This is a genomic window from Loktanella sp. DSM 29012, from assembly GCF_900110705.1.
GTDB lineage: Bacteria > Pseudomonadota > Alphaproteobacteria > Rhodobacterales > Rhodobacteraceae > Loktanella > Loktanella gaetbuli.
Window position 1 is genome coordinate 121,572 of sequence record NZ_FOEJ01000001.1, and the last position, 55,862, is coordinate 177,433.

Here is a 55,862-nt window from a genome sequence, read left to right on the forward strand (position 1 = left end):
TCAGTGGGAATGCCGGCCTGGCTCATCCAGCTCAGGAACGGGTATTCGTTGCCAAAGAACCAGACGCCGATGGTCTTGCCGCGGAAATCCTCGACCGACGTGATGCCCGTGTCTTTCCAGCAGGTCAGCATCAGGCCGGACGATTTGAACGGCTGCGCGATGTTCACGACCGGCAGCCCCTTTTCGCGGGCAGCCAGCGCGCTGGGCATCCAGTTCAGCATCACGTCAGCCCCACCACCGGCCAGCACCTGCGGCGGCGCGATATCGGGACCGCCAGGCAGGATGGTGACGTTCAGTCCTTCTTCGTCGTAGAACCCTTTGTCCTGTGCGACGTAATAGCCTGCGAACTGGGACTGCGTGACCCACTGCAATTGCAGGGCCACGTCATTGTCCTGCGCGCTGGCCTGTCCCGCGACAAAGGTCAGCATCGCCGCTGTCATCAAATGTTTCATATCGTTCTCCTTGTTGAGGTTACGCCGGGTTATCCCGGTCTGTTTATCTGCGTTGGCTTGGGTGCCAGAATGTCAGGACCTTCTCGATCCCCGCCATTCCCCCGTAAAAAACCGACCCAGCAAGGGCCGCTACCACAATCTCTGCCCAGACAAGGTCCAGCGCAAGCTGCCCCACGCTGGTCGAGATCCGAAATCCCATTCCCACGGTCGGAGAGCCGAAAAATTCAGCAACAATGGCCCCGATCAGCGCCAGCGTCGTCGCAATTTTCAGCCCGTTGAAAACGAACGGCAGTGCGGCCGGGATGCGCAACTTGATCAACGTCGGCCAATAACCCGCGCCATAGGTCCGCATCAGGTCGCGCTGCATCGCCGTGGTGTCGCGCAACCCCGCGACCGTGTTCACAAGGATCGGGAAAAACACCATGACGCCCACCACCGCCGCCTTGGACGGCCAGTCACTGCCCAGCCATTTGACGAAAATCGGCGCGGTGCCCACGATTGGCAGGGCCGCCATGAAGCCGCCAACCGGCAGGATGCCCCGCATCAGAAAATCGCTCCGGTCCGCCAACACGGCAACGCCAAAGGCCGCCAGCGCACCGATCACATATCCGGTCAGCGCACCTTTCAGGATCGTTTGTTCGAAATCCGCCCACAGGACCTGCAGCGACTGGCTGAACGTCACCGCAATATCCGACGGCGGCGGCAGGATGATCGGACTGACCCCCGCCATGCGCACGTAAACTTCCCAGATCAACAGGATCGTCAGGCCAAATATCACGGGGGCCAGCCAACCGGCCCCCGCAGCGCCCCGTCGCGCCAGCATCAGGTTCAGAAACCATCCGGTGCCCCAGATCACCATGACCGCCGCTGCCGCCATCATGCTGCCATCCCCATGCGTTTCAGCGTCACCCGTTCCAGCAACGCGAACAGACCCACAAGGGCCGCCGCGGTGATCGCGGCCGCAAACAACGCAGCCCATGTCACCAGTGGCTGGCCGTATTGATCCCCCACCAGCATCCGCGCGCCGAAACCGGCCCGCGCGCCCGTGGGCAATTCGCCGACGATCGCCCCGACGAGGGAGGCAGAGATCCCGATCTTCAATGACGCGAACAGATAGGGCACCGACGCGGGCAGACGCAATTTCCAGAACCCCTGCGCCGGACCCGCACTGTAGGTCCGCAGCAGGTCCAGCTGCATCGTGTCAGGACTGCGCAACCCCTTCACCATGCCGACGACCACCGGAAAGAACGACAGATAGGCACTGATGATCGCCTTGGGCAGCAACCCCTGAATACCGATTGCGCCCATGACCACGATGATCATCGGGGCCAACGCCAGAATGGGGATCGTCTGGCTGGCAATCGCCCAGGGCATCACGCTCAGATCCATGGTCCGCGAAAACACGATCCCCACGGCCAGCGCGATGCCCAGCGCCGTGCCCATGCCGAACCCCAAAAGGGTCGCCGACAACGTCACCCAGCCATGATAGATCAGCGATCTGTTCGAGGTGGGGGCCACGGCAAAAATCGTGTTCCACAATTCCACTACCACCTGCTGCGGTCCCGGCAGTCGCGGCCGGTCCAGCGTATAGGTCATCGGGATCACCGCCGGATTGCCCAGCGCAAGCGCAAAGGCCCCCACCTCCTGGCGCGCCCGCGCATCGGCGGGTTCCACGACGATATCGCCCCGCGCCGCCTGATCTGCGGCCAGATGAATGTTCATCGGCACCACCGCCAGGGTCCAGAACCCCAAGATGAACGCCACGATCGTCAGGACAGGCAGCACCGATTTCATCGCGCACCCATGCCATCATCTTGCCGGAAATACTCCCGCCGGAGGCACCCGCCCCCACAATCAGCGCCACGCTCAATCATCCGCATGCCCCGCCCGCAAACCATCCCGCACGCGGTGCGCAATCGCGATGAATTCAGGACTGTCACGAATATCCAATGGGCGCTCGCGCGGTAGCGTGCTCTCGATCACATCCGCGATCCGGCCGGGGCGGGGCGACATCACGACGATCTTGGTCGACAGATACACCGCCTCAGGAATCGAATGGGTGACAAACCCGATGGTCTTTTCCGTCCGCGCCCACAGCTGCAACAGCTGCTCGTTCAAATGATCGCGCACGATCTCGTCCAGCGCACCGAACGGCTCGTCCATCAGCAGGATATCCGCGTCAAAGGCCAGCGCCCGCGCGATGCTCGCCCGCTGCTGCATCCCACCCGACAATTGCCAGGGATACTTTCGCGCAAACCCGGCCAGATCGACCAGCTCCAGCACGCGGCTCACACGCTCCGCCTGTTCGGCCTTGGAATATCCCATGATCTCCAGCGGCAGTTTCACGTTCCCGCCGATGGTCCGCCAGGGATACAGCCCCGCCGCCTGAAACACATAACCATAGGCCCGCGCCCGCCGCGCTTCGTCCGGCGTCATCCCATTGACACGCAGCGTGCCGCCCGTCGGTGTTTCCAGCCCCGCGATACACCGCAGGAACGTCGTCTTGCCACACCCCGAAGGCCCGATGAAACTGACGAAATCACCCTTGTCGATGTCCAGACTGACGTCTTTCAATGCGTGCACCGGCCCGTCATTGGTCTGAAAGGTCAGATCAACAGAACTGGCAGAAATCACAGCTGATCGCGCTGTTTTTGCGGAATGCTCCAAGACTTGAGGATCGCCGTCAGCGGACACCATCTATTCTCAAACCCCCGTCGCCGGAATGCCGGACCGCTCCACCGGACGCGGCGCGGTCAGCTCCTTCCAGGACGACAGCGCCTTGTTCACCGACCCGTTGGGGGCGCGCTTGACGAATTTTCCGTGGCCTTCCTGCGCGCGCATCTCGCCGTCGTGCACGGCAACGTGGCCGCGCGTCAGGGTAAATCGCGGCAGGCCCTTCACGTGTTTGCCCTCGAACACGTTGTAATCAATCGCACTGACCTGGCTTTCGGCGGTAATGGTCTTTTCCTTCTCCGGGTCCCAGACCACCAGATCGGCGTCTGCCCCCACCAGCACGGCACCCTTTTTCGGATAGCAGTTCAGGATCTTGGCGATATTGGTCGACGTCACCGCAACAAACTCGTTCATCGTCAGCCGCCCGGTGTTCACGCCGTAGGTCCACAGCATCGGCATCCTGTCCTCAAGCCCCCCGGTCCCGTTCGGGATCTTGGTGAAATCACCCACGCCATAGCGTTTCTGTTCGGTGGTAAAGGCGCAGTGATCCGTCGCCACAACCGACAACGACCCGCTCTGCAGACCCGCCCACAGGCTGTCCTGATGCTGCTTGTTGCGGAACGGCGGCGACATGACCCGCCGCGCGGCATGGTCCCAATCGGCGTTGAAATACTCGGATTCGTCCAGCGTCAGATGCTGGATCAGCGGCTCGCCCCAAACGCGCTTGCCTTGCATCCGCGCGCGCCGGATCGCCTCGTGGCTGTCTTCGCAAGAGGTATGCACCACATACAGCGGCACGCCGGCCATATCGGCAATCATGATCGCGCGGTTTGTGGCCTCACCCTCGACCTGGGGCGGGCGCGAATAGGCATGCGCCTCCGGCCCCGTGTTGCCCGCCGCCAGCAGCTTGGCCGACAACTCCGCCACGACATCACCGTTTTCGGCGTGAACCATCGCAATCCCGCCCAGCTCCGACAACCGGTTGAACGACGAATAAAGCTCGTCATCGTTCACCATCAGCGCGCCCTTGTAGGCCATGAAATGCTTGAAGGTGTTGATGCCGCGATCCCGCACCACGGTTTCCATCTCGTCGAACACCTGTTCACCCCACCAGGTTACCGCCATGTGGAACGAATAATCGCAGGCGGCACGTCCCGACTTGTTGTCCCACATCTGCAAGGCATCCAGCAGACCCTGTCCCGGCGAGGGCAAGGCAAAATCCACGACCATCGTCGTCCCACCCGAGAGCGCCGCCCGTGTCCCGCTCTCGAAATCATCTGTGGAATAGGTCCCCATGAACGGCATCTCCAGATGCGTATGCGGATCGATCCCGCCCGGCATGACATAGCAGCCGGTCGCGTCCAGAACCTCGTCCCCCGTCAGGTCAGGCCCGATCTGGGTGATCACACCGCCCTCGATCAGCACATCCGCCTTGTAGGTCAGATCAGCGGTGACAATCGTGCCGTTCTTGATGACTTTGCTCATGGGCGTGGTCCTTTATGGTCAAACTTCTTCTGGTCAAAAATATCCCGGGGGAGGCGCAGCCGGGGGCAGAGCCCCTAGGACACCACCTCTGCCGTCTCGAGCACCGCATGCAGCAGCACGTCCGCACCGGCCTTGGCCCAGTCCTTGGTGATCTCTTCGGCTTCGTTGTGGCTCAGCCCGTCGACGCAAGGACACATCACCATCGCGGTCGGGTACAGGTCGTTGATCCAGCAGGCGTCGTGACCCGCGCCACTGACGATATCCATATGGGAATAGCCCAGCCGTTCGGCAGCTTGACGCACCGCCGCCACACAGCCCTCGTCGAATGCGGGCGGATCGAACTGACCGACGATTTCGGCGCTGAATTCGACCTCGATATCAGCGCACAGCGCCGGGGCCCTTGCCATCAATTCGTCGACCATGCCGTTCAGCTTGTCCAGCAGATGCGTCCGCATATCGATGGTGAACACGACCTTGCCGGGGATGATGTTGCGGCTGTTTGGGTAGACGTCGATATGACCGATGGCCCCCACCGCGTTGGGCTGATTTTTCATCGCGATCTCATGGACCAGTTCCGTGATCAGCGCGAGGCCGCGTCCCGCATTCTTACGCATCGACATCGGCGTCGAACCGGTATGACTTTCCTTGCCCGTCACCGTGCATTCGATCCAGCGCAGCCCCTGCCCGTGGGTGACGACGCCGATATCCTTGCCCTCGGCCTCGAGGATCGGACCCTGTTCGATATGCAACTCGAACAACGCGTGCATCTTGCGGTCGCCTACGGGTTCATCACCCTTCCAGCCGATGCGTTCCAGTTCATCGCCAAAGCGTTTGCCCTGCGCATCGACCCGGTCATTCGCCCAGTCCAGGTCATGCTTTCCAGCGAACACACCCGACGCCAGCATCGCGGGGGCAAAGCGCGTGCCTTCCTCGTTCGTCCAGTTCACGACGACAATCGGGTGTTTGGTCTTGATATCCAGGTCGTTCATCGTGCGGATCAGTTCCAGACCGCCCAGAACGCCCAGAACGCCGTCGTATTTGCCGCCCGTGGGCTGGGTATCCAGATGACTGCCGACATAGACCGGCAGCGCGTCGGGGTCGGTGCCCTCGCGCCGCGCGAACATGTTGCCGATCTCGTCGACACCCATGGTCATGCCCGCGTCCTTGCACCACGCGGCAAACAGGTGACGGCCTTCGCTATCCTCATCCGTCAGGGTCTGGCGGTTGTTGCCACCCGCGACGCCGGGGCCGATCCGGGCCATGTCCATCAGACTGTCCCACAGGCGGTCCCCGTCGATCCGCAGATTTTCCCCCGGTGCCGCCATGTTCGATATCCCTCGTCATTCATGATTTGACCGCTTGGTCAAACTCACGCTACCACGGGACCTGAATCCGTCAAGCCTGCGCCGCGACAATCCCGCGCAGCCAGTGCGACGGCACAGCACGCAGGCAGCACCGCCCGAAAAAGCGGCAGCAGGAGAACCGATGGACGACGCAGCGCCCAAGACCCGCATCCAGATCCGCAACCGCAAGGTGATCCTGACCGCCGGGCTGGAGGTGTTTTCCGCAAACGGTTTTCGCGGGGCAACACTCGATCAGATCGCGCGCGAGGCAGGTCTGTCGAAACCCAACCTGCTGTATTATTTTCCGTCCAAGGAGGCGATCTATACCGCCCTGCTGGACGCGCTGCTGGACACATGGCTGGACCCTTTGCGCGCGCTTGACCCGACGGGCGATCCGATCACGGAAATCCTGGGGTATGCGCAGCGCAAACTGGCCCTCAGCCGCGATTTTCCGCGCGAAAGTCGCCTGTTCGCCAACGAGATTCTGCAAGGTGCGCCCATGGTGCGCGACCTTTTGAAAACAGACCTCAAGGCGCTGGTCGACAACCGCGCAGAGGTGCTGCAAAACTGGATGGACGCGGGCCTGATCCGCCGCACCGACCCGGTGCACCTGATTTTCTCGATCTGGTCGCTGACCCAGCACTACGCCGATTTCGACGTGCAGATCCGCGCCGTGCTGGACGAAGAGGACCCGTTTCCCGGCGCGGAATGCTTTCTCGATCAACTCTATCGCAGTCTTTTGGAACCACGCGCCCGTTAGATCCGTTTTCCTTTCAACCAAGGAGAACGACATGACACATACGCTGACCGTCCAGAAGATCGAACAAGTGACCCACGATACCTATCGGCTGATTTGCAGCAAACCCGACAGCTTTCGATTCGAAGCAGGTCAGGCAACCCATATGGCGCTGGACAAGGATGGCTGGCGCGACGAGGACCGCGCGTTCACGATGGTCAGCGATCCCGATGCCGAACATGTGGAATTCGTGATCAAGTCCTATCCATCCCACGACGGCGTCACCGAACTGGTCCCCGATATCCAACCCGGCGACCGCTGGCTGGCCGAGGATCCGGCCGGTGCCATCACCGACCACGGTTGCGGCACCTTTCTGGCCGCCGGTGCGGGCATCACGCCGTTCATCGCGATCCTGAACAAACACGCCCGCGAAGGCGTCGGCGGCGATCACCTGATCTTTGCCAATACCCATGACCGCGACATCATCATGAAGGATACGTGGGATCAGATGGCGGGCGTGACGCCGACCTACGTGATTTCGGATCAGGACGATACGGCCCACCGCAAAGGCCAACTGGACCGCGCGATGCTGTCTGACATCGGCATCGCCACGGACAAGCCCTGCTACGTCTGCGGGCCGGGTGAATTCGTCGACGACATCCGTGACGCCCTCAAGGAGATGGGCGTGCCGGAGGACAAGATCATTACCGAAAACGGCTGGTGATTCCGGACGGGACCGGGGGCGCTGCCCCCGGACCCCCGGGATATTTGACACCAGAAGAAGGGCCGGGCCTTATTCTGCTGCAACCGCACCGGGGTTGTTGGGATGCGTGGTCCAGTTGGCATAGTCCTCTTGGACCTCTTTGCCGGTGCGCGGATCAATCGTGCCGGGGTTCATCGCTTCCATCGTGATGCAGTCCGCGACCGGGCAGACATCGACGCACAGGTTGCAGGCCACGCATTCGGCGTCGATCACGCTGAAGGTGCGGTCCTCTGACATGGCGATGGCCTGATGGCTGGTATCCTCGCAGGCGGCATAGCAACGCCCGCAAGAGATGCATTTGTCCTGGTCGATCTTTGCCTTGGCGACGTAGTTCAGGTTCAGGTACTGCCAGTCGGTGACGTTGGGCACGGCACGGCCGACGAAATCGGCGGTCGAGGTATAGCCCTTTTCGTCCATCCACTGGGACAGGCCCGATTTCATTTCCGAAACGATCTTGAACCCGTAGGTCATGACGGCGGTGCAGACCTGCACGTTGCCGCAACCGAGCGCCATGAATTCAGCCGCATCGCGCCATGTCGACACGCCACCGATGCCCGAGATGGGCAGACCACGGGTCGCGGGATCGCGGGCAATTTCAGCCACCATGTTCATCGCGATGGGTTTGACCGCCGGACCGCAATAACCGCCGTGCGTGCCCTTGCCGTCGATCATGGGTTCGGGTGACATCGCATCGAGGTTCACGGATGTGATCGAGTTGATCGTGTTGATCAGGCTGACCGCGTCCGCCCCGCCGTTTTTCGCCGCCTGCGCGGGTTTGCGGATATCCGTGATGTTCGGCGTCAGTTTCACGATGACGGGCCGGTCATAGTATTTCTTGCACCAGCGCACGACCATTTCGATATATTCCGGCACCTGACCCACGGCCGATCCCATGCCGCGTTCGGCCATCCCGTGCGGGCAGCCAAAGTTCAGCTCGATCCCGTCGGCGTTGGTTTCCTGAACCCGTGGCAGGATGTCTTTCCATGCCTGTTCCTCGCAGGGGACCATGATCGACGCGATCATCGCGCGGTCGGGGTAGTCTGCCTTGACCCGCGCCATTTCCTCGAGATTGACCTCCAGCGGGCGGTCGGTGATCAGCTCGATGTTGTTGATCCCCAGCACGCGGCGGTCAGCGCCGTAGATCACGCCGTAGCGCGGCCCGTTGACGTTGACGACGGGCGGCCCTTCGGCCCCCAGCGTTTTCCACACGACGCCGCCCCAGCCCGCCTCGAAGGCGCGGCGGACGTTGTATTCCTTGTCCGTGGGCGGTGCCGAGGCCAGCCAGAACGGGTTCGGGCTCTTGATGCCGAGGAAATCAGTGGTCAGGTCAGCCATGGTATGTCCTATCGTCGTTGAGTCTGGTGAGCGGGGCAATGGTAGGATGTGCGCCCGCCGACGGTCATCTTGGTGATGGTGCCGTCGCATCGCGTGCAATCGGCACCATCGGTGCGGTTGTGGATCAGCCAGTCGCGGGGCAGCTGGCTGTAATCCGCGTTCTTGTCCATCACGGTGCCCATCACGTCCTGCACCGTCGTGTGCAGTGCTGCGATCTGCTCGGCGGGCAGATCGCTCGCCTTGGCGTCCGGCATGATGCCAGTGCGATAGAGCGATTCATCCGCCCAAAGGTTGCCCACGCCCGCCAGCTTGCCCTGATCCAGAAGCGCAGATTTCACAGCACCCCGCGTGCCGCCGATCACATTGGCAAAGGCATTGTCGCCAATCTGCATCGCATCGGGACCCAGCCCCTTGTCGGCAACGAACTGGTCAACGTCCGCGACCATCTGCACGTGCCCGAACTTGCGTGGATCACGAAATGTCAGGCGGCGACCGCCCTCGAAATTCACGGTCAATCGGGCGTAATCGGGCACATCGCCGCCGTCGTCCCAGACCCGCAAACTGCCTGCCATGCCCAGATGGATATGCATCCAGGGCCCATCCACAGACCCCGCAAAGATGTATTTGCCGTGCCGATGCGTGCGCGTCAGCTGTGTGCCGATGAACCGGTCCAGCTGATCTGTTGGCGGCAGGTCCACATGCGACACCTCGCCGATCGTGAACCCCTCGATCGTGCGGTGCAGACAGTGGTCCGCGATCCGGCGACGCGCGGCATCGGCTTCGGGCAGTTCAGGCATCGCCGACCAGGGCGCTGTGAATGTCCATCGCCGAATCGCGCCCTTGGGCGACGGCCGTCACGGTCAGATCATCGCCACCCTGTGCGCAATCGCCACCCGCCCAGACGCCCATCCGTGTGGTACGGCCGGCACCCGTCACCTTGATCTTGCGGTCCTCGATCATCAGGCCACCGTCTGTGGTCAACGTCTGACCGATGGCACGGAACACCTGGTCTGCGGGAATGCGAATGGTCTCGCCCGTCCCTTTCAGGCCTGTGCCATCGTCCGCGGTATATTCCAGCGCGATTTCACCATCGTGGATCGCGTGCGGCTGGACATTGAACATGATCCGCACGCCGTGGCTGGCGGCCAGATCCTGTTCATAGCGGCTGGCCCCCATCCGGTCGCGGTCGCGGCGATAGGCAATGGTTACGGCCTCTGCCCCCAGCAGCTTGGATTGCACGGCCGCGTCCACGGCCGTCATACCGCCGCCGATGACGACGACATGCCGTCCGACGGGCAGTTGGGTCAGGTCCGTCGCCTGCCGCAATTCCGCGATGAAACTGACGGCATCCGTCACGCTGTCATTGTCGTCACCGTCTGCGCCGAGGGCATTCACACCGCCCAGACCAACCCCCAGAAAGACGGCGTCAAAATCGGCCGAGAGGTTGTCCAGCGTCAGATCCGCGCCCAGCGCACGGCCGGTTTCCAGCGTGATCCCACCGATCTGCATCAGCCATGCGGCTTCGCGGGCGGCGAAATCATCGGTGCTCTTGTAGGCCGCGATCCCGTATTCGTTCAGACCACCCGGTTTGGGGCGTGCGTCATACAGCGTCACGTCATGTCCCAGTATCGCCAGACGGTGCGCACAGGACAGGCCCGCCGGACCTGCGCCGACGACGGCCACGCGCTTGCCCGTTTCAGGCGCACGGGTGAACGGATGACCTTGCCGCGCCATCAGTGTATCGGTGGCATGGCGTTGCAGACGACCGATCTCGACCGGTTTGCCCTCGGCCAACTCGCGCACGCAGGCACCTTCGCACAGGTCTTCGGTCGGGCAGACGCGGGCGCACATGCCGCCCAGAATATTGGCGTCAAAGATGGTCCGTGCCGCCGCCTCTGGCGTACCGGTGGAAATCTGGCGGATGAACAACGGGATATCGATGTCCGTGGGGCAGGCGGTCACGCAGGGCGCGTCATGGCAGAAATAGCAGCGGTCGGCGGCGACCAGCACCTCGTGCGGGTCAAGCGGCGCGTGCAGGTCGGCAAAGGCTTCGGCCAGCGCATCCGCGCTCAGGCGGCCTGCGGCGATTCCGGGGGCAGTGGTTGATGTCATGGCGGCCTCGGTCGTTGTCTGGATCACCATCAGCTTTGCACGGTTTTATTTTTTATCAAATGGTAAATTTTAGGCAGCTTGTGAACTTGCCCTGGCCGGCGCTCTGGCACTGGCGCATCCCGATCCGATCCGCAATGATGCAGGTCCAGTGGCCAGGGACGCATGTTTGCTATGGACGATACGCCGATCGACGACGATTTCGAGGACGACGAAGACGAGTTCGACCACTTTACCGATGCACAGGACAGCGTCTGGGACACGGTGATGTCGGACCTGGCGGCAGGTCGCGCGACGGGTAACTGGGTCTGGTTCGTCTTTCCGGTGCTGACAGGCATAGACGATGCACCCATGGCGATGTTCTATTCCTTGCGGGACGCGGCAGAGGCCAGCGAATTTGCCCGGCACCCGGTCTTGGGTCCACGATTGGTCACATGCCTGCGCAAGCTGACGGAGAATGACCGCCCGTTGTCCGATACCATGGCCGATGAAAACGCTTACAAGGTGCGCGCCTGCGCCACATTGTTCGAAACCGCCGTTCCGCAGGACCCGATCTATGCAAAGGCCCTGGACGATCTGTTCGGCGGGCAACGATGCACCAAGACACAGCGCCAGCTGCGCGAGCCACCGCCAGCGCTCTTTTGATGCACGTGAGGGGGGCCAGCCCCCCGGCCTGCGGCCTCCCACCGGGATATTTCGAAAACAGCGAAGGGTTAGCGTTTCGCCTTGCGGATGCGGGACACCTTGCGTGCCGTCTTGGCCGCTTTGGCCTTGGCCGGGCCGACGCGGCGTTTGCCCGGTTTGCCGCGCCCTTTTGACGGGCCGCGCGGCAGGGTCGCACCATCCAGTTCGATCAGGTCGGCCAGCAGTCCACCCGTGGTGGGGACAGCCTCGGTCAGGCGCACGGTCGCGCGCTGACCCAGCCCGATGACCGTGCCGCTGTCCGATCCCATCAGCGTCTGGGTTTCCGCGTCATAGTGGAAATATTCCGCCCCCAGATTGCGCATGGGGATCATCGCGTCCGCGCCGGTGCCATCCAGTTTCACAAAGACGCCAAATCGAGCGATCCCGGCAATACGTCCGCCGATCTCGGTCCCGACCCGGTCCGCCAGAAAGGCCGCAAGATAGCGGTCCGTGGTGTCACGCTCTGCCGTCATCGACCGGCGTTCGGTCTCAGAAATCGCCTTGGCGGTCGCATCCAGATGTTCGATGTCCCAAGGGCTGAGCCCGTCCTTGCCCCAGCCATGTGCGGCAATCAGCGCGCGGTGCACGATCAGATCGGAATAGCGCCGGATCGGAGAGGTGAAGTGCGCGTAGGCCCGCAGCGCGAGGCCAAAGTGGCCAAAGTTTTCCGGATGATAATAGGCCTGCGTCATCGACCGCAGTGTCGCGATGTTGATCAGTTCAGCACTGTCGGTGCCTGCCGCGGCGGCCAGCAGGCGGTTCAACGTGGCCGTGCGCAGCACCTGCCCCTTGGCCAGCGTGAGGCCGGCGCTGTCGGCCACTTCGCGCAGGGCATCGAGCTTTTCGGGGCTGGGTTCCTCGTGGACGCGGAACAGCAGCGGGGTCTTTTTCGCGATCAGGGTTTCGGCGGCGCAGACGTTCGCCAGCACCATGAATTCCTCGATCAGGCGATGTGCATCCATGCGTTCCTTGTGGTTGACCGCCGTCACCTTGCCGTCGTCGTCCAGTTCGATCCGGCGTTCGGGCAGATCGAGGTCCAGCGGCTGGCGCGTCTCGCGTGCGCGCCTGAGCGCGTCATAGGCGTCATACAGCGGCGCGATCACATCATCGACCAGCGGGGCGGTCTGGGCGTCGGGGCTGCCATCGCGCGCGGCCTGCGCCTGTTCATACGACAGCGAGGCCACCGAACGCATCATGCCACGATGGAACTGATGGCTGATCTTGGTGCCGTCCGCGTCGATATGCATCTCGACCGCGAGACAGGCACGGTCGACGTGTTCATGCAGGGAACACAGATCACCCGACAGCGTGTCGGGCAGCATCGGCACGACGCGGTCGGGGAAATAGGTGGAATTGCCGCGTTTGCGCGCCTCGACATCCAGCGCACTGCCGGGTGTGACGTAATGCGCCACATCGGCAATCGCGACCCAGATGACGAAGCCATCGCCGTCACGCTGCACAAGCACTGCATCGTCGCGATCGCGGGCGTCTGCCGGGTCAATGGTCAGCAGCGGCAAGTCACGCAGGTCCTTGCGTTTGCCCATCGGTGCCGGTTTCGCAGCATCGGCCTGCGCCACCACCTCGTCCGGGAAGTGGTCCGGGATGCCATGCTGGTGGATCGCGATCAGGCTGACGGCACGGGCGCTGGTCGGGTCGCCCAGCCGAGTCAGGATGCGCGCCTTGGGCAGACCCATCCGGCCCTTGGGCCCGGTCTGTTCGGCCTCGACCAGTTCGCCGTCACGGGCAGCGTTGGTCGCACCGGCGGCGATTGTCCATTGCTTATCCGACCCCTTGTCGATGGGCATGACGCGGCCGCCCTCTGACGCGGCGCGGAACACCCCGAGTATACGCTGCGGGTTCGTCCCGATCCGGCGGATCATGCGACCCTGATAGGCATGTGCCTCGCCCGGTGCGGCGGTCAGTCGCGCAAGCAGGCGATCACCAGACCCAAGCGCGGGGTCAGAGGCGCGCAGCGCCAGCAGGATGACGGGCGGGTCCGTGTCCTCGGCCCATTCCAGTGGGCGCGCCAGCAGATCGCCGTCGGCATCGGTTCCCGTGACCTCGATCACGCTGACGGGGGGCAGTTTGCCCGGCTCGCGGTAGCTGGCTCTGCGTTTGGTCAGGGTGCCCTCGGCCTCCATTTCGCGCAAGAGCGCCTTGAGGTCGACGCGCGCAGCGCCCTTGATGCCAAAGGCACGGGCGATATCGCGTTTCGAGGTCTGCGTCGGATTGTCAGCCAAAAAGGCCAGCACGTCGCGTTTGGAAGGGATCTGTTTCATGCACAGCACCTAGTGCGGCGGCCTGCCGGTTGCAAATGGCGGACCGGGGCGCTGCCCCGGACCCCGGGATATTTTTGACCAGAAGAAGCCGTCAGGCGAAGTAGTCGCGCAGGACGCGGCCATAGATTGCCTTGAGCGTCTGGATATCCTGCACAGGCACCTTTTCGTCGACCTGGTGCATGGTTTTACCGACGAGGCCGAATTCGACGACGGGGCAGTGGTTTTTCATGAACCGCGCGTCAGAGGTGCCGCCGGAGGTCGAAAGTTCGGGCATGACCCCGAGTTCGGCCTGCACGGCGCTGCCTATCAGGTCGGACAACGGGCCGGGCGGTGTCAGGAAACTTTCGCCGCTGACCTTGATCTTCATGGTGATGGCGATGCCGGTGTCCGCCGCGACGGCGTCGGCATGGGCCTGCAACCAGTCCGTTACCGATGCGCCACTGTGGTGATCGTTGAAACGGATGTTCACCGTGCCACGGCAGGACGCCGGGATCACGTTGGTCGCGGGGTTGCCCGTGTCCATCGTCACGATGGCCAGCGTCGAGGCGTCGAAATGATCGCTGCCCTGATCCAGCGGTTCGGACGCCAGCCGGTCCATCAGCCGCGCCATGGCAGGCAGCGGGTTTTTCGCCCGGTGCGGGTAGGCGGAATGGCCTTGTTCGCCGGTAAAGGTGATCCAGGCCGTCATCGACCCGCGCCGCCCGATCTTCATCGCCTCGCCCATATGGTTCGGGCTGGTCGGTTCACCCACCAGGCAATAGGTCATCGCCTCGCCGTTCTGCGCCATCCAGTCCAGCAGCGCGGTGGTGCCATCGAGCGCGTCGCCTTCTTCGTCACCGGTGATCGCGAGGATGACCGCACCGTCCGGTGGCGTGTCGCGCACAAAGTCACAGGCGGCCGCCGCAAAGGCCGCGACGCCTGATTTCATGTCCGTTGCACCACGCCCCCACAGAAAACCGTCCTTGATCACAGCGCCAAAGGGATCGACGCTCCAGTCGTCAGAATTGCCGATGGGCACCACATCCGTGTGCCCGTTGAACCCGAAACTGCGATTGGCCCCCTTGCGCCCCCAGCGCGCATAAAGGTTGCTGACGCCACCGCGGTCCACGCGCGTGCAGTCAAATCCGGCCCCGGACAACAGATCCTCCAGCAACAGCAGCGCGCCGCCCTCGGTCGGTGTCACAGAGGCGCAGCGCACCAGTTGCGCTGTCAGGTCAACGGGATCGATCGGGTCAGTCATGGCGCGCCTCTGTTGCTATGGGACCAGCGGTAGCGTGCTGCCCGGCAGGATGCAAATGCTGTGGCCGATGCGCCACGCGAACGCAACGACGCGCGATTATTCAATGACACAGAGAAATTTGTCGTGCATCTTCAAGGGAATAAATGACCCGAGGCAGGGCAAACCCCAATGTGGGTGTGAGTGCGAGCAGGCACCACAAGATATAGCGAAACACGGGACAACGATCCTGTGCAAGCGTTTGCGCTGACCCCGGGCTGTTGCGGCAAGGGGCATTTAAATGGCGACGGCATCGGAACTTTCGATGAACCAGAATGCGTCTGCGGCACAAATGGCGCAGACGATCTTTGGCGACGGCGTGATCGTGGTGGGCGCGTCCTATTCGGGATCGAGCTATTCTTCGGCGACCTATTCGGGCGGTGACAGCACCAGCCCCGGCGTGGTGCCTGGCGATACGGGCGTCATCCTGTCCACGGGGCGCGCGTCGGATTTCACCAATTCCCAGGGCTGGGGGAACTGGTCGGGCGACCCGAACCTCAGCACCAACACATCGACCAACTCAGGCGGCCAGAACGGCAACGCGGATTTCGAGGCCATTTCAGGCCAGCGGACATTCGATGCGTCGTTCCTGACGGTCAATTTCATCCCCACCGGCAATGTCATGTCGATCAAGTTCGTCTTTGCGTCGGACGAATACCCCGAATACGCGTCGTCGATCTATAACGACGTGGTCGGCGTTTGGGTCAACGGCACGCACATCCCCCTGTCGGTGACGCAAAGTGCTGCGTCCGTGACGGAAATCAACGACACCGAAAACATCAACCTCTACAAGGACAACACGGGCGATCAGTACAACACCGAAATGGATGGTTTCACCGTCAGCATGACGCTGACGATCCCGGTCAACACAGGCCAGGTGAACACGATCAAGCTGGGCATCGCCGACGCGTCTGACAGCAACTACGATTCCAACCTGCTGATCGCGGGCGACAGCATCCAGACGACGGTCATTGCCATTCAGGACGATGTGACCATCGCACCGGGCGGCACCCAGAACGTCGATCTGCTGGCCAATGACCTCAATGCGACCGGCGGCGTGCTGTCGGTGACCCATATCAACGGCGTTGCGGTCAATCCGGGCGACACGGTCATCCTGCCATCGGGACACCAGGTCACCCTGCTGACCGACGGCACGGTCGACATCCTGAACACGAACGTGGAGGAAAAGGTCAGTTTCACCTACGAGACCACCAGCACCAACGGGCTGGGCCAGGAGGTGGGTGGCGATCTTGGGTTTGTCACGGTCGACACCGTTCCCTGTTTTGTCGCGGGCACGCTGATCCGCACGCCACTGGGCGACATTCCGGTCGAGGCGCTGGAACCCGGCGATCTGGTCGATACGATGGATGACGGCGCACAGCCCCTGCGGTGGGTGGGGCGTCGCACGGTCGCGGCAGAGGGTGCACTGGCCCCCATTGCAATCGCCGCGAATGCGCTGGGTGAACACGCGGCCCTGATGCTGTCGCCGCAGCATCGCGTCCTGCTGGGCGATCCGCTGTCCAGTCTGCTGTTCGGCGAGGACGAGGTGCTGGTCGCAGCCAAGGATCTGGTCAACGACCTGACGATCCGCCTCAGACCCGGTGGCGACGTCACCTATCTGCATCTGATGTTCGACCGCCACCAGGTCATCTGGGCCGAGGGCCTGCCCACCGAAAGTTTCCTGCCCGGCCCCCAGATGAAAAAGGCCTTTGCCCGCGAAGCACTGGAGGAAATCACCACGCTGTTTCCCCAGATCGACTGGACCTCTGGCCGTGGCTATGGGCCTGCGGCCCGCCGCACGCTCAAGCGGTTCGAGGCGCGTGTCTTTCGCGGATCTGCCCTTTGAACTGGATCGGCCTGCGCGAGGCACGGACCGCCCTGTTCGAAACAGGGGGGCTGGCCACGCCATCGGCACGGCCCGGCGATCTGGACGCGCTGATGGCGCGCGGCGCGCTGATGGTGGACTGTGCGATCCTGCCCAGCCTGACCGAACAGACATTGCTGTTCTATGCCGCAAAAACGCCTTGGGATACGGCGCTGTCGATTGCGCTGTCCCCCGAAGGCGTGGTGATCCTGCGGCATCGCGTGGGCCGGTCGCAGCGGACGTACCGCCTGAACACCGGGGTCAAGGAACGGGCCGTGTCGGTCACCATCGTTTTCAACTGGGACGCGCCCACCAGACAGGCCAGCCTGTCGGCCGAATTTCCCGACACCGGCGCGTTGGCCTATCGCGTGCTGAATGCGCCGCTGCCGCCGACCCTGCGCGACGCCCGCCGCATCATGATGGACCGCCGTCAGTGCTATCTTGCCCCCGGTGTCCGCTTTGCGGCGATAGCGACCGATCAGGTCCCGGTCGGACCGCTGCCATCGCTGGACGGCCAGACGCAGGTCATCACCCAGACAGGGCTGCGCAGCATCCAGTCGCTGCGCCCCGGCGATCTGGTACAGACGGCGACCGGTGGCATGGCACAGGTCCGCTGGACCGGTGCGGTGACCTTGCCGGCACGCGCACGGTTCCGTCCCCTGCGGGTCAAGGCCCCGTTTTATGGTGCACTGCGCGACATCGACTGTGCGGCCTGTCAGCAGATCAGGTTTCACCATTCCGCCGTGGACTATTTGTTCGACACCCGCACGGTCGTCGCGCGCGCCGGTGACCTGCTCGAAGGTCTGACACCGCGCCTGCAACCGGATCAGGTGCTGGAAACCTACTGGCATGTTTTGCTGGATCGCCCGGTGCCGATGCAGATCCACGGGGTGGCGTGCGAATCGCTGAACGCCCGCGATCTGCTGGCCGATCCTGTCCTGCGGTCATTGTCCGTGCTCAGGGATATGCCGACAGAACTCTTTCCGCAGGACGCCGGGCCAGCGCCATTGCGCCTTAAACACTACGAGGTCCGGTCACTGTGTGAATCGCGCGCCGCCTAATCGGCGTCGTCGGATTCGTCACCCTCGTAGAACGGCGTCATCTGCGCCACGATCACACTGTTTTCGTCCAGCGCACGCTGCATCAGCGCACGTTCTTCGTCGGGAATGTCGTGACCTTCGGCCAGACGTTCATCCAGCGTGCCGTAGCCCGACACGTCCAGCGGTGACAAATCCGCCTGTTTCAGGATGGCAACGGTTTCGCGCACGGCCTCTGCCTCATCCACACCGCTGGCATAGCACATCAGCGCGGCCCCGGTCGCGTCCTTGGGCAGACCATCATCCTTGGACCGGCCGACCTCGACCAGCAGCGTATAGACTTGTTGTACACGTTTATTCATGGCCGCAGCATTCGCGCGGGCACGGCACCCTTGTCAAGCGGCGGTGAACTGCACGGCCAGCGCGGTGCAATAGATCAAGATCATGAGCACGCTCTCGATGCCGATCCGGCCCGGACCCGCGCGTTGTCGCAGGATCAGACCGCCCAGCAGGACGGCTGTCATCAGCAGACCCGTTGCCAGCCAATACAGGTCGGTGCCGCTGACCGCATGGAACAGTGACCCGTCGCGATAGCTGACGTCGGATGCCACCAGAAACAGCGTGTCAAAGGTGTTGCCGCCGATGATGCCGCCCACCGCCAGTTGCAGCGCACCGCGTTTGACCGCGGTCAGTGTCGTCACCAATTCCGGCAGTGACGTCACCACGGCGGTAATCACGGCACCCACCAGGGATGATGCCAGACCGAACCGGGTGATCAGGCTGCCACCGACCTGGGAAATGACGTAACCGCCCAGGCCCATCACCGCCACGAGTGCCAGGAAAATCAGTGCCGGGCGCAATGCCGAGCGGTCTTTTTCGTCGTCGTCTTCGGGTTCATCGGTGCGGGTGTCGCGGGTCTGTACCGGTCGCCACATCGGCTGTTCCGATACGGTCTGCGTCAGCTTTACGCCGCCAAGGTAGGCCAGGAACATCAGGATCGACGCCGGATGCACTCCGAAATACGCCATATCAGGACCGGCCATCGCACAAAGCGGAATCGAAAGCAGCACGATCAGCATGACCGCCTGAAACAGATTGGCCGGTTCCGCTGCCGCATGTTCCAGATTGGCCTTGCGGTGGATGATATCCGCGAGCGCCAGAAACAGCGTCTGCGCCGCGATTCCGCCGACCGAGTTGGAAAAGGCAAAACTGGCATCACCGCTGATCGCTGCATCCACCGACACCACGACACCGGCCAACGATGTCGCGGCACCCAGAATCAGACCGCCGGCCATCGCTTCGCCCATGCGCGTGCGGTCGGCGATGACATCGGCCAGCCCCGTTGCCTTGATCGACGACACGACGACGGCCGCAGCGGCGAGGATGAAAACAAGGAGGAGCAGCGGTAGGGGCAGATTCGCGATCATGTGCGATGGCCTTTAACTAAAAAAGCGGCACGCAAACCTGCGCGCCGCTTTGTTTGTCGGTCCTGATCAAAAAGGATCAGCTACGCACCTTGCGCGCGATCCAGATCAGGATGCAGGCACCAACAAAGCCGACAAACAGATAGCCAAGGCTAAAGCTTGCGCCGGCGGCGTAGAGACCCAGCAATGTGCCAAAGATGAAGTTGAACACGATCGCGCCCAGGATACCCAGACCGATGTTGGCCAGCAGGCCCATGTTCGATTTCATGAATTTCTCTGCAAGCCAGCCGGCGATGCCGCCGACGATGATTGCTGCTAACCAGCCCATAAGGTTTTCCTTCGATTTACAATTTCGCCCCGTAGCCGGGGTATTCTGCGACAGAACGCCTCAGCATTGTGCGAGGTTCCACAGAATTGTCACAGCGTTGTGAATTTGTCGTCCGAACCCACATATCGTGATTTCGCGGCCCAGAGCGACGACAGGATCAACACCACCTGTATCGGCAGGAAAAACAGGATGAAAAAGATGCCGACCGTCACGATGACCGATGGCTGGTTGGCATAGATCAGCGACATGACGGGCATGAACATCAGGCCCAGCACCGCCAGCAACATCAGCGCATCCAGCGCCACAAGGCCCCATGCCGCGAACCCGCCGGGGCGGACGCCCGCCGCGATCCGGCGGCGGGCGACAAAACGGCTGACGATCATCAGTCGCGCAGCAGCTCGTTGATGCCGGTCTTGGACCGGGTCTGTTCGTCCACACGTTTGACGATCACGGCGCAATACAGGTTGATCCCGTTCTTTGATGGCATGGTGCCTGCCACGACCACGGAATAGGGCGGCACCTCGCCGTAGGTGAATTCACCGGTTTCGCGGTCCACGATTTTCGTCGATTTGCCGATGTAGACGCCCATGCCCAGCACGGATCCTTCGCGGATGATGCAGCCTTCGACGACCTCGGACCGGGCCCCGATAAAGCAGTTGTCCTCGATGATCGTGGGGCCGGCCTGCATCGGTTCCAGCACGCCACCAATGCCGACGCCGCCGGACAGGTGGACGTTCTTGCCGATCTGCGCGCAGCTGCCGACCGTGGCCCAGCCGTCGACCATCGAACCCTCATCCACATAGGCGCCGAGGTTCACGAACGACGGCATCAGCACGACGCCCTTGCCGATGAAGGCCGAGCGGCGGACGATGCTGCCGGGCACGGCGCGGAAACCTGCATCGCGCCACTGGTTTTCGCCCCAGCCGTCGAATTTCGATGGCACCTTGTCCCACCATGTCGCGCCGCCGGGGCCACCGCTGATGGGTTCCATGTCGTTCAGGCGGAACGACAGCAACACCGCCTTTTTGGCCCATTGATTGACGTGCCAGTCACCGTTGTCGCGGCGTTCGGCCACGCGCAATGTGCCACTGTCGAGGGCGTTCAACGTGTCCTCGATCGCCTCGCGGACCTCGCCGGTGGTGGCGGGGCTGATGCTGTCGCGATCATCCCATGCGGTTTCGATTGCGGTTTCGAGTTGGGCATTGGACATCGGATGATCCCTTTGGCTGGTGACACTGGTTGGCGGCGGCTATAGACCACGCAGGCCCTGCCGCGCAATCACAAGGACACGCCATGAAGGACGACCACACCCACCCCCTCCGCCATTCGGGCGAGGATCGCGCCGCGACCCAGGGGGTGCCCGACACACCGCAGACGCGTGCGCCGTCCTATAAACTGGCGTTCACCGACGATGATTTCATGTGCCGGGACGAATTGCGCCCGGTGCGCTGGCAGTTGGAGCTGCTCAAGCCCGAAATCCTGATGAACGAGGCTGACGTACAATCGACCGTCGTGATGTTCGGCGGCGCGCGCATTCCCGATCCGGTGAACAAGGACACCGCGCGGACGCAGACGCTGGCCGATCTGACGGCGTTTTATGACGAGGCGCGGACCTTTGCCCGGATGATGACGGAACGGTCACTGCGCGATGGCGGACGCGACAACGTCGTGGTCACGGGTGGCGGACCGGGTGTGATGGAGGCTGGCAACCGTGGTGCCGTCGATGCTGGCGGCCGGTCCATCGGTCTGAACATCGTGTTGCCGCACGAACAGGCGCCGAACGAATACGTCACGCCAGAGCTGTGTTTCAACTTTCACTACTTTGCCACGCGCAAGATGCATTTCCTGATGCGCGCGTCGGTCGTCACCGTGTTCCCCGGTGGGTTTGGCACATTGGACGAGATGTTCGAGGCGCTGACGCTGATCCAGACCGGCCGCATGACCAAGGTGCCGTTCCTGCTGTTCGGTCGCGATTTCTGGGAAAAGATCATCAACTGGGACGCGCTGGCCGATGCAGGCACGATTTCGCCGGACGATCTGAAGCTGTTCCGCTTTGTGGATACCGCAGAAGAAGCCATCGCCGCGATTGATGCCTGGGACGGGGCCGGACAGAAACGGGCGGAAATTCCGGGCCGCTAGGCCGATATATGTCGATTCGATGATGTTTCGCGTGCGAAACATATTATGTTATTTGCCAATGATTTCATAACCTTCGTTAAGAATTCATTGGCAAACCGGGTCGAAGCGCTGCCTGAGTGAAGCCGCAGCAAAGATCAAGGCGAGTTCTGAAAGCGCTGCTTAACACATGCTAAAGAAGGCTTGCGGCTGGATTACATCCCCGCCTCGGCCTCGATCTGCTTGCGGCTCTTCCTTGCGCGTTCGGTTTCCGATTTCAGCTGGCCACAGGCGGCCATGATGTCCTCTCCGCGGGGTTTGCGGATGGGGCTGGCGTAACCTGCCTTGTAGATGATGTCGGCAAAGGCGCGGATGCGATTGTTGGACGACCGTTTGTAGGGCGCGCCGGGCCATTCGTTGAACGGGATCAGGTTGATCTTGGCCGGGATGCCGTCGATCAGCTTGATCAGGCGGCGGGCGTCGTCGTCGCTGTCGTTCACGCCGTCCAGCATCACGTATTCGAACGTGATCCGTTCAGAGTTCGACACCTTGGGGTATTCGCGCAAGGCATCCAGCAGTTCGGCGATGTTCCAGCGTTTGTTGATCGGCACGAGCTTGTCGCGCACCTCGTCCGTGGTCGCGTGGAAACTGACGGCCAGCTGGCAGCCGATTTCCTGCGCGGTGCGGGCGATTTCGGGCACCACACCGGATGTGGACAGCGTGATGCGGCGGCGTGACAGGGCCAGCCCTTCGCCATCCATCGCGATTTTCATCGCGTCGCGGACGTTTTCGAAATTGTACAGCGGCTCGCCCATGCCCATCAGCACGATGTTCGACACCAGACGCGGGCCATTCTCGCCGGAGCCCTGACCGGGCGTGTGCCATTCGTCCAGATCGTCGCGCGCCAGCATCACCTGACCCACGATTTCGCCAGCAGTCAGGTTACGCACCAGTTTTTGCGTGCCGGTGTGGCAGAATGAACAGGTCAGCGTGCAACCGACTTGTGACGACACACACAGCGTGCCGCGATCGGTTTCGGGGATATAGACGACCTCGACCTCGTGGCCGCCCGCAATCCGCACGAGGTATTTGCGGGTGCCGTCCTCGGAAATCTGGCGGGTCACCACCTCGGGGAGTTGCACCACGCATTTTTCAGCCAGCAAGGCGCGGAAATCCTTGGACAGGTTTGTCATCTGGTCAAAGTCACGCACGCCGCGATGATAGATCCACTGCCAGATCTGGCTGACCCGCATCTTGGCCTGTTTTTCGGGGGTGCCGATCGCGATCAACGCATCACGCATCGCGTCGCGGGTCAGGCCGACGAGGTTCAAAGGTCCCTCCGGCAGCTTGCGCGGCATGGTGTGGACGTCCTGTGTGATCGGTGCGGTCGCGGTCATATCAATACCCCTGTCGGCGTGAAGCCTGTCCCATATAAGCAAAAAGGCCCGGTTTCCAATGGAAAACCGGGCCTCGCAATTCTGTGACGCAGATCAGGACGCGCAGCGGTTCTCGGCCTCTTCGACGCCGGCGGTAAAGCCCAGCAGCGAAAACGTATCGGTCGTGATGTTGCCGCGACCTGACCGGCCACGCACGACAGCATCGGCACCGCGCTTCAGGGCCGCGACGACGCGGGCGTCATCCTCGGGGGTGGCGGGCCAGGCCCATTCACCTTCGGTAAAGAGCTGGAACGTGCTGTCACCGACCGTCAGATCCACGGTGGACCCCGATGCAAAAGGATAGCCGCCGGTGAATGTCACCTGTCCCTGCACGTTTGCGCCCGGGCGATAGAACACCATGAGGTAGATGTCGCCGCGCGTGCCGGTGGTCGGGTTGCCGTTGCCGTCGGTCAGCGTGCTGGATGTGGGTGCGGACACGCTGATGCATTCACGCGGGTTTTCCGCCTCGAACGTGCTCCAGTCCGTGTTGGCCGCGACCAGGTTGTCGGTGGTCTGCTGTGCCGCTGCCGGCATCGCCACGGCCAACATGCAGGCCAGTGTCGTCGCAAAGGTCGTTTTGTTCATCATGTCATAGGCCTCCAAGCTGCCCTTGCCTCATTCCGTATGTGCCGCACCGGTCTTGGCGACCTTTTCGTCTGGCGGCATCCTGTTCAACCAGATAGCCATGGGTCTAGCAAAAAACCGCCCAAACATAAAAGCCAATTCCACGCACAAAGCCGTGGGTGAAAGGACCAATATGTCATCCCCTGCCCCCCTGATCGAAGTTCACCGCGGCGACATGCTGGAGTCGCTGCACAGCGGCCATGCGGTCGTCTGCGACGACAGCGGCCAGATCGTGCAGGCCTGGGGCGACCCGATGGCGGTGATCTTTCCGCGGTCGTCGTGCAAGATGATCCAGGCGCTGCCCCTGATCGAGAGCGGGGCCGCCGATGCGCACGGGCTGACGTCGGAACAGCTGGCACTGGCCTGCGCCAGCCACCAGGGCGCGCATATCCATACCGACCGGGTGCAGGTCTGGCTGGACCAATTGGGCCTGAAAGACAGTGATTTCCGTTGCGGTCCGCAGTGGCCCGGCGATATCCCGGCCCGCAACGAGATCATCTGCGCCCATGCGCAGCCTTGCCAGATCCATAACAATTGTTCCGGCAAACACGCCGGATTTCTGACGCTGAACCGCCATCTGGGCGGTGCGGCGGATTATGAGCTGGTGGATCATCCCGTGCAGCAGGCGGGCAAGGCCGCGTTCGAGGAAGTGACCGACATGACCTCGCCCGGCTACGGGATCGACGGCTGTTCCGCGCCGAATTTCGCCACCAGCGTGCAGGGTCTGGCCCGCGCGATGGCCAGCTTTGCCAGTGCGGGCGACCGCAGCGACACGCGGTCGCAGGCGATGGTTCGGCTGACGCAGGCGATGACGGCGCATCCCGAACTGGTCGCGGGCGAGACACGCGCCTGCACCGACCTGATGCGCGCGATGGACGGCCGCGTGGCGATCAAGACAGGGGCCGAGGCGGTATTCGTGGCGATCATCCCCGAGCGCAAGATGGGCGTGGCGCTAAAGATCACGGACGGCAGCACGCGCGGTGCCGAGGCGGCGATTGCCGCGATCCTGGTGAAACTGGGCGTGCTGGACGCGGACCACCCCGCCACCCGTGCCCGGATGGTGCCCGAAATCCGCAACTGGCGCGGCACGCTGTGCGGCCATGTCCGTCCCACCCGCGCCCTGCTGTAAGGAGAGACCGATGTCATTCACACTCGCCACATGGAACATCAACTCGGTTCGCCTGCGCGAAGACCTGGTCGCGCGGCTGCTGCGCGACGAGGGACCCGACGTGCTGTGTTTGCAGGAATGCAAATCACCGATGGACAAGATCCCGACGGAACAATTCGAAGCGCTGGGTTACGTGCACCGCATCGGTCGCGGCCAGAAGGGCTATAACGGGGTGGCGATCCTGTCCAGAATGCCGATCGAAGAGGTGGGTGCCGCCGATTACGCAGGTCTTGGGCATGCGCGGCACATCGCCGGGCGGCTTGCCAATGGTGTGACGGTGCATAATTTCTATGTGCCGGCCGGTGGCGACAAACCGGACCGCGCGATCAACGCGAAATTCGGGCAAAAGCTGGATTATCTGACCGACATGCGCGACGCGTTTCACGCGCAAAGGCCGGCGCGCGCGATCCTCGTGGGGGATCTGAACATCGCCCCGCGTGAGGACGATGTCTGGGATCACAAGAAGCTGCTGAAGGTCGTGAGCCACACACCGATCGAGGTCGAACACCTCGCGCAGGTGCAGGACGCGGGTGACTGGGTCGACATCACACGGCAGGATATACCGCAGGGCAATCTGTATTCCTGGTGGTCCTACCGGTCGCCGGATTGGGATAGCGCCGACAAGGGCCGGCGGCTGGACCACGTCTGGGCCACGCCGGACATCGCGGGGTCCGCGCATTCCAGCCGGGTGCTGCGTGACGTGCGCGGCTGGGACCAGCCCAGCGACCACGCCCCCGTCTTTGCCACATTCGATCTGTAGAGCGGCCAAATTTTCGCGAAAATTTGGGGTGGGGCGCTGCCCCACACCCCGGTATATTTCGGACCAGAAGAATTAGGGCCGCAGGGCGGTCGCGACCGCTTTGGCGAGGGTTCTGTGGGCATCGGGATCGAAGTGTACACCGTCTTGGGCACTGACGGCGATGTGGTCTGCGGCGTTCAGAAATCCCGTGCCCCAGGTTGCCGCAAGATCACGATAGAGGGATGCGAGCGCCTGTGATCTTGCAGTCGCACCGTGAAAGACCTGACTGATGGGGCCGGTTTCCACGATGGGCGGCGGGCAGATCAGCAGGATGCCGAACCCGCCATGGCGCGTCTGCGCCGCGTCACCACAGGCAATGGCAATCAGGCCCGCGATACCCGCAGCGATCCCTGCGGGCGTTTGACCAAAGTGCGCCTTGCAGTCGTTGGTCCCGAGCATCAGCGTGAGCGTGTCGATGGGACCATGGCTGTTCAGGGCGATATGCAGGCCAAGATGGCCGTTCATATGCGCGCCCATTTCGGGGTCGCTGTCAGCGCGGGCGAGACGGCCAGGCAGGCCTTCTTCGATCAGGTCCGCATCCAGCGCGCGTGCCATCAGCGTGGGCCAGCGGGTGTCCGCGTCATAGCGTTCGTAGGTACCGCGCGTCACGATGGGCGGGGTGCCGTGGGTGTTGCTGTCGCCAAATGTCAGGATCGTGCGTGCCATGCCGCAGGCTAGACCCCGGTCGGATGCAGGTCAAATGCCTTGCCCCGGCCCGGTCGCGCCCACATATACGCGTGAGACAATATCAAAAGGAGACGCGGCATGATGGATCTGACCGCCACGCCCGAGACCCATATCATCGATGGCACCGACGCGACCTTTATGGCCGACGTCGTCGATGCGTCGATGACCACCCCGGTGATCGTGGATTTCTGGGCCCCCTGGTGCGGGCCGTGCAAATCGCTGGGTCCGGCGATCGAGGCTGCCGTGACCAAGGCCGGTGGCCGGGTCAAGCTGGTCAAGATCGACACCGATGCCAACCAGCAGATCGCGGCGCAATTGCGGGTGCAATCGCTGCCGACGGTCTATGCCTTCTGGCAAGGCCAACCGGTCGACGGGTTCCAGGGTGCGCTGCCGCCCTCCGAGGTCGACGCCTTTGTGACAAAGATCGCCGATATGGGCGGCGAGGCCGAGGATGACGGTCTGGCCGATGCGATCGCGGCGGCACAGCAGATGCTGGACGAGGGGGCCGCGGCGGACGCGGCGGAGACATTCGCCGCGATCCTGCAAGAGGACCCGCAGTCTGCCCCCGCCTATGCCGGTCTGGTCAGTGCCTATCTGGCGCTGGACGACGTGGATCAGGCCGAGGCCATCTTGAACGGTGCCCCTGCCGAGATCAGCCATGATCCCGCGCTTGAGGCGCTGGCAGCACGGATCAGCCTGCTGCGCGCGGCGGCCAACACAGGCCCCATTGCAGATTTGCAGGCAAAGGTAGAGGCAGATCCCGCAGACCACGCGGCGCGGCTGGAACTGGCCACGGCACTCTCCGCCAGGGGCGAGACACAGGCGGCGGTCGATCATTTGCTGGAATCCTTTCGTATGGACCCCTCGTGGAACGACGGCGCGGCCAAAGCCCAGCTGTTCCAGCTGTTCGACGCACTGGACCCCAAGGATCCGGTCGCGCTGACGGGGCGGCGCAAATTGTCGTCGATGATATTTGCCTAAGGTGCGGTGCAAGCTAAGTCATCGGACATGATGAACCGATCAGATCTGCCTGACACGATCCCGATTTTTCCGCTGCCCGGCGCATTGCTGCTGCCGCGTGGGCGGATGCCGCTGCACATCTTTGAGCCGCGCTATCTGGCCATGATCGAGGATGCGATGAAGACGTCGGACCGGCTGATCGGGATGGTCCAGCCGTTCGAGGCCCCCGGCAAGGAAAGCAGGCTGCACAGCATCGGCTGTGCGGGACGTCTGACAGCGTTCAACGAAACCGACGACGGGCGTTACATGATCACTCTGGCCGGCGTATCGCGGTTTCGCATCACCAAGGAGGTCGAGGGTTTCCAGCCCTATCGACGCTGCAATGTGAAGTGGGACGGATTCGCCCGCGACCTGGGCCCGGCCGAACATGATGACGGCTTTGAACGGGATGTGTTCATGGACATGCTGTGCCGCTATTTCGAGGATCAGGGCCTGAAAACTGACTGGGACCAGTTGGGCGATGCCGAGGACGAACTGCTGATCAATTCGCTGTCGATGCTTTGCCCCTTTCCACCCGAGGACAAACAGGCCCTGCTGGAGGCGCCGTCGTTGACGACGCGGCGCGAAACGCTGGTGACGCTGATCGAATATGCCCTGCGCGGCGGAAGTGCGGAGATGATGCAATGACGGTGTTCGACGGCCGTATGTTGGAGGCGCTGATCTGCCCGCAGACCCAAGGCCCGCTGAGCTATGACGCGCAGACCCAAGAGTTGATCAGCAAACGTGCCGGCCTCGCGTTTCCAATCCGCGACGGTATCCCGGTGATGCTGGTGGACGAGGCCCGCAAGCTGGATTGACCCTTTTTTGGAACTGGTGCCCGCGGGTGGATCATGCCATCGGTCTCGGGCTGATCGGCAGGTTTAAGCTCCCATTTCCAAATGCTACTCCGCAGAATTTTGAACGTGCAGAAAATCCAATCTGTTACTCGCGGCCCAATGCCGCCATTTGCTCCATGCCCCTGGGCTGGAATGCAACCGCACCAAACCGGCCGTTCACCCATGGCGCAGCATCTTTGACGGTTAGGCTCTGACAGCAGATAACAGCGGCCGTTGAGGCCTAAACTTAGGCAGCTACGTCCTGCTGGGTCGCTATTTCCAAAGGAACCAAGATCGAGAATGTCGAACCTTGGCCCAATTCGCTTTTAAGAGTGATTGTACCGTCCATCCGGTCGACCATACGCTTCACGATTGGCATGCCGAGGCCTGTTCCTCCGTAAGTTCTTGCTGTATTGGAGTCAGCCTGCTCAAATTCCTTGAAGATTTTCTCATGATGCTCTGGCGCAATACCAATGCCTGTGTCGACGACGTCAATGGCAACTTGGCCATAAGAATCTTCGCCAATGCTAACTGTGATAGAGCCGGTCTCCGTAAACTTGACAGCATTTCCTATCAAATTTTGCATAATGCTTTGAAGCATACCTTTGTCCGCTAGATACGTGTTGCCAGCGAGTTGATTGTTGACACTGAGAGTTATGGATTTTGAATCTGCAAGGCTCTGGAACTCGCTCAAGATATCACTGGCAAACTCTCCGATATCAATTTCTTCTTCTACAATTTCGTAGTGTCCAGCGTCAATTTTGGTCAGATCAAGTACATCATTGACGAATTTCAATAGCTTATCCGCTGATCGGTCAAGGATGGACATCAAGCTTTTCGATTTTTCTCCAGACTTTCCACTCTTTAGAAGTTTGATGGCGCCAACAATTCCTGTAACCGGCGTTCTGATTTCGTGAATCATATGCGCAATGTATCCACTGCGGGTTGCCATGATCTCTTGCAGGTCGACACGCGCTTTATGTTCCTCGAGGGCTGAGGTCCTCGCCCTCACGATATCGTCAACGCAGCGAGCCATGTATTCAAGGATATCTATTTCATGCTGCGTCCAATCTCGCGTTTTGTCAGACATGCAACAGACTGCGCCTATTACTTTTCCGGACACTGTATGGATTGGACTGCCGAGATAGGAACGCAAACCATTTTGGAGTACGAAATCATTATCCCGCGTTCGAGCATCCTCGAGCAAATTTGGAATTGCGACCGTCTGCTGGCTTATCTTTACATACTGACAGATTGATTCTTCGACGGGCATGTCGCGAACGGCGGGATCGTCAAAACAAGACCCTACGTATGTAGAGATGTATTGCCGGCCTTCTTGCGTTTCGAGAACCGAGACAAAAGAGATAGGTACACCAAACACTCGGCTTGCAAGAGTGTTGATGTTAACGAGGCTCTCGTCCATGCTGCCATGCAGCAACCCAAGCGCCTCGAACGTATACGTTTTCGCCATAGTGCTGCACCTTGTTTTTGGCTAGGTTGATCGATCGAGACAACATACTCCTGTCAAAGACTTAGAGGACACTTTTGGACATGAGATTGTGTTAGAAATGTGGCATTTCTTGGAGCTCGCGAAAAAGCTTGATTGGCTCATTTGACTAACTGCTGCACTGCGGCGATGCAGAGAACTTTCCCGTCTGTGAGGTATCCGAACGTCAGCCTCGAACTCTACGGCACGACCAGCATAAAGCCGCAGCGAATGGCCGCTCCCCGCCTTTGGTTTCGGTCCTGGCTTTCAGGCCAATCCAATTTCGCGGTTGCAGTTAAAGTCGGAAAAGTCCGCACAGCTAACATTGAAACCAAAGACACCTCGCATGGTTTTGCGAGGTGTCAGGTTGTCGGCAATTCAAGAAATGTCGCGGCATTTTTGGCGCGGTCGCGGCATGTGCTGCGCGTCAGCTGGAAAGACGGTAGCCGCCTTGTTCTGTGACCAGCAGACGGGCGTTGCCGGGGTCGGGTTCGATTTTCTGGCGCAGGCGGTAGATGTGGGTTTCCAGCGTGTGGGTGGTCACTCCCGCATTGTAGCCCCAGACCTCGTGCAGCAGCACGTCGCGCGGCACCACACCGTCAGAGGCGCGGTAGAGGAATTTGAGGATATTGGTTTCCTTTTCGGTCAGACGCACCTTGCGATCGTCCTCGGTCACCAGCAGTTTTTGCGCAGGCCGGAACGAATAGGGCCCCAGCTGGAATACCGCATCCTCTGATTGTTCATGGGTCCGGAGCTGGCTGCGCAGGCGGGCCAGCAGCACGGGAAACTTGAACGGTTTGCTGACGTAATCATTGGCACCCGCGTCGAGGCCATAGATTGTGTCGGCGTCGCTGTCCTGTGCGGTCAGCATGACGATGGGACATTTCACACCCTGCTTGCGCATCAGGCGGCACAATTCGCGGCCGTCGGTGTCGGGCAGGCCCACATCGAGGATAACCAGATCGTACAGTTGTTCCTTGACCTTGGTCATGGCGGATGCGCCGTCATCGGCCTCGAACACGTCGAAATCCTCGGTCATCAAGAGCTGTTCGCCCAACGCCTCGCGCAGATCGTCGTCGTCGTCGACAAGCAGAATTTTCTTTAACTGTGCCATCATCTACTCCGGTATTACTCAACGTCAGGTGTGGTCCGTCACAGGAACAACAACCAATGCTGCAAATAGTTCACACGGACGTGTGAATTGATGCCCCAATGTTTCAATCTGCCGCAGTTCATCCTAGATCACCAAGGGAACAGAGGATTACGCGCGATGTCATTGGCACCGGACAACACGGAACGTCTGGCACGGGCGCGTGCCGATCTGCGCATGGGGGTGCCTGTGGTTGTCGCAGGTGCGGGGGTCATGCTGGCCGCCGAAACGCTGGATGCCGCCCGACTGAACGCGCTGCGCGATCTGGGGGCCGCCGTGGCCCTGACCGACTGGCGGGCCAAGACGCTGAAGGTTGCAGCCTATGACGGCGACGTGGCGCGGATCGCGTTGCCGTCTGACACCAGCGTGGCTTGGGTGCGGGCGCTGGCCGATCCAAGCGACGATTTGCGCCACCCGATGAAGGGACCGCTGCGCGGCCTGCGAGAGGGATCGCCACTACTGGCGCGGGTTGCCGTGGCACTTTGCAAATCGGCGCGGTTGCTGCCTGCGGCGGTCATCGCGCCGCTGGATGATGCGACAGGCTTTGCCCAGGTACACGGGCTGACGGTCGTGGATGCCGATGCGGCACTGACGACGGCAGAGGCCGCTTTGCGGTCCATCACCAGCGCCCGTCTGCCGATTTCGGTGTCAGAGGCAGGCCGGCTGCACGTGTTTCGCCCCGATGACGGCGCAGAGGAACATTACGCCGTCGAAATCGGCAATCCGGATCGCAATGCGCCCGTGCTCGCGCGGTTGCATTCGGCCTGCTTCACCGGCGACCTGCTGGACAGTCTGAAATGCGATTGCGGCCCGCAGCTGCGTGCCGCACTGGCCCAGATGGGCGCCGAAGGCGCTGGCGTCCTGCTGTATCTGAACCAAGAGGGTCGCGGCATCGGTCTGGCCAACAAGATGCGGGCCTACGCGTTACAAGATCAGGGTTTCGACACGGTCGAGGCTAACCACCGGCTGGGATTTCATGACGATGAACGCGATTTCCGCATTGGTGCTGCAATCCTGAAACAGATGGGGTTCGGGGCGGTGCGGTTGCTGACGAACAACCCCGCCAAGATTGCCCGGATGGAGGATTCCGGTGTGCGCGTGGCCGAACGGGTCGCGCTGAAGGTGGGCGAGAACGCCCATAACCACGCCTACCTAGCGACCAAGGCGGCAAAATCCGGTCACTTGCTTTAATAGTGACCCATTTCACCTGCAAGGAGCTGGATGAACGCGGTTGGCGGTAGCGCCCCCGGCTGCGCAAAGGGATCTGAAAACGCATAGATGACATATAGGATGACACCGCTGTAGGCCCCGTAGAGCGACAGCAGCGACAGATGCAGGGGCGTTGGTGAATAGGTCAGATAGGGCACCGCAACCCAGACCAGTCCGATGATCGCAGCAAACCAAAAGAGCTCCGACAGGGTCCGCACGGCGCTGTTTTCGCGACTTTGCCGAAGCTCTGCGATAAGTTGGGATTTGGCGACCATGTGAGCACGTAGATCCGTCTGGCGCGGCGTTTCGGGATCCAGGTTCAGAACAGTCTGGTACACCTGCTCGCGCAGGCCCCACCCCTGTGCCGTCAACTTGCCGGTTTGTGACAGCGAGTCCCATTCGGTGCTGATCGCGTGACGCAGGTAGTCTGCCAACATGGTCTGCACCTCTTGCATCTGAGGGGTCTCGTACCGGCGTATGTCGTTGAAAATATCGGCAATGGCCGTTGCCTCACGCACCAGATCGGCGCGGATATCAGAATAGTCGGAGAGTTCCTGGGCAAAGACGAGGGCAAGGATCAACCCGTGCAGGGTCGCGACACGCAGCAGGACGGACCCGGCGAGTGTTTGGGTTTCGTCTGTTTGCTTTCCGCCCCAAATTGCGCGGGTGATCGCGTAGATCGCAATCACACCGACCGCGTTCGCCAAGGCAAAAACGCCCGCCATCACCCATTCATGTAGACTCATCGCCATCCCCGCTCTGTCCAAAGACAGGCTAGCCCAGCGCTTGGGGTCGGTCTATGCCTGCGATACCCAACACGAGGCACCCATGAGCCACGATGACCTGATCCTGACGCCGACCCACGTGCGATTTCGCGGACGTCGGTTTCCCTGCGCTATCGGGCGCGGCGGTCTGACGGATAACAAGGCCGAGGGCGATATGGCGACCCCGCGCGGTGTGCACCACATCGTCGACATGCTCTACCGCGCGGATCGCCTGGCGCGGCCTGCCTCCTGGGCACGTCCAATCGGGCCGCGAGATCTGTGGTCGGATGATCCGGCGCATCCCGATTACAACCATCTGGTGCGGGCCCCCTATGCGCACAGCTGCGAATCCCTGCGCCGCGCTGACCCCATGTATGACCTGATTCTGGTGACGGACTGGAATTACCCCGATGCCGTGCCGGGACGCGGGTCCGCCATTTTCTTGCATCAATGGCGCGGTCCGGGTCGCCCGACCGCAGGCTGTGTTGCCTTTCGGCGCGATCACCTGCGCTGGATTGCGGCACGGTTAGAGCCTTTCAATCGGCTTGTTATCGCTTAACGCTGGACCTTGGCTGCATAAATTTGCCAAACGAAAGGACATGCGATGAAACCTCAAGGCCAGTTTATGACCGACGCGCAAATCAGCGACCTGCCCTACCGCCCCTGTGTGGGTGTGATGCTGGTCAACACCCGCGGCCATGTCTGGGTCGGCAGCCGGTTGGACCGGGATGCAGACGCATGGCAAATGCCACAAGGCGGGGTCGACCCGGGCGAAACCTGCCGCGACGCGGCCCTGCGCGAGCTGTGGGAAGAAACTGGCGTATCCGACCGGCTGATTACCATCGAAGGCGAAACGGCAGGCCTGATCCGCTATGATCTGCCGCATGATCTGGTGGGCAAGGTATGGGGCGGCAAATACCGCGGGCAGGAACAGAAATGGTTCCTGTTCCGGTTCCACGGCGAGGACAGCGATATCGACATTGCAACCGAACATCCTGAATTTTCGGAATGGAAATGGATGCCGCGCGACCAACTGGTCGCCAATATCGTGCCGTTCAAACGGGCGGTCTATGAACAGGTGTTGGCTGAACTGGGTGCCAAACTGTGAAAGCGATCGCAGTGGCGCTGACGCTGGCGGGCACGCAGGCTGCAGCGCTCAGCTGCATTGCGCCCGACCCGCTGGAGGCCTTTGACCGTGCCAACGCCAGCACCGCCCCCTACCTGTTGCTGACGGGCCGGATCATGCTGAACCAGCCTGCGCCGGACCCGATCACGAAACCCGGTGTCTTTGCCGGACGTATCGAAGGGGTGGGCCTGTCGCAGACGGGGTTCGATGTGCCCTTTGCCGAGGATGTGCGCGTTGCCGTCAGCTGCGCGGGTCCGTGGTGCGGCGGCATTCCAACCGAGGACGACGTGCTGGTTTTCCTGAATGCCGAGGGTGACGTACCGACGATCGAGATCGGGGCCTGTGGCGGATGGATTTTCGCGGCACCCGATGCGGCCTTGCAGGACAGGTTGACCGCCTGCCTGAACGACGGAATGTGCGCGCCCGCTGACTAAGCGCACCTTGCACCCGGGGCCCAAGGGGGCGATTGTCCGGCCATGACACAAACATTGCTTTCATTCGGACACGGCTATTCGGCGCAGGCGCTGGAACGGCTGCTGTTGCCGCGCGACTGGCGCGTGATCGGCACCACGCGCAACGAGGACAAGGCCGCCGCCTTCTTGGCGCGCGGGGTCGAGCCGCGCATATGGCCGGGGGCCGACATCATCCCGGCGCTGGATGCTGCAACGCATTTGCTGATATCCGCCGCACCCGGTGACGACGGTGACCCGGTGTTGGCGGAACTGCACGACGCAATCGCGGCACGCGCAGGCCAGTTTGAATGGGTCGGCTATCTGTCCACCACGGGGGTTTACGGCGACCACGAGGGCGACTGGGTGGATGAAAACGCACCGCTGACCCCTGCGACCAAACGCGGTCAGGCGCGGGTCATGGCAGAGGCGGCATGGTCTGCGATCCCCGGTCTGCCGCTGCATATCTTTCGGCTTGCGGGGATCTATGGCCCCGGCAGGGGTCCGTTCGCCAAGGTGCGCAATGGCACGGCGCGGCGCATCATCAAGGACGGTCAGGTGTTCAGCCGCACCCATGTCGCGGATATCGCGCGGGTGCTGGCGGCGTCCATCGCCCGGCCCAACCCCGGTGCGGCCTACAACGTCTGCGACGATGACCCGGCCCCCCCGCAGGACGTCATCGCCTATGCCGCGGAACTGCTGGGCCTGCCCGTACCAGAGGCAGTGGCGTTCGAGGATGCGGAGATGTCTCCGATGGCGCGCAGTTTCTACGCCGAGAGCAAGAAAGTCCGCAACGACCGCATCAAGGACGAACTGGGGGTCGAACTGCTGTTCCCCGACTATCGCAGCGGGTTGCGCGCCTTGCTGGCGCAAGAGGGCTGAGCCTTGAAAACCATCCGGACGCTGGGCATATCGGCGCAAACCATGTGAAGGCCCGTCATGTCCCTGCGCACCACCCTTGCCCATCAGCTTGACCGTCGGCTGGTCCAGAATTTCATTCTGGGGGTTATCATTTTCAACGCGGTGCTGCTGGGACTGGAGACATCGGCGCCCGTCATGGCACAGGCAGGGCCGCTGATCCTGTTTCTGGATCAGCTGTGTTTGGCGATCTTTGTCGTGGAACTTACGATCAAGCTGTTCGTGCGCGGGCGCGATTTCTGGCGCAGCGGCTGGAACATCTTTGATTTCGTGATCGTGGGTATCGCACTTATTCCATCGTCGCAGGGGCTGTCGGTTTTGCGTGCCTTGCGCATCCTGCGGGCGCTGCGGGTGATTTCCGTTGCGCCATCACTGCGCCGCGTGGTCGAGGGGTTGGTGACAGCCCTGCCCGGCATGGCGTCGGTGTTCCTGCTGATGGGCATCCTGTTCTACATCGGGGCGGTCATGGCCACGAAACTGTTCGGCAGCGCGTTCCCCGAATGGTTCGGCACGCTGGGGCACAGCCTTTATTCCCTGTTCCAGATCATGACCCTCGAGAGCTGGTCCATGGGCATCGTGCGGCCTGTGATGGAGGTCTATCCGCTGGCCTGGATGTTCTTTGTTCCGTTCATTCTGGTCACGACATTCGCGGTGGTGAACCTGCTGGTCGGTCTGATCGTGAATTCGATGCAGGATGCGCACGCCGAAGAAGGCAACGCCGCCACCGACGCCTACCGCGACAGCGTCATGGCCAAGCTGGAAGACATCGAACGCCGGATCGGCGAAATGTCGGACAGAAAATCATCCTGACCCTGAAACTGGTTAAAGTGATTGGCAGAATTTCTGGCCTGCGCTGTTCAATCGCGCGATGATCTCGCGTAGGCGCCGAAAATTCGCCGTTTTCCATTCCTCAGACGTGGCATCATGACATCAACGGACACCACATCCGAAACCAGATCACTGCATCTTGCGACAGGGTTCGCCATTGTCGCCGCCGGGGTGATCGGCCTGGACTGGCTGATGCTGGGCGATGGCGGGTCGCTGACGCGCGAGGGCGGGTCGGTCGAAACGATGTCGATGCTGGGCTATATCTACGCGCTGGTGATTTATCTGTGGCGCGCGCGACCGGTGTTCTGGCCGGTGCCGGTGATCCTCCTGTTCATGGCAGCGCGCGAAGGCGATCTGGACAAGGCGCTGACCAGCGAGGGCATCCTGAGCACCAAGATCCTGCTGTATGACACTGCGCTGTGGGAAAAATCGCTGGCGGTCGCGATTTGGGTGCTGCTGATCGCGGCGCTGATCACGCTGGCGCGATACCGCGCGCCGCTGTTGTGGCGTGATTTGCGCCGTGGCGCACCCTGGGCGCTGCTGTTTCTGGCGGGGCTGTTCATCGCCGCCTTTTCCAAGACGATCGACGGGTTGGGGCGCAAACTGGGCACCTTTGGTGTGGAGGTCGCAACCGAGGTCGTTCAGGGCAGCGGCATCATCGAAGAGACATTGGAACTGCTGATCCCGATCCTCTTCGTCATGGCGATCTGCCTGCGGACCCGCAAACCGACCTGAACCGGGTTGCCGCAGGGACGCGCACCGCTAAGTCTGATTCATGTCCAAGACACCAGACCTGCCCCCCGACCATGTCAGCGGCATCATCGAGATGGCGCTGTCTGATCACGCAAGTTTTGCCGATATTCAGCGCGAATACGGGGTCAGCGACAAACAGGTCAAAACGCTGATGCGCGAAAACCTGAAGGCAGGCAGCTACAAGGCATGGCGCAAACGCGTGCGGGAATTCGGGGACAGGCGGGCGGTTTACAAATAAGCTAGATTTGCGTGAATTCGGTGACGGGCTGTCTGCACCTGCGCAAAGTTCAAAAGACTACGCCAGCAGCATCCAGATCGCGACTCCTGCCAGTATCGCGGCAAACGGCAGGTTCAGAAAACGTGCGGTATCCGGGCTACGCCAGCGCGCTGTCATGCCGTCGCCAAGGGCGGCATAGAGGGAGAACGCCACCGCGTTATTGACCGTGAAAACAGCTGCAATCCATATAACGGATGCAGTTCGATGCATGTCCACCGCACCTGCGAATTGGGTGAACATCAAGGCGATGATGAGATAAGCCTTCGGGTTCAGCAGAAGCAGGATCGCACCGTCCACGATGCTTGCAGGCTTTGCTTCGTTATTCCCCGACATCACACCGGCCCGCGCGAGTATCCACGCCAGATACAGAACGTAGGCTGCGCCTGCAAATCGGATGATCGCCAAGAACATCGGCGCTTCGCGCGATATCCAATCGAAGCCGAGCCCGATCCCAATCGTCACAACCAATGTAGCGGCATGGTAGCCAAGGTTCGCCGGGACCGTCGCACGAAACCCGAAACGCGCGCCATTGGCCGCAAAGAACATATTCCCCGGCCCAGGCGAATAGGCCAGCGGTGCAAGGAAAAGGATCAGGGCAATCGTAAGCTGCGTCATGTGCCCGAATCGATCATAGCCCACCGACGATAGCGACCCGAATCTTGCGCCTTTCGCGCATCGCATTCTCGGCGATGGTCCTGTCTGGATCTGACCCGCGGCGGTGTCTGAAACATCCAGACAGGTTGACCATTTTCGGTACGCGCGCATCACGAGAGTGCAGACGTCCAAGACGCCCAGGACGATGCTTTGCCCGTCAGCGCGCGCGCAATATCACGCGCGTTTGCTGATCACTTCGACGCCCATGACCTCGAGCACCTTGGCCTCGATATCCTCGGCGTTCAGACCGGCCATTGCATACATATCGGCCGGACTGGACTGGTCGATGAACGTGTCGGGCAGACACATGGAGCGGAATTTCAGGCCCTTGTCGAAAACGCCTTCGTCAGACAGCAGTTGCGCGACGTGGCTGCCAAATCCGCCCACGGCACCTTCCTCGATCGTGATCAGCGCGTCGTGATCGGCGGCCAGTTGCAGGATCATGTCGCGGTCGAGTGGTTTTGCAAAGCGCGCGTCAGCGATGGTCGGCGTGATCCCACGGGCCGACAGCGCCTCGGCGGCGGTCTGGACCTCTGACAAGCGAGTGCCGAACGACAGGATTGCCACGCCGCTTCCCTCCTGGATCATGCGGCCCTTGCCGATTTCCAGCGGCTGCGGGTTGCTGGGCATCTCGACCCCCACACCCTCGCCACGGGGGAACCGGAATGCAATCGGTCCGCTATCGTGCGCGGCGGCAGTGGCAACCATGCGCACCAGTTCGGCCTCGTCCGATGCGGCCATGACAACGATACCGGGCAGGTTTGCCAGGAATGCCACGTCAAAGCTGCCCGCATGGGTTGCCCCATCCGCACCCACCAGCCCGGCGCGGTCGATGGCGAAACGCACCGGCAGACGTTGCAGGGCAACGTCATGCACCACCTGATCGTAACCGCGTTGCAGGAACGTGGAATAAAGCGCGCAGAACGGTTTCATCCCCCCCGCCGCAAGCCCGGCGGCAAAGGTCACCGCATGCTGTTCCGCAATGCCCACGTCGAAACACCGGCTGGCATAGCGTTTCATGAATTTGTCCAGCCCGGTGCCGTCGGGCATGGCGGCCGTGATCGCACAGATCCTGCTGTCGGTATCCGCCAGCGCGATCAGCGCATTCGCAAAGACCGATGTATAGGACGGTGCGTTGGATTTCGCCTTTTGCACCTCGCCGGTGACGACATCGAATTTACCGCGCGCATGGCCCTTGTCTGCGGCGGTTTCGGCCGGGGCGAAACCCTTGCCCTTGGTCGTGATGGCGTGGATCAGGATCGGGCCGTCGGCGCGGTCCTTGACCGTGCGCAGCACCGCCATCAGCTGTTCCATGTCGTGCCCGTCGATGGGTCCGACATAGGAAAAGCCTAGTTCCTCGAACAATGTGCCGCCCACGGTCATATGCTTGAGCATGTCCTTGGCGCGTTTTGCACCCTCGCGCAGGGGCGGCGGCAGAAACGACACGGCCCCCTTGGCCGCGGCCTTGAGGTCCTGGAACGGCGCACCCGCATAGAGCCGCGACAGGTAGGACGACATCGCCCCCGTCGGAGGCGCGATCGACATTTCGTTGTCGTTGAGGATCACGATCAGACGCTTGCCCAGATGACCTGCGTTGTTCAGCGCCTCGTAGGCCATGCCGGCGGACAGCGACCCGTCACCGATGATGGCGACCGCATCACCCACGTCACCGCCCAGATCCCGCGCCACGGCAAAGCCGAGCGCCGCACTGATCGAGGTCGAACTGTGCGCCGCGCCAAAGGGATCATAGGGACTTTCTGACCGTTTGGTAAAACCTGACAACCCGTCCTTTTGGCGCAGGGTACGGATACGGTCGCGGCGACCGGTCAGGATCTTGTGCGGATAACACTGGTGGCTGACGTCCCAGATGATCTTGTCCCGGGGGGTATCGAACACGGCATGCAGGGCGACGGTCATTTCGACAACACCAAGACCCGCACCCAGATGCCCGCCAGTGACGGACACGGCACTGATGGTTTCGGATCGCACCTCGTCGGCCAGCTGTTGCAGCTTGCGGTTCGAGAGGTTTTTCATGTCGGCGGGGGATTGCACCGTGTCCAGCAGGGGTGTGTGCGGTCTGTCGGTCATGGTGTCCTCACTTGTCGCGCGCGATGACGAATCGCGCGGCTTCTTTCAAGGTATCGGCGCTGGACCCGTAATCGGTCAATGCGTCACAGGCGTTTTCCACCAGATCATGCGCCCGCGCGCGCGCACCATCGAGCCCCAGAAGTGACACGAACGTGGCCTTGCCCGCGTCAGCATCCTTGCCCACGGCCTTGCCCACGGTGGCGGCATCACCGGTCGCGTCAAGCACGTCATCGGCAATCTGGAACGCAAGGCCCAGCGCGTCACCGTAGGCCCGCAACGCGCTGATGTCATCACCCGCGATCCGCGGTCCGGCGCAGGCCGACCATGTGATCAGCGCGCCCGTTTTGCCTGCCTGCAACGTCGTGATCGCATCCAGGTCCAGCGGTGGACCCGTTTCCGCCGCGATATCCAGCGCCTGCCCCAACACCATGCCGCGCGCCCCCGCCGCCTGCGCCAGGGTCAGCGCCAGGTTGGCGCGCGCCGCGTCAGACACGCCAGATCCCGGTTCGCAGACCAGTTCGAACGCCAGTGATTGCAACGCGTCACCCGTCAGGATCGCCGTTGCCTCATCCCACTTGCGATGCACGGTCGGCTGGCCACGGCGCAGGTCGTCGTCGTCCATCGCCGGCAGATCGTCATGCACCAGACTGTAGGCATGCACCGCCTCGATCGCGGCGGCAGCGTGGCCTGCCAGATCACCGACGCCGTGCAGGCGCGCGCCCTCGCGCACCAAAAAGGCCCGCAACCCCTTGCCGCCCTGCACCGCATAGAGCATCGCATCACGCAGCGGCACATCGGCCCCCGGTGCCAGCGCCGTCTCGATCAGCCGGATCGCGGCAGAGGCATCAAGCGCCAGTTGATTGGTGAACATCACGGATCAAGCGGACCCAGACCGGCGGCCTGCCCATCGGGGCCGACGGTGATCTTGGCGACCTTTTCCTCGGCCTCGGACAATTTCGCCTCGCAGCGTGCCTTGAGTGCTGCACCGCGTTCATACAGCGCGATACTGTCGTCCAGTGCCACATCGCCACGTTCCAGCTGGCCGACGACGCGCTCCAGTTCCTTGATCGCATCCTCAAAGGTCATTTCGTTCACTGGCGTATCAGCCATCGCATCGCTCCCTCAAAACCTTGACATGGGCCGCCGCAGAGGCGCCCAGCGCCGTCAGGTCATAGCCGCCCTCCAGACAGGACACCACCCGCCCGGCACAGAACGCATCGGCCAGATCACACAGTTGCGCGGTGATCCAGGCAAAGTCATCCTCGACCAGTTCCAGCCCCGCCAGCGGGTCGGCGGCATGGGCATCGAACCCGGCCGACATCAGGATCAGCTCGGGTTTGAAATCCCGCAGGCGCGGCAGCACATGATCGTTCATGGCGCGGCGAAAACCGGCACCGTCCGTGCCCTCGGCCAGCGGTACGTTGATGACGTTATCCGCAACGCCGGTTTCATCGGCGCGGCCAGTGCCCGGATACAGCGGGCTCTGGTGCGTCGAACAGAACAGGATGCGCGGATCGTCCTCGACCAGATCCTGCGTGCCGTTGCCATGATGCACGTCGAAATCGACGATGGCGACGCGGCCCAGCCCGTGATGATCCAGCGCGTGTTTGGCGGCGATCGCCACGTTGCCGAAAAAACAGAACCCCATCGGCGTCGTCTTTTCCGCGTGATGTCCGGGCGGGCGCATCGCGACGAAAGCGTTCTGCGCATCACCCCCCAGCACCATGTCGACCGCGCGGACCGCACCGCCCGCGCAGCGCCAGATCGCGGCCAGAGTGCCGGATGACATATGGGTGTCGGCATCCAGCGACACCCACCCTTCGGCAGGGGCAGCACGGCGCAGCGCCTCTAAATGAGACCGCGGATGAACGCGCAACACGTCATCCTCGGCCGCCATCGGTGCAGTGACGCGGTTCAGGTCCATTTCAGCCAGGGCCTGCGCCACGGCGTCCATGCGGGCGACCTGTTCGGGATGGCCGGGCGGCGTGACGTGATCCAGACAATCGGGGTGTGTGATCAAAACTGTTTTCATGACCACAGCAAACCCTGCCCCGCGTCAAAGGACAAGTGCATCATCTTGCCAAAAATACTCAAAATCACGCGGCCACAGATCCGCTGTCGCCATGACGGGCTCAGGCTGCAAGGCGCGCCAGAATAGACCTGCGCGCGACAGCGCGCTCCGCTGTTTCAAACCATCCTAATCGGGCGACAGCATGTAGCCTGCACCACGTACCGTTTGCAGGTAGCGCGGTTGTTTGGGGTCAGGTTCGATCTTGCGGCGCAGGCGGGTGATCTGCACATCCACCGCCCGTTCCTGTGTCTGTCCACCCGACCGGCTCAGTTCCTCGACCAGTTGTTGACGGGTCACCGGTTCATTAGGGCGCGCGGCAAAGATGCGCATCAGATGGCTTTCCGTGGCCGTCAGGCGCAAGGGACCGGCGGCATTGCTGATTTCGCCCCGCGTGATGTCGTAGGTATAGCTGCCAATCGCCAGTTCGGTCAGCGCGATCGGCTGCGCTTCTTCCTTGGGCGCGCGCCGCAGGATGGCATTGATGCGCAACAGCAATTCCTTGGGTTCGAACGGTTTGGCCAGATAATCATCGGCGCCCGCCTCCAGTCCCGCGATCCGGTCCGCGGTTTCGCCGCGTGCTGTCAGCAGCAGGACGGGCGTGCCCAGCTGCGACCGCAGGCTGCGACAGAAACTGATGCCATCCTCGCCCGGCATCATCACGTCCAGCACGATCAGATCGAATTCCAACCCCGCCAGCAAACGGCGCGCATGGGCCGCATCCCGCGCCAAGGTGACCCGGAAACCGGACCGCACAAGGTATTTGCGCAGCAGGTCGCGGATGCGTTCATCATCGTCGACGACCAGCAGGTGCGGTGCATCAACGTCCATCGGGTTGATCCACCATTGCCTGATACTGGCGTCGCATATCGTCGTCCATCATCGCTTCCAGCACCTCTCTGAAACCCGCAACGGCGGCTGGCCCTGCGGCCCGGTAGGCGGCTCGCATCCGTTCTCGTTGCGCATCCGACAGGCTGCGTTCCAGCGCCGCCCCTTCTGGCGTCAGATGCAGGTGCCGTTCACGCCGGTCGCGCGCGCCAACGGTGGACGACACAAGGCCGTCCGCGATCAGCGTGCGCAGGACACGGTTCAGCGACTGCTTTGTCACCCCCAGGATCGACAACAGGTTGTTGACCGTCGTGCCGGGGCTGCGGTGAATGAAATGAATGGCCCGGTGATGCGCCCGGCCATAGTTCTTTTCGGCCAGAATGCGGTCGGGATCGGCGGTAAAGCCACGGTAGGCAAAGAACATCGCCTCGATTCCCTTGCGCAGCTGATCATCGGTCAGGAACAGCAGGCTGCGGCCTGCGGGGGCAGTGGTGTCAGAGGCCATGAATCCCAACTTCTCGCGAACTTTTCGCCGTTATAGGGCAATCCGACGCCGCAATAGAAGATTTTTAAGACAGCAGATTGCGACCGTGCCCGAAATACGTCAGCCTTGTTGACATGACTGACGGCAGTTGCTACCGAACGCGCATCATTTACGCAACATTATGTCCGAACCGGAACTATTCGCGACATAAACGCAAAACAGAGGGTGGAACATGGAAGGCTCATACGCAGATCACGACGGCAAGATCTGGATGGACGGCAAGCTGGTGGACTGGCGCGGGGCGAATGTCCATGTGCTGACCCATGCGCTGCACTATGCCTCTTCCGTATTCGAAGGCGAGCGTTGCTACAACGGCAAGATCTTTCTGGATCGCGAACATGCGGAACGTCTGCATTTCTCGGCCAACTGCCTTGATTTCCAGATCCCCTACACGGTCGAGGAACTGATGGCCGCCAAGGCCGAGGTGCTGGCAGCCAACAACCTGACCGACGCCTATGTGCGCGCCTTTGCCTGGCGCGGGGCCGGGCCCGACATGGGTGTCGCATCCGCGCGCAACCCGGTGCAGGTGGCCATCGCGGCCTGGCATTGGGGCAACTATTACGGCGACGCGAAAACCAAGGGTGCCAAGCTGGACATTGCCAAATGGAAACGCCCCAGCCCCGAAACCATCCCGCATCAGGCCAAGGCAGCGGGTCTGTACATGATCTGCACCATGTCCAAGCACGCAGCCGAGGCCAAGGGATGTTCGGACGCGCTGATGTTCGACTATCGCGGCTATGTCGCTGAATGCACAGGCGCGAACCTGTTTTTCGTCAAGGACGGCGAAGTGCACACGCCGCTGGCCGATTGTTTCCTGAACGGCCTGACCCGCCAGACCGTGATCAAGACGCTGCGCGCCAAGGGCGTCACCGTCCATGAACGGCACATCATGCCCGAAGAGCTGGAAAGCTTTCAGCAATGCTGGCTGACCGGCACCGCGGCAGAGGTTACGCCAGTGGGCCAGATCGGTGACTACAACTTTGAGGTTGGCGCGCTGACGCTGGACATCGCCAGCGACTACGAAAAACTGGTCCGCGCCTGATCGTCTGACCCGGCACGCCCAGGCCCGCCCTCGTAACCCGGGGGCGGGCCTTTTGTATCTGGGGCAAGCTGCTTGACGCGGCGTGGTGTCGCACCATTTCGTGAACATCAAGCGAAGGATGCACCATGACCGATGATGACCCCGAATTCCGCCGCGCCGTAGAGGCAAACGAGGCCAAGCGTCAGGCCGCCATGAACGACCGCGAAGAGCAGGCCAGCAACGAGCCGGACGAAGAAGAGGCGGTGCGCGAGGCGTCGCACATGTCCGCCAAGCTGGTCTATCAGGTCGTCCGTCGTGAGGGCGACGAGGAACTGAAACGGCCAACGTCGTCACTGTTCTGGTCCGGCATCGCCGCCGGCGTCTGCATCAGCTTTTCCGTGATCGGCGAAGGTATTTTCGGGGCCTATCTGCCGGAATCAAACTGGCTGCCGCTGGTCGAAAGCTTTGGTTACACCTTTGGTTTTCTGATCGTCATCATCGGACGGATGCAGCTGTTCACCGAAAACACGCTGACCACCGTGCTGCCGTTCCTTGCACGGCCAAGCCGGTATCTGCTGGGTAGCGTCGCACGGCTGTGGGCGATCGTGGTGGGGGCCAACCTGATCGGCTGTTTTATCGCGGCGATCTTTATCGCCTTTATCCCCGCCTTTGAACAAGAGGTCGTGGACGCCATGATCGTGGTGTCGAAACACGCGACGGAACACCCGCCGCTGATTGCGTTCTTCAAGGCAATTCCGGCCGGCCTGCTGATTGCGGCGCTGGTCTGGATGCTGGCCGCCGGAGAGGTGAACAACTTTTTCATCATCCTGATCATGACATGGCTCATCGCGGCGGGTGGGTTCACCCATATCATCGCGGGATCGGTCGAAATGGCGCTGCTGCTGGTCATTGGCGAGATGGGGATCATTCACGCGGTGTTCGGGTTCTGGATACCGGTGTTTCTGGGCAACGTGTTCGGCGGCACGATCGTATTCAGCCTGATCACCTGGGGTCAGGTCCGCGAAGAAGTGCGCGCCCGCCGCGCCGATTAATTGTGACCGACGGACCCGGTGACCTTGCGTTGCCGGGTCCGTTGCAGACCCAGATGGCGTTCGCGCAGGATGATCCCGATACCCGCCGCAATCACGATGGCCGCACCGATCAGCATGGTCCCTGTCGGCACCTCGTCAAAAAAGACATAGCCCACGATCAGCGCCAGCAGCATCGAGGTATAGTCAAAGGGTGCCACCAACGACGCCTCGGCGTAGCGGTAGCTGGAGGTCAGGAAAATCTGACCCAGACCGCCCAGCAGCCCCGCCACGATCAACAGGGCCAGCCGGTCAGCCGACGGGACGGCCCAGCCCCACGGCAAGGTCAGCAACGACAGACAGGTGGCGGTCACGGAAAACCAGAACACGATGGCGGCGGTGGATTCGGTCGCGACCAGCTTGCGCACGAAAACCTGCGCGAGTGCTGCACAAATCGCCCCCATCAGCACCAGAACAGCCCCCAGCGTTTCGGCCGTGCTGGCACTGGCCCCGATGGACAGGCGCGGCGACAGCACGATCAAAACACCCGCCATGCCCACGGCCACGGCGGTCAGACGAAATTTGCCCACCTGTTCGTTTAGGAACATCGCGGCAAAAACGACCACCAGCTTCGGTGCGGCATAGCCGATGGCGGTCACCTCCGGCAGGGGCAGCAACCCCAGACCGGCAAAGCCCAGACCCATCGCGGTCGTGCCCACCAGCCCACGCCAGACATGGCCCATCGGATTGGCGCTGCGCCAGCCTGTGCGCAATTCGTGCCGCATGGCAAGCCAGCCCAGAATCACCGGCAGGGCACAGAGCGAGCGAAAGAATACGGCCTGCCCCGGCGGCACCTGATCGGATGCGGCCTTGATCAGCGCGGACATGGCCACGAACAGGCAAACCGAAAGAATCTTGAAGGCGATACCGTGCAAGGGTTGCATGTGGCGGTCCTTTTTCGCCGACCCTACGCCGCAGCGAAACCATCCGAAAGGGGGTCAGGCGGCGGGTCTGACCGCGACCGCCAAGCGGGCCAGCGCATCGCGATAATCCGTCGACACGCTGACAGGCACGTTCACAGCCCCCAGCCGTTCAATCTGGAGCCGGTCATCCGTATCCAGACCGTCGACGGTCGTGCGCAGCACCACATGCAGGACGCGTCCGGGGTGGCGAATGGCGGCATCGGCGTAGATATGCGCATCATGCTGGCCGGTATCGCCGATCAACACCACCGGCAGATCGGGGTTGGCTGCCATCAGACGGTCCACCGCATCGCCCTTGTGGCTACCGTGGCTGGCGGTGATGAACTGATCCTTGCCGAAACCGTAGTCCTTGAGGAATTTCGGTGCCACCGGCAGTCCCGCCCGCGCAAAGACATCGTCGAGAAAGTCGTGAAAATTCCACGGCGAAGAGCTGACGAAATAGACAGGGTTGCGGCCATCTGCATGCAGCATTCGCATCAGTTCGACCCCATCGCCAAAGACCTCACGGCTTTCGACGCTACCGGTAAAGGATGTCCACAGGTTGCGCAGGGTGGAATAGGCCCCCGTGCGCATCATCGTGTCGTCAATGTCGGACACCACCATCAACTGTGCCGCAGGATCAGCAACCAACACCGGGCAGGTCGCAGTGGCGTCACCTGTGGACACGGTCACGTCGATCCAGCCGGTTCTGCCGTCGCGCGGCAACAGCAGGGTGAAATATCCCTCGGCATCGGATACCGCCGTCACATCACCGGCGCTGACGGTGACATCCGCCACCTCATGCGTGGCGAACAAGCGCAACATTTGCCGCGCATTGGCCAGACGGCTCCCACCACCCGGCGCACGCTCTGACGCGCGCAAGGCCAGGATGCGGCCCCGCGCGATCAGATGTTCGGGCGTGGCATAACCGTGGTAGGGTTCGATCACCAACCGGGTCAGATCGCCCCGGAAAAACACCCCTTCCACCGCGCGTTCCACCGCAGCAGCGGCCCGCAGCACAAGACGTTTGATCCCGGTCACTGTCCCGGCACGACGCGAATGATGGACCCCGGATCGGCGTCGATCAGCACCAGCAATTCACCGTTGTCCAACACCTCGACATCGCGGATGCGGCCCAGGTCGCGCAGCAGACGTTCTTCGCCCACGACCTGACCATCCTGAAGTTTCAGACGCACAAGCGCACCCGGGTTCAGGCCTGCGATGAACAGATCGTCCTGCCAGTCGGCATAATCGCCGTCATAGAACCCGATGCCGCCCGGCGCGATCACAGGGTCCCAATAATAGACGGGCTGCTCCATGCCCTCGCGCGCACTCTCACCGGACCCAACGGGCGAACCGCTGTAGTTGACCCCATAGGAAATCACCGGCCAGCCATAGTTCAGGCCGGGTTCGGGGCGGTTCAACTCATCCCCGCCACGCGGACCGTGTTCCATCGTCCACAGCGCGCCGTCAGGGCCAATGTCGGCCCCCTGCACGTTGCGATGCCCGTAAGACCAGATGCTGTCGATGCCATCAGTCCCGACAAAGGGGTTGTCAGACGGCACGCTGCCATCGGCATTCAGGCGAATGATCTTGCCGTAGGTGGTGTTGATATCCTGTGCCAGCACGCGGTCGGCGGGGGTGCTGTGTTCGCCGGTGGTGATGAACACCTTGCCATCCGCGGTCGGCACGACCCGGCTGCCGTAATGCATCGTCGCCTGCGATGGCGGTGTCTGCACAAAGATTTCCTGCACGGCGGACAAGGTATTTCCCGTCAGCGTCGCACGCGCGGCGACAGTCCCAGTGCCGCCGTCATACCGTTTTGCATAGGTCAGATAGATCGTGCCGGTCTGTGCGAAATCGGGCGCAATCGCCACATCCAGCAAACCACCCTGCCCGCGTGCATCAACCTGCGGCACCCCGGCAATGGGATCGGACAACACACCGTCGGCACTGACACGGCGCAAAGTACCCGGACGTTCGGTCACCAGATACGACCCGTCCGGCAGTGCAGCGATACCCCAGGGATTCGCCAGACCCTCTGCCAGAACGCTTGTCGTGACAGGCGTCGCGGGCAAGGCGGGTGCGCGCGTCTGACTGGCGAACGCCGGCTGGAAATCGGTGTTCGGCGCACCCTGCTCGACTTGGGCGCAGGCCAGGGTCGGCAGGATCATCATTATGGCGGCAAATCTCATGGTATCTCCCCGTTCAGTCGGGCCGAGGCCCAGCGCGCAGCATCGGCCACAACCGAGTCGGCGTCATCCATCAGGGGGGTCAACGCCGACCGCAGGTCAGGGTTCCCCGAATTTCCGATCGCATAGCACACGTTGCGCACGAAACGGTCCCGCCCGATCCGTTTGATTGGCGATCCCGAAAACCGCGCGCGAAAGCCCGCATCATCCAGGGCCGCGAGCTCGGCCAGCGGCGGCGCGCGCAGATCATCACGTGCAGCCAGTCGCACATCCTTGGCGGCAATGGCGAACTTGTTCCAGGGACAAACGGCCAGACAATCGTCGCAACCGTAGATGCGGTTGCCCATGCTTGCACGTAGATCGGGATCGACGGGACCACGGTGCTCGATCGTGAGATAGGAAATGCAGCGCCGTGCATCCAGCTGAAACGGGGCCGGAAAGGCATCTGTCGGGCAAACATCCAGACATTTGCGACAACTGCCGCAGTGTTCCTGTTCGGGCGCATCCACATCCAGTTCCAGCGTCGTAAAGATCGCGCCGAGGAACACCCAATTCCCCAGATCGCGCGCCAGCAGATTGGTATGTTTGCCCTGCCAGCCCAGTCCCGCCGCTTGCGCCAGCGGTTTTTCCATCACCGGGGCGGTATCGACAAAAACCTTGATCTCGGCACCGGGTGACTGGTCGATCAACCAGCGCCCCACCTGCTTGAGCCGCTTTTTCACCACGTCGTGATAATCCCGCCCCTGCGCGTAGACCGAAATCGCGGCGCGATCGCGCTGCTCAAGCACAATCAAGGGGTCTGCATCGGGCGCATAGTTTTCGGCCAACATGATGATGGACCGCGCTTGCGGCCACAACGCCGTCGGATCGCCGCGCCAGGCCATCCGGTCAGCCATCCAGGCCATTTGCCCATGCCGCCCGTCAGCAACAAAGGCCGCCAGCCGGTCCGGCAGATCCCTGACCGCATCAGGCCGGCAGATCCCGACCTTGGCAAATCCGGCGTCCAGCGCAAAGCGGCGCAACCGTTCGGTCAGATCAGGGCTTTTTCTGGTCATAAATATCCTGGGGGAGTCCGCAGGACGGGGGCAAAGCCCCCAAAGTGGGGTGGGTGGGCGGGCCCACCCACCGCCGCGTCAAAAATCAAGATCGGCATAATGCGCAGGTGGCAGAAAACCGGGCACCTGATCGGCCAGCAAGGTGCGGAACGCGGGCCGCGACTTGATCTTGGCGTACCAGTCCTTGACCACCTCGGACCGGTTCCAGTCCACATCCGAAATATAGTCGAGGCAGGACATCTGTGCAGCAGCGGCGAAATCGGCCAGCGTCATCTCGTTGCCGGCCAGCCAGCGCCGCTTTTCCAGCAGACCCGTCATGTAATCCAGATGAAACCGCACGGCGCGGCTGCCGGCCTTGACGTTGGTGCTGTCGGGGTATCCGGTGCCCATCACCTTGCGGAACACACGTTCGCCCACCAGTTTCACAGTGCATTCGTGATAGAACGTATCGTCGAACCACCCGACCAGGCGGCGCGCCTCATAGGCGGCGTCGGGATCGCGGGGCAGCAGCGGTGGATTCGGATAGGCCTGTTCGAGGTATTCGCAGATCGCCGTGCTCTCGGACATCAGCTTGTTGCCCAGCCGCAGCACAGGGACCTTGCCGGCCGGATTGCGGCGCAGGAAATCAGGATCTTTTTCCCAATAGCGTTCCTGCGTCAATTCGACCTCGATCCGCTTTTCCGCAAGGCTCAAGCGGACTTTGCGGGAAAAAGGGGACAACGGGTAATGATACAGCCGGTTCATAGGGTTCTCGCAGGGGTATTGGGTCCCACTTCAATGCCGCAAGCGCAGGCCCGGTTCAATCCTCGAAACAGGACGCGCGGCCGTCCGCCTGAATGGTCGCGGCCCCGTCCATGATGCTGGCGGTGCGGCTGCGCTGCCAATCCGTCGGATTCGCGGCATCGCGCCCCTTGGGATCGGGTAGCACCATTGCCAGCCGGGCCGCCTGAAGATCGGACAGCTCTGCCGCCGAAACACCGAAATAATGCGGCGCGGCGGCCCCGACGCCGAACACGCCAGTGTCGAATTCGACCACGTTCAGATACAGCTCCAGCATCCTGCGCTTGGGCCAGAACGCCTCTGCCAGGGGGGTCCAGACCGCCTCGATGGATTTGCGCACCCAGGACCGGCCCTGCCAGAGAAAGACATTTTTCACCACCTGCTGACTGATGGTCGATCCGCCACGGGCGGCACCCTCTTCCATCGCGGCGCGGATGGCGGTCACGTCCAGCCCCCAATGCAGGCAGAAATTCGCGTCCTCGGCCGCGACAACCGACCGGGCCATGACGGGGGCGATGTCGTCCATTGCCACCCAATACCGTTCGGTGCCGCCCAGGCGCCAGCCTTCGGCCAGTTGATAGGGTGTCACCGGGGGACCGATCACGCGGTAGGCCAGCGTCGAGACGACGACGAGGCCCAGCAAGCCGGCAAGACCCAGCGTCACGGCCCGGCGCATCCGACGTCCCAGGGCAGGTTTGTCGGTCGTCTTGGTTTTCGCGGATTTCTTTTTCGCCATACCGCATAAGCCACGGCGCGGTGCGCTGGGTCAAGACGGGCGGATGTGCAAACGCCCCGCAGGCGATGCTGCGGGGCGTCAACGTCTTGCGCTGTGGCGATCAGGTCATTCCGCCGGGATCGCAGCCTCTTCGGCGCTCAGCGGGACGGGCAGGTTGGCCAGCATTTCCTTGGGGCAGACCTGCACGAAGTTGCGCAGTTCATCGTCCCAATGTTGCAGGATCTCCTGCGCCTTCTTGCTGCCGGTCTCGTCCGCGTGGCGCTGAACAAGGGTCCGCAACTGGTTGGTCCAGTGATCCATCGTGACCGGGCAGGTCACCAGCGTTTCCATGTTCATCAGGTCCGCCGCCGTGCCGTCGGGGTCATACAGATAGGCCATGCCACCTGTCATGCCGGCACCAAAGTTGGCACCGATCGACCCCAGGATCACTGCAACCCCGCCGGTCATGTATTCGCAACCGTTTGTGCCGCAGCCCTCGATCACGACATGGGCACCGGAATTGCGCACCGCAAAACGTTCACCGGCGCGGCCCGCCGCGAACAGGTAACCGGCGGTCGCACCATAGAGCACGGTGTTGCCGATTATGGTGTTCTTGGCTGCGACCAGCGGCGATTGCATCGGCGGTCGCACGATGATCGTGCCACCGGACAGACCCTTGCCGACATAGTCGTTGGCGTCGCCGGACACCTCCAGCTTCAACCCGTGAACAGCAAAGGCCCCCAGTGATTGCCCGGCGGACCCCTTGAGCTTTACCGTCAGATGGTCGTCCTGAAGGCTGTTACGCATGCCGAACCGCTGCACGATGTGCGACGACGTCCGCGTGCCGATGGTGCGCAGCGTGTTCTGCACTGCATATTCCAGCTGCATCTTTTCACCGTCCTTGAGGAAGCGTTCCGCGTCCTTGACGATTTCGACGTCCAGCGTGTCCAGAACCGCATTGCGCGGCTGGTTCCGGTCGTAGGTGATCCGGTTCGCCCCATCCACGGTGATCAGCAGCGGGTTCAAGTCCAGATCGTCCAGATGCGCGGACCCGCGGCTGACCTGCGTCAGCAGATCAGCACGGCCAATCACGTCCGCAATGCTGCGTGCCCCGATGGATGCGAGGATTTCGCGCACCTCGGTCGCGTAGAAGGTGATGAGGTTCACCACCTTGTCAGCGTTGCCGGTGAATTTCTCGCGCAGGGCTTCGTCCTGCGTGCAGACACCGACCGGGCAGGTGTTGGACTGACACTGACGCACCATGATGCAACCCATTGCGATCAGGGCGGCGGTGCCGATGCCGTATTCCTCTGCGCCCAGCATGGCGGCCATGACGATGTCACGACCGGTCCGCAAACCACCGTCGGTGCGCAGCGTGATGCGCGACCGCAGGTTGTTCATGGCCAGAACCTGATGCGCCTCTGTCAGGCCCATTTCCCACGGCAGGCCTGCGTATTTGATCGAGGTGCCGGGCGACGCGCCCGTCCCGCCGTTGTGACCCGAGATCAGGATGATGTCGGCTTTTGCCTTGGCCACGCCGGCGGCGATCGTGCCGACACCCGAGGATGCCACCAGTTTCACCGTCACCTTGCAGTGCGGGTTGATCTGTTTCAGGTCGTAGATCAGCTGTGCCAGATCCTCGATCGAATAGATATCATGGTGCGGCGGCGGTGAAATCAGCGTCACACCCTTGGTCGAATGGCGCAGCTTGGCGATCAGGTCGGTGACCTTCATGCCGGGCAGCTGACCACCCTCGCCGGGCTTGGCTCCCTGCGCGACCTTGATTTCCAGTTCTTCGCAGGCAAGCAGATATTCCGCCGTCACGCCAAAGCGACCGGATGCGACCTGCTTGATCTTGGCAGACCGGTTGTCACCGTTCGCATCGGGCGTGAAATCATCCGGGCTTTCGCCGCCTTCGCCGCTGTCGGATTTCGCACCGATGCGGTTCATCGCGATGGACAGGGTACGGTGCGCCTCTGGCGACAGCGCACCAAGGCTCATGCCGGGGGTCACGAAACGCTTGCGGATCGAGGTGATCGATTCGACCTCCTCGATCGGGATCGGCTTGCCCAGCGGCTTGATCGCCAGCAGGTCACGCAGATGAATCGGCGGGTTGGCCTGCAGCGCCTTTGAATACTGCTGCCACAGCGCGTAGGACGATTTCGCGCAGGCCGCCTGCAGCATGTGCATGGTCTGCGCTTCCCAGGCGTGCTTTTCGCCGGACCGGCGGGATTTGTAGAAACCGCCGATGGGCAGGATGTCGGTGGATTGCTTCCAGCCGTGGGCGTGGACCTCTTCCAGCTTGGCCTGGATACCGTTGATGCCGATGCCGGAAATACGCGAATGCATGCCGGGGAAATATTCCGCGCACATGGCGCGCGACAGGCCGACCGCCTCGAAATTCAGGCCGCCACGGTAGGACGACAGGACGGAAATCCCCATCTTGGACATGATTTTCAAAAGGCCCGCGTCGATGGCCTTGCGATAGCGGGCGACGGCCTCGGTCAGGGTGCCGTCGACCAGGCCGCGGTTCACGCGGTCCGCGATGGAATCCTGCGCCAGATAGGCGTTCACCGTGGTTGCGCCACAGCCGATCAGCACTGCAAAATAGTGCGGGTCGATACATTCGGCAGACCGCACGTTCACCGAACAGAACGTCCGCAGCCCCTTGCGGGTCAGGTGCGAATGCACGGCGGAGGTCGCCAGAATCATCGGCATCGCGACCTTTTCGGCGGACTGGTGCGCGTCGGTCAGGACGATGTGCCCTGCGCCGGACCGCACGGCGTCCTCTGCCTCGGCCCGGATCCGGGCCAGCGCATCGCCAAGCGCATGTTCGCCGGATTCGAATGTGCAATCAATGTGCACGACCGTATCGCCAAACTGTTCGACCATCTTTTCGAATTCGGCGTTCGCGATGAACGGGCTTTCGAGGACGATGATTTCGGTCTGGCTACTGTCCTGATCTAGAACGTTTTTCAGGTTCCCGAACCGTGTCTTCAGCGACATCACCCGGCTTTCGCGCAAGCTGTCGATCGGCGGGTTTGTCACCTGGCTGAAGTTCTGGCGGAAGAAGTGCGACAGCGGACGGAAGGTTGTCGACAGCACCGCAGAGGGTGTGTCGTCGCCCATCGACGCGATCATTTCCTTGCCGTCCTCGGCCATCGGGGCCAGGACCTGTTCCAGTTCTTCGATGCTGTAACCGGCGGCGCGCTGACGGCGGCGCAATTCGTCGCCTTCGTAGATGGCGAATTCTGCCGTTTCGCGGAACGCGTCGGACAGTTCGACGACCTTTTCCACCCAATCACCAAAGGGCTGGGCCGAGGCCAGGTCGTTCTTCAGCTCTTCGTCGTGAAACAGGCGCTGCGTTTCCATATCGACGGCGATCATCTGACCCGGGCCAAGCGCGCCCTTTTCCACGACGCGGGATTCGTCGACCGGGACCATGCCCACCTCGGAACCTGCGATCAGCAGGCCGTCGCCGGTCACGACATAACGCAGGGGGCGCAGCCCGTTCCGGTCCAGACCGCCGCAGACCCAGCGACCATCGGTCATGGCAAGGGCGGCGGGGCCGTCCCAGGGTTCCATCACCGCGTTGCAGTAGGAATACATGTCCTGCAGCGCCTGCGGCATTTCTGCAGCCTGCTTGGACCATGCCTCTGGCACCAGCATGGTTTTCGCCATCGGCGCGTTACGCCCGGCACGGACCAGCACCTCGAACACGGAATCGAGGGCGGCGGAATCGGACGACCCCGAAGGGATGATCGGCTTGATATCCTCTGCCGCGTCACCGAACGCGCTGGACGCCATGCGGATTTCGTGGCTGCGCATCCAGTTCACGTTACCCTTGAGCGTGTTGATTTCGCCGTTGTGGGCCAACATGCGGAACGGCTGCGCCAGCGACCACTGCGGGAAGGTGTTGGTGGAATAGCGCTGGTGATAGATGGCAAAGGCGGATTCAAACCGTTCGTCCATCAGGTCGGGGTAAAAGGTCGCGACCTGTTCGGCCAGCATCATGCCCTTGTAGATGATCGACCGGGTGGACAGGCTGCAGATATAGAACCCGTTGGCACCGCTGGCGGTCACGGCCTTTTCGATGCGGCGACGGACGATGTACAATTCGCGCTCGAACGCTTCTTCGTCGATGCCGGGACGGCAGCGGACGATGATCTGTTCGATTTCGGGGCGGGTGGCGTTGGCCTTTTCGCCCAGCACTTCGGTGTTCACAGGGACATGACGCCAGCCATAGATGTAATGGCCCATGCGCAGCACTTCGGATTCAACGATCGTGCGGCAGCGTTCCTGGCTGGCAAAATCGGTGCGCGGCAAGAAAATCTGGCCCACGGCGATGCGTTCGCCCGGCTGCGGTTCGTGACCCGTGCGGCGGATCTGGTCCTCAAAGAAGGGGGCCGGGATCTGGATGTGGATACCCGCACCGTCACCCGTCTTGCCGTCGGCATCGACAGCACCACGGTGCCAGATCGCCTTGAGCGCGTTGATCCCCTTTTCGACGACATC

The 55,862-nt window shown here is 62.1% G+C and carries 57 protein-coding genes (2 of these 57 cut by a window edge); 21 read left to right on the forward strand and 36 right to left on the reverse strand.

The window, feature by feature from the left end:
* From BMX27_RS00605 to BMX27_RS00630, 6 genes are all read right to left on the reverse strand, one after another.
* Positions 1–452, reverse strand: the start of a protein-coding gene (locus BMX27_RS00605; protein WP_090158002.1) for an ABC transporter substrate-binding protein. 532 nt of this gene lie to the left of the window's left edge; 452 of the gene's 984 nt are visible here — the first part of the coding sequence; the start codon lies at positions 450–452; the stop codon falls past the left edge of the window.
* Positions 453–495: 43 nt separating this feature from the next.
* The gene (locus BMX27_RS00610) at positions 496–1,332 is read right to left on the reverse strand and encodes an ABC transporter permease (protein WP_371260052.1); all 837 of its coding nucleotides are present in this window, start codon (positions 1,330–1,332) and stop codon (positions 496–498) included.
* Entirely contained in the window at positions 1,329–2,246 is a 918-nt protein-coding gene (locus BMX27_RS00615) for an ABC transporter permease (RefSeq protein ID WP_090158003.1), read from the reverse strand. Before BMX27_RS00615 ends, BMX27_RS00610 begins: the two co-directional genes overlap by 4 nt.
* A gap of 72 nt (positions 2,247–2,318) precedes the next feature.
* Entirely contained in the window at positions 2,319–3,149 is an 831-nt protein-coding gene (locus BMX27_RS00620) for an ABC transporter ATP-binding protein (protein ID WP_256212345.1), read from the reverse strand.
* Between the two features lie 6 nt (positions 3,150–3,155).
* Positions 3,156–4,610 carry a dihydropyrimidinase gene (gene hydA, locus BMX27_RS00625; protein ID WP_090158005.1) on the reverse strand — a complete coding sequence of 485 codons (1,455 nt, stop codon included), beginning with the start codon at positions 4,608–4,610 and terminating at the stop codon, positions 3,156–3,158.
* 74 nt (positions 4,611–4,684) lie between these two features.
* Entirely contained in the window at positions 4,685–5,935 is a 1,251-nt protein-coding gene (locus tag BMX27_RS00630; RefSeq protein WP_090158006.1) for a Zn-dependent hydrolase, read from the reverse strand.
* A 160-nt stretch (positions 5,936–6,095) separates the two neighbouring features.
* Between BMX27_RS00630 and BMX27_RS00635 the strand changes: the two genes are divergently transcribed.
* Positions 6,096–6,713, forward strand: a complete 618-nt coding sequence (locus BMX27_RS00635; protein WP_090158007.1) for a TetR family transcriptional regulator C-terminal domain-containing protein — start codon at positions 6,096–6,098, stop codon at positions 6,711–6,713.
* Between the two features lie 31 nt (positions 6,714–6,744).
* The gene (locus BMX27_RS00640; protein WP_090158008.1) at positions 6,745–7,413 is read left to right on the forward strand and encodes an FAD-binding oxidoreductase; all 669 of its coding nucleotides are present in this window, start codon (positions 6,745–6,747) and stop codon (positions 7,411–7,413) included.
* A 69-nt stretch (positions 7,414–7,482) separates the two neighbouring features.
* On the opposite strand, the gene preA is transcribed toward BMX27_RS00640, so the two are convergent.
* The 3 genes from preA to BMX27_RS00655 are packed head-to-tail and all read right to left on the reverse strand — an operon-like array spanning position 7,483 to position 10,899.
* Positions 7,483–8,787, reverse strand: a complete 1,305-nt coding sequence (gene preA, locus BMX27_RS00645; RefSeq protein ID WP_090158009.1) for an NAD-dependent dihydropyrimidine dehydrogenase subunit PreA — start codon at positions 8,785–8,787, stop codon at positions 7,483–7,485.
* Positions 8,788–8,795: 8 nt separating this feature from the next.
* A complete protein-coding gene (locus BMX27_RS00650) occupies positions 8,796–9,584 on the reverse strand; it encodes an Fpg/Nei family DNA glycosylase (RefSeq protein ID WP_090158010.1) in 789 nt (262 codons plus the stop codon).
* Entirely contained in the window at positions 9,577–10,899 is a 1,323-nt protein-coding gene (locus tag BMX27_RS00655) for an NAD(P)-dependent oxidoreductase (protein ID WP_090158690.1), read from the reverse strand. Before BMX27_RS00655 ends, BMX27_RS00650 begins: the two co-directional genes overlap by 8 nt.
* A gap of 162 nt (positions 10,900–11,061) precedes the next feature.
* Here BMX27_RS00655 and BMX27_RS00660 point away from each other — a divergent pair, with 162 nt between their 5' ends.
* The gene (locus BMX27_RS00660) at positions 11,062–11,541 is read left to right on the forward strand and encodes a DUF1810 family protein (RefSeq protein WP_090158011.1); all 480 of its coding nucleotides are present in this window, start codon (positions 11,062–11,064) and stop codon (positions 11,539–11,541) included.
* A gap of 68 nt (positions 11,542–11,609) precedes the next feature.
* Here BMX27_RS00660 and rnr read toward each other — a convergent pair whose 3' ends face one another.
* Both rnr and dapE read right to left on the reverse strand, forming a co-directional pair.
* On the reverse strand, positions 11,610–13,859 hold the full coding sequence (rnr, locus tag BMX27_RS00665) for a ribonuclease R (RefSeq protein WP_090158012.1): 2,250 nt from the start codon (positions 13,857–13,859) through the stop codon (positions 11,610–11,612).
* Between the two features lie 91 nt (positions 13,860–13,950).
* Positions 13,951–15,099: a succinyl-diaminopimelate desuccinylase gene (gene dapE / locus BMX27_RS00670; protein ID WP_090158013.1), complete on the reverse strand. Its 1,149-nt coding sequence runs from the start codon at positions 15,097–15,099 to the stop codon at positions 13,951–13,953.
* 277 nt (positions 15,100–15,376) lie between these two features.
* Between dapE and BMX27_RS00675 the strand changes: the two genes are divergently transcribed.
* Positions 15,377–16,981, forward strand: coding sequence for a Hint domain-containing protein (locus BMX27_RS00675; RefSeq protein WP_090158014.1), 1,605 nt, complete (start codon positions 15,377–15,379; stop codon positions 16,979–16,981).
* Entirely contained in the window at positions 16,978–18,060 is a 1,083-nt protein-coding gene (locus tag BMX27_RS00680) for a Hint domain-containing protein (protein ID WP_090158015.1), read from the forward strand. Before BMX27_RS00675 ends, BMX27_RS00680 begins: the two co-directional genes overlap by 4 nt.
* On the opposite strand, the gene BMX27_RS00685 is transcribed toward BMX27_RS00680, so the two are convergent.
* From BMX27_RS00685 to dapD, 5 genes are all read right to left on the reverse strand, one after another.
* On the reverse strand, positions 18,057–18,398 hold the full coding sequence (locus BMX27_RS00685; RefSeq protein WP_090158016.1) for a hypothetical protein: 342 nt from the start codon (positions 18,396–18,398) through the stop codon (positions 18,057–18,059). The two genes, BMX27_RS00680 and BMX27_RS00685, sit on opposite strands and share 4 nt — an antisense overlap.
* Before the next feature lie 33 nt (positions 18,399–18,431).
* Positions 18,432–19,463 (reverse strand): sodium:calcium antiporter, encoded by a 1,032-nt coding sequence (locus BMX27_RS00690; RefSeq protein WP_090158017.1) that lies wholly within the window; start codon positions 19,461–19,463, stop codon positions 18,432–18,434.
* Positions 19,464–19,539: 76 nt separating this feature from the next.
* Positions 19,540–19,788 carry a GlsB/YeaQ/YmgE family stress response membrane protein gene (locus BMX27_RS00695; RefSeq protein WP_056029562.1) on the reverse strand — a complete coding sequence of 83 codons (249 nt, stop codon included), beginning with the start codon at positions 19,786–19,788 and terminating at the stop codon, positions 19,540–19,542.
* Between the two features lie 89 nt (positions 19,789–19,877).
* Entirely contained in the window at positions 19,878–20,171 is a 294-nt protein-coding gene (locus BMX27_RS00700) for a hypothetical protein (protein WP_090158018.1), read from the reverse strand.
* Positions 20,171–20,998 (reverse strand): 2,3,4,5-tetrahydropyridine-2,6-dicarboxylate N-succinyltransferase, encoded by an 828-nt coding sequence (gene dapD, locus BMX27_RS00705; protein WP_090158019.1) that lies wholly within the window; start codon positions 20,996–20,998, stop codon positions 20,171–20,173. Before dapD ends, BMX27_RS00700 begins: the two co-directional genes overlap by 1 nt.
* Before the next feature lie 83 nt (positions 20,999–21,081).
* Between dapD and BMX27_RS00710 the strand changes: the two genes are divergently transcribed.
* Entirely contained in the window at positions 21,082–21,927 is an 846-nt protein-coding gene (locus BMX27_RS00710) for an LOG family protein (RefSeq protein ID WP_090158020.1), read from the forward strand.
* Positions 21,928–22,118: 191 nt separating this feature from the next.
* Here the strand turns inward: BMX27_RS00710 and rlmN are convergent, their stop codons facing one another.
* Positions 22,119–23,300 (reverse strand): dual-specificity RNA methyltransferase RlmN, encoded by a 1,182-nt coding sequence (rlmN, locus tag BMX27_RS00715; protein WP_090158021.1) that lies wholly within the window; start codon positions 23,298–23,300, stop codon positions 22,119–22,121.
* A gap of 93 nt (positions 23,301–23,393) precedes the next feature.
* Complete coding sequence (locus BMX27_RS00720) at positions 23,394–23,927, reverse strand: invasion associated locus B family protein (protein ID WP_177172614.1); 534 nt, start codon at positions 23,925–23,927, stop codon at positions 23,394–23,396.
* 169 nt (positions 23,928–24,096) lie between these two features.
* Between BMX27_RS00720 and BMX27_RS00725 the strand changes: the two genes are divergently transcribed.
* Together BMX27_RS00725 and BMX27_RS00730 are read left to right on the forward strand one after the other, a co-directional pair.
* Positions 24,097–25,092, forward strand: a complete 996-nt coding sequence (locus BMX27_RS00725; protein WP_090158022.1) for an asparaginase — start codon at positions 24,097–24,099, stop codon at positions 25,090–25,092.
* Between the two features lie 10 nt (positions 25,093–25,102).
* Positions 25,103–25,891: an exodeoxyribonuclease III gene (locus BMX27_RS00730; protein ID WP_090158023.1), complete on the forward strand. Its 789-nt coding sequence runs from the start codon at positions 25,103–25,105 to the stop codon at positions 25,889–25,891.
* A 72-nt stretch (positions 25,892–25,963) separates the two neighbouring features.
* Here the strand turns inward: BMX27_RS00730 and BMX27_RS00735 are convergent, their stop codons facing one another.
* Positions 25,964–26,596 carry a GDSL-type esterase/lipase family protein gene (locus BMX27_RS00735; RefSeq protein WP_090158024.1) on the reverse strand — a complete coding sequence of 211 codons (633 nt, stop codon included), beginning with the start codon at positions 26,594–26,596 and terminating at the stop codon, positions 25,964–25,966.
* 99 nt (positions 26,597–26,695) lie between these two features.
* On the opposite strand from BMX27_RS00735, the gene BMX27_RS00740 reads away from it, so the two are divergent.
* Genes BMX27_RS00740 through BMX27_RS00750 form a run of 3 tightly spaced genes read left to right on the forward strand, consistent with a single transcriptional unit; the run spans position 26,696 to position 28,434 of the window.
* Positions 26,696–27,598 carry a thioredoxin family protein gene (locus tag BMX27_RS00740; protein ID WP_090158025.1) on the forward strand — a complete coding sequence of 301 codons (903 nt, stop codon included), beginning with the start codon at positions 26,696–26,698 and terminating at the stop codon, positions 27,596–27,598.
* Between the two features lie 27 nt (positions 27,599–27,625).
* Positions 27,626–28,264, forward strand: coding sequence for an LON peptidase substrate-binding domain-containing protein (locus tag BMX27_RS00745; RefSeq protein WP_090158026.1), 639 nt, complete (start codon positions 27,626–27,628; stop codon positions 28,262–28,264).
* Positions 28,261–28,434, forward strand: coding sequence for a Trm112 family protein (locus BMX27_RS00750; protein ID WP_083484199.1), 174 nt, complete (start codon positions 28,261–28,263; stop codon positions 28,432–28,434). The genes BMX27_RS00745 and BMX27_RS00750 overlap by 4 nt, the downstream gene beginning before the upstream one ends.
* Before the next feature lie 265 nt (positions 28,435–28,699).
* Here the strand turns inward: BMX27_RS00750 and BMX27_RS00755 are convergent, their stop codons facing one another.
* Both BMX27_RS00755 and BMX27_RS00760 read right to left on the reverse strand, forming a co-directional pair.
* Complete coding sequence (locus BMX27_RS00755) at positions 28,700–29,923, reverse strand: GAF domain-containing sensor histidine kinase (RefSeq protein WP_090158027.1); 1,224 nt, start codon at positions 29,921–29,923, stop codon at positions 28,700–28,702.
* Positions 29,924–30,365: 442 nt separating this feature from the next.
* Entirely contained in the window at positions 30,366–31,052 is a 687-nt protein-coding gene (locus BMX27_RS00760) for a response regulator transcription factor (RefSeq protein WP_056029596.1), read from the reverse strand.
* 156 nt (positions 31,053–31,208) lie between these two features.
* Between BMX27_RS00760 and ribA the strand changes: the two genes are divergently transcribed.
* Positions 31,209–32,279, forward strand: coding sequence for a GTP cyclohydrolase II (gene ribA / locus BMX27_RS00765; RefSeq protein ID WP_090158028.1), 1,071 nt, complete (start codon positions 31,209–31,211; stop codon positions 32,277–32,279).
* Here the strand turns inward: ribA and BMX27_RS00770 are convergent.
* Positions 32,276–33,043 (reverse strand): bestrophin-like domain, encoded by a 768-nt coding sequence (locus BMX27_RS00770; RefSeq protein WP_177172615.1) that lies wholly within the window; start codon positions 33,041–33,043, stop codon positions 32,276–32,278. The genes ribA and BMX27_RS00770 overlap by 4 nt on opposite strands.
* Positions 33,044–33,125: 82 nt before the next feature.
* Between BMX27_RS00770 and BMX27_RS00775 the strand changes: the two genes are divergently transcribed.
* From BMX27_RS00775 to BMX27_RS00805, 7 genes are all read left to right on the forward strand, one after another.
* Positions 33,126–33,620: a L,D-transpeptidase family protein gene (locus BMX27_RS00775; protein ID WP_090158692.1), complete on the forward strand. Its 495-nt coding sequence runs from the start codon at positions 33,126–33,128 to the stop codon at positions 33,618–33,620.
* A 66-nt stretch (positions 33,621–33,686) separates the two neighbouring features.
* Positions 33,687–34,169, forward strand: coding sequence for an RNA pyrophosphohydrolase (locus BMX27_RS00780; protein WP_056030643.1), 483 nt, complete (start codon positions 33,687–33,689; stop codon positions 34,167–34,169).
* Positions 34,166–34,621: a hypothetical protein gene (locus BMX27_RS00785; protein WP_090158030.1), complete on the forward strand. Its 456-nt coding sequence runs from the start codon at positions 34,166–34,168 to the stop codon at positions 34,619–34,621. The genes BMX27_RS00780 and BMX27_RS00785 overlap by 4 nt, the downstream gene beginning before the upstream one ends.
* A 42-nt stretch (positions 34,622–34,663) precedes the next feature.
* Entirely contained in the window at positions 34,664–35,518 is an 855-nt protein-coding gene (locus BMX27_RS00790) for an SDR family oxidoreductase (RefSeq protein ID WP_090158031.1), read from the forward strand.
* A 57-nt stretch (positions 35,519–35,575) separates the two neighbouring features.
* A complete protein-coding gene (locus tag BMX27_RS00795) occupies positions 35,576–36,364 on the forward strand; it encodes an ion transporter (RefSeq protein ID WP_090158032.1) in 789 nt (262 codons plus the stop codon).
* Positions 36,365–36,478: 114 nt separating this feature from the next.
* Positions 36,479–37,117, forward strand: a complete 639-nt coding sequence (locus tag BMX27_RS00800) for a hypothetical protein (RefSeq protein WP_090158033.1) — start codon at positions 36,479–36,481, stop codon at positions 37,115–37,117.
* A gap of 40 nt (positions 37,118–37,157) precedes the next feature.
* Complete coding sequence (locus BMX27_RS00805; protein WP_090158034.1) at positions 37,158–37,373, forward strand: DUF2805 domain-containing protein; 216 nt, start codon at positions 37,158–37,160, stop codon at positions 37,371–37,373.
* A gap of 57 nt (positions 37,374–37,430) precedes the next feature.
* Here the strand turns inward: BMX27_RS00805 and BMX27_RS00810 are convergent, their stop codons facing one another.
* From BMX27_RS00810 to BMX27_RS00840, 7 genes are all read right to left on the reverse strand, one after another.
* Complete coding sequence (locus BMX27_RS00810; RefSeq protein WP_090158693.1) at positions 37,431–38,027, reverse strand: LysE family translocator; 597 nt, start codon at positions 38,025–38,027, stop codon at positions 37,431–37,433.
* 213 nt (positions 38,028–38,240) lie between these two features.
* Positions 38,241–40,154 carry a 1-deoxy-D-xylulose-5-phosphate synthase gene (dxs, locus tag BMX27_RS00815; RefSeq protein WP_090158035.1) on the reverse strand — a complete coding sequence of 638 codons (1,914 nt, stop codon included), beginning with the start codon at positions 40,152–40,154 and terminating at the stop codon, positions 38,241–38,243.
* Positions 40,155–40,161: 7 nt separating this feature from the next.
* Positions 40,162–41,025: a polyprenyl synthetase family protein gene (locus BMX27_RS00820; RefSeq protein WP_090158036.1), complete on the reverse strand. Its 864-nt coding sequence runs from the start codon at positions 41,023–41,025 to the stop codon at positions 40,162–40,164.
* Complete coding sequence (locus BMX27_RS00825; RefSeq protein WP_056029623.1) at positions 41,025–41,264, reverse strand: exodeoxyribonuclease VII small subunit; 240 nt, start codon at positions 41,262–41,264, stop codon at positions 41,025–41,027. Before BMX27_RS00825 ends, BMX27_RS00820 begins: the two co-directional genes overlap by 1 nt.
* The gene (locus BMX27_RS00830; protein ID WP_090158037.1) at positions 41,257–42,186 is read right to left on the reverse strand and encodes a histone deacetylase family protein; all 930 of its coding nucleotides are present in this window, start codon (positions 42,184–42,186) and stop codon (positions 41,257–41,259) included. Before BMX27_RS00830 ends, BMX27_RS00825 begins: the two co-directional genes overlap by 8 nt.
* A 165-nt stretch (positions 42,187–42,351) precedes the next feature.
* Positions 42,352–43,053 (reverse strand): response regulator, encoded by a 702-nt coding sequence (locus BMX27_RS00835; RefSeq protein ID WP_090158038.1) that lies wholly within the window; start codon positions 43,051–43,053, stop codon positions 42,352–42,354.
* Positions 43,043–43,555, reverse strand: a complete 513-nt coding sequence (locus tag BMX27_RS00840) for a MarR family winged helix-turn-helix transcriptional regulator (RefSeq protein ID WP_056030646.1) — start codon at positions 43,553–43,555, stop codon at positions 43,043–43,045. Before BMX27_RS00840 ends, BMX27_RS00835 begins: the two co-directional genes overlap by 11 nt.
* Before the next feature lie 211 nt (positions 43,556–43,766).
* Here BMX27_RS00840 and BMX27_RS00845 point away from each other — a divergent pair, with 211 nt between their 5' ends.
* Together BMX27_RS00845 and BMX27_RS00850 are read left to right on the forward strand one after the other, a co-directional pair.
* A complete protein-coding gene (locus BMX27_RS00845) occupies positions 43,767–44,636 on the forward strand; it encodes a branched-chain amino acid aminotransferase (protein ID WP_056029632.1) in 870 nt (289 codons plus the stop codon).
* Between the two features lie 125 nt (positions 44,637–44,761).
* Complete coding sequence (locus tag BMX27_RS00850) at positions 44,762–45,667, forward strand: formate/nitrite transporter family protein (RefSeq protein WP_226748065.1); 906 nt, start codon at positions 44,762–44,764, stop codon at positions 45,665–45,667.
* Here the strand turns inward: BMX27_RS00850 and BMX27_RS00855 are convergent.
* The 7 genes from BMX27_RS00855 to gltB form a co-directional block, all read right to left on the reverse strand.
* Positions 45,664–46,587, reverse strand: coding sequence for a DMT family transporter (locus BMX27_RS00855; RefSeq protein WP_090158039.1), 924 nt, complete (start codon positions 46,585–46,587; stop codon positions 45,664–45,666). The genes BMX27_RS00850 and BMX27_RS00855 overlap by 4 nt on opposite strands.
* A 54-nt stretch (positions 46,588–46,641) precedes the next feature.
* Entirely contained in the window at positions 46,642–47,646 is a 1,005-nt protein-coding gene (locus BMX27_RS00860; protein WP_090158040.1) for a phosphatase domain-containing protein, read from the reverse strand.
* The gene (locus BMX27_RS00865) at positions 47,643–48,800 is read right to left on the reverse strand and encodes a PQQ-dependent sugar dehydrogenase (protein ID WP_090158041.1); all 1,158 of its coding nucleotides are present in this window, start codon (positions 48,798–48,800) and stop codon (positions 47,643–47,645) included. The genes BMX27_RS00860 and BMX27_RS00865 overlap by 4 nt, the downstream gene beginning before the upstream one ends.
* Entirely contained in the window at positions 48,797–49,852 is a 1,056-nt protein-coding gene (gene queG, locus BMX27_RS00870) for a tRNA epoxyqueuosine(34) reductase QueG (RefSeq protein ID WP_090158042.1), read from the reverse strand. Before queG ends, BMX27_RS00865 begins: the two co-directional genes overlap by 4 nt.
* 78 nt (positions 49,853–49,930) lie before the next feature.
* A complete protein-coding gene (locus tag BMX27_RS00875) occupies positions 49,931–50,596 on the reverse strand; it encodes an FtsZ-binding protein FzlA (protein WP_090158043.1) in 666 nt (221 codons plus the stop codon).
* A 55-nt stretch (positions 50,597–50,651) separates the two neighbouring features.
* Positions 50,652–51,368, reverse strand: a complete 717-nt coding sequence (gene mtgA / locus BMX27_RS00880) for a monofunctional biosynthetic peptidoglycan transglycosylase (protein ID WP_090158044.1) — start codon at positions 51,366–51,368, stop codon at positions 50,652–50,654.
* A 105-nt stretch (positions 51,369–51,473) separates the two neighbouring features.
* On the reverse strand, positions 51,474–55,862 hold the 3' portion of the coding sequence (gltB, locus tag BMX27_RS00885; RefSeq protein WP_090158045.1) for a glutamate synthase large subunit. Its footprint extends 144 nt past the window's final position; only the last 4,389 of its 4,533 coding nucleotides appear in the window; the start codon falls outside the window, past its right edge — the gene reads right to left on this strand; it ends in the stop codon at positions 51,474–51,476.

Excerpts from the sequence above, each read along its gene's own strand:
- BMX27_RS00610 (WP_371260052.1), bottom strand. The coding sequence starts at position 1,332 with ATGATGGCGGCAGCGGCGGTCATGGTGATCTGGGGCACCGGATGGTTT.
- BMX27_RS00615 (WP_090158003.1), bottom strand. The coding sequence starts at position 2,246 with ATGAAATCGGTGCTGCCTGTCCTGACGATCGTGGCGTTCATCTTGGGG.
- BMX27_RS00620 (WP_256212345.1), bottom strand. The coding sequence starts at position 3,149 with ATGGTGTCCGCTGACGGCGATCCTCAAGTCTTGGAGCATTCCGCAAAA.
- hydA (WP_090158005.1), bottom strand. The coding sequence starts at position 4,610 with ATGAGCAAAGTCATCAAGAACGGCACGATTGTCACCGCTGATCTGACC.
- BMX27_RS00630 (WP_090158006.1), bottom strand. The coding sequence starts at position 5,935 with ATGGCGGCACCGGGGGAAAATCTGCGGATCGACGGGGACCGCCTGTGG.
- BMX27_RS00635 (WP_090158007.1), top strand. The coding sequence starts at position 6,096 with ATGGACGACGCAGCGCCCAAGACCCGCATCCAGATCCGCAACCGCAAG.
- BMX27_RS00640 (WP_090158008.1), top strand. The coding sequence starts at position 6,745 with ATGACACATACGCTGACCGTCCAGAAGATCGAACAAGTGACCCACGAT.
- preA (WP_090158009.1), bottom strand. The coding sequence starts at position 8,787 with ATGGCTGACCTGACCACTGATTTCCTCGGCATCAAGAGCCCGAACCCG.
- BMX27_RS00650 (WP_090158010.1), bottom strand. The coding sequence starts at position 9,584 with ATGCCTGAACTGCCCGAAGCCGATGCCGCGCGTCGCCGGATCGCGGAC.
- BMX27_RS00655 (WP_090158690.1), bottom strand. The coding sequence starts at position 10,899 with ATGACATCAACCACTGCCCCCGGAATCGCCGCAGGCCGCCTGAGCGCG.
- BMX27_RS00660 (WP_090158011.1), top strand. The coding sequence starts at position 11,062 with ATGTTTGCTATGGACGATACGCCGATCGACGACGATTTCGAGGACGAC.
- rnr (WP_090158012.1), bottom strand. The coding sequence starts at position 13,859 with ATGAAACAGATCCCTTCCAAACGCGACGTGCTGGCCTTTTTGGCTGAC.
- dapE (WP_090158013.1), bottom strand. The coding sequence starts at position 15,099 with ATGACTGACCCGATCGATCCCGTTGACCTGACAGCGCAACTGGTGCGC.
- BMX27_RS00675 (WP_090158014.1), top strand. The coding sequence starts at position 15,377 with ATGGCGACGGCATCGGAACTTTCGATGAACCAGAATGCGTCTGCGGCA.
- BMX27_RS00685 (WP_090158016.1), bottom strand. The coding sequence starts at position 18,398 with ATGAATAAACGTGTACAACAAGTCTATACGCTGCTGGTCGAGGTCGGC.
- BMX27_RS00690 (WP_090158017.1), bottom strand. The coding sequence starts at position 19,463 with ATGATCGCGAATCTGCCCCTACCGCTGCTCCTCCTTGTTTTCATCCTC.
- BMX27_RS00695 (WP_056029562.1), bottom strand. The coding sequence starts at position 19,788 with ATGGGCTGGTTAGCAGCAATCATCGTCGGCGGCATCGCCGGCTGGCTT.
- BMX27_RS00700 (WP_090158018.1), bottom strand. The coding sequence starts at position 20,171 with ATGATCGTCAGCCGTTTTGTCGCCCGCCGCCGGATCGCGGCGGGCGTC.
- dapD (WP_090158019.1), bottom strand. The coding sequence starts at position 20,998 with ATGTCCAATGCCCAACTCGAAACCGCAATCGAAACCGCATGGGATGAT.
- BMX27_RS00710 (WP_090158020.1), top strand. The coding sequence starts at position 21,082 with ATGAAGGACGACCACACCCACCCCCTCCGCCATTCGGGCGAGGATCGC.
- rlmN (WP_090158021.1), bottom strand. The coding sequence starts at position 23,300 with ATGACCGCGACCGCACCGATCACACAGGACGTCCACACCATGCCGCGC.
- BMX27_RS00720 (WP_177172614.1), bottom strand. The coding sequence starts at position 23,927 with ATGATGAACAAAACGACCTTTGCGACGACACTGGCCTGCATGTTGGCC.
- BMX27_RS00725 (WP_090158022.1), top strand. The coding sequence starts at position 24,097 with ATGTCATCCCCTGCCCCCCTGATCGAAGTTCACCGCGGCGACATGCTG.
- BMX27_RS00730 (WP_090158023.1), top strand. The coding sequence starts at position 25,103 with ATGTCATTCACACTCGCCACATGGAACATCAACTCGGTTCGCCTGCGC.
- BMX27_RS00735 (WP_090158024.1), bottom strand. The coding sequence starts at position 26,596 with ATGGCACGCACGATCCTGACATTTGGCGACAGCAACACCCACGGCACC.
- BMX27_RS00740 (WP_090158025.1), top strand. The coding sequence starts at position 26,696 with ATGATGGATCTGACCGCCACGCCCGAGACCCATATCATCGATGGCACC.
- BMX27_RS00745 (WP_090158026.1), top strand. The coding sequence starts at position 27,626 with ATGATGAACCGATCAGATCTGCCTGACACGATCCCGATTTTTCCGCTG.
- BMX27_RS00750 (WP_083484199.1), top strand. The coding sequence starts at position 28,261 with ATGACGGTGTTCGACGGCCGTATGTTGGAGGCGCTGATCTGCCCGCAG.
- BMX27_RS00755 (WP_090158027.1), bottom strand. The coding sequence starts at position 29,923 with ATGGCGAAAACGTATACGTTCGAGGCGCTTGGGTTGCTGCATGGCAGC.
- BMX27_RS00760 (WP_056029596.1), bottom strand. The coding sequence starts at position 31,052 with ATGGCACAGTTAAAGAAAATTCTGCTTGTCGACGACGACGACGATCTG.
- ribA (WP_090158028.1), top strand. The coding sequence starts at position 31,209 with ATGTCATTGGCACCGGACAACACGGAACGTCTGGCACGGGCGCGTGCC.
- BMX27_RS00770 (WP_177172615.1), bottom strand. The coding sequence starts at position 33,043 with ATGAGTCTACATGAATGGGTGATGGCGGGCGTTTTTGCCTTGGCGAAC.
- BMX27_RS00775 (WP_090158692.1), top strand. The coding sequence starts at position 33,126 with ATGAGCCACGATGACCTGATCCTGACGCCGACCCACGTGCGATTTCGC.
- BMX27_RS00780 (WP_056030643.1), top strand. The coding sequence starts at position 33,687 with ATGACCGACGCGCAAATCAGCGACCTGCCCTACCGCCCCTGTGTGGGT.
- BMX27_RS00790 (WP_090158031.1), top strand. The coding sequence starts at position 34,664 with ATGACACAAACATTGCTTTCATTCGGACACGGCTATTCGGCGCAGGCG.
- BMX27_RS00795 (WP_090158032.1), top strand. The coding sequence starts at position 35,576 with ATGTCCCTGCGCACCACCCTTGCCCATCAGCTTGACCGTCGGCTGGTC.
- BMX27_RS00800 (WP_090158033.1), top strand. The coding sequence starts at position 36,479 with ATGACATCAACGGACACCACATCCGAAACCAGATCACTGCATCTTGCG.
- BMX27_RS00805 (WP_090158034.1), top strand. The coding sequence starts at position 37,158 with ATGTCCAAGACACCAGACCTGCCCCCCGACCATGTCAGCGGCATCATC.
- BMX27_RS00810 (WP_090158693.1), bottom strand. The coding sequence starts at position 38,027 with ATGACGCAGCTTACGATTGCCCTGATCCTTTTCCTTGCACCGCTGGCC.
- dxs (WP_090158035.1), bottom strand. The coding sequence starts at position 40,154 with ATGACCGACAGACCGCACACACCCCTGCTGGACACGGTGCAATCCCCC.
- BMX27_RS00820 (WP_090158036.1), bottom strand. The coding sequence starts at position 41,025 with ATGTTCACCAATCAACTGGCGCTTGATGCCTCTGCCGCGATCCGGCTG.
- BMX27_RS00825 (WP_056029623.1), bottom strand. The coding sequence starts at position 41,264 with ATGGCTGATACGCCAGTGAACGAAATGACCTTTGAGGATGCGATCAAG.
- BMX27_RS00830 (WP_090158037.1), bottom strand. The coding sequence starts at position 42,186 with ATGAAAACAGTTTTGATCACACACCCCGATTGTCTGGATCACGTCACG.
- BMX27_RS00835 (WP_090158038.1), bottom strand. The coding sequence starts at position 43,053 with ATGGACGTTGATGCACCGCACCTGCTGGTCGTCGACGATGATGAACGC.
- BMX27_RS00840 (WP_056030646.1), bottom strand. The coding sequence starts at position 43,555 with ATGGCCTCTGACACCACTGCCCCCGCAGGCCGCAGCCTGCTGTTCCTG.
- BMX27_RS00845 (WP_056029632.1), top strand. The coding sequence starts at position 43,767 with ATGGAAGGCTCATACGCAGATCACGACGGCAAGATCTGGATGGACGGC.
- BMX27_RS00850 (WP_226748065.1), top strand. The coding sequence starts at position 44,762 with ATGACCGATGATGACCCCGAATTCCGCCGCGCCGTAGAGGCAAACGAG.
- BMX27_RS00855 (WP_090158039.1), bottom strand. The coding sequence starts at position 46,587 with ATGCAACCCTTGCACGGTATCGCCTTCAAGATTCTTTCGGTTTGCCTG.
- BMX27_RS00865 (WP_090158041.1), bottom strand. The coding sequence starts at position 48,800 with ATGAGATTTGCCGCCATAATGATGATCCTGCCGACCCTGGCCTGCGCC.
- queG (WP_090158042.1), bottom strand. The coding sequence starts at position 49,852 with ATGACCAGAAAAAGCCCTGATCTGACCGAACGGTTGCGCCGCTTTGCG.
- BMX27_RS00875 (WP_090158043.1), bottom strand. The coding sequence starts at position 50,596 with ATGAACCGGCTGTATCATTACCCGTTGTCCCCTTTTTCCCGCAAAGTC.
- mtgA (WP_090158044.1), bottom strand. The coding sequence starts at position 51,368 with ATGGCGAAAAAGAAATCCGCGAAAACCAAGACGACCGACAAACCTGCC.